The sequence below is a fragment of the Rheinheimera sp. NSM genome (genome assembly GCF_052380015.1).
Lineage (GTDB): Bacteria > Pseudomonadota > Gammaproteobacteria > Enterobacterales > Alteromonadaceae > Alishewanella.
Window position 1 is genome coordinate 1 of the sequence record NZ_JBQTCI010000002.1, and the last position, 57,671, is coordinate 57,671.

The window sequence follows — 57,671 nt, forward strand, 5'->3', positions numbered from 1 at the left end:
TTGGTGGATTGTACTGGGTTCGAACCAGTGACCCCCGCCTTGTAAGGGCGGTGCTCTCCCAGCTGAGCTAACAATCCACGCTGTTTGATGGCGCTCATTATAGGGAGCATGAAAAAGCTGTCAACATTATTTTGGTAATAGCGGTTTGTCTGCTGCAAAAGTAAACATTCTGTCGTGCTTTAACGCAAAACAGTTGCGGCTGCCATACCTTAGCGGGTGCATCCGGCGCCCCGCATTGTTACAATAGCCGCCATTATTGCACTATGATGGATAAACTATGTCTCTTGTTACCCGTTTTGCGCCAAGCCCAACCGGTTATTTACATGTTGGTGGTGCCCGTACTGCCTTGTTCAGCTGGTTATATGCCAAAAAGAAGGGCGGCAAATTTATTCTGCGTATTGAAGATACCGACTTAGAGCGTTCTACCCAAGAATCGGTTGATGCCATTTTAGAAGGTATGAGCTGGCTGGGGCTGGATCACGATGAAGGCCCGTACTATCAAACCAAGCGCTTTGATTTGTATAAAGAAGTAGTAGCACAGCTGGTGGCTGACGGTAAAGCCTATAAGTGTTTTTGTACTATAGAAGAAGTCGACGCCATGCGCGAAGCGCAAACGGCAGCCGGCGAAAAACCGCGTTACAACGGTATGTGGCGCGACCGCACTGATCACCCGGCGGATAAACCCTTTGTCATCCGTTTTAAAAACCCGCAAAGCGGCACTGTGATCATTGACGATTTAATTAAAGGCCGCATTGAAATTGCCAACAGCGAGCTGGACGATTTAATTATTGCCCGCAGCGACGGCACACCCACTTATAACCTTACCGTGGTGGTTGACGACTGGAAAATGGGCATTACCCACGTGATCCGCGGCGATGACCATGTAAACAATACGCCAAGGCAGATGAATATTCTGGCCGCGCTGGGCGCCGATATTCCCAAATATGCTCATGTGCCGATGATCCTCGGCGATGATGGTAAACGCTTATCCAAACGCCATGGGGCTGTTGGTGTTATGCAGTATCGTGACAACGGCTTTTTACCCGAAGCCTTACTTAACTATCTGGTACGCTTGGGCTGGTCACATGGCGACCAGGAGATTTTCAGCAAAGACGAGTTAATTCAGCTGTTTGATCTGGATAGCTGCAACCGTGCGCCGTCGGCATTTAATACCGATAAACTGATTTGGTTAAATCAACACTATATGAAAACCTTGCCGCCAGAGCAGGTGGCGGCGCAGCTGCAATGGCATATTGCAGAGCAAAAACTGGATATCAGCAACGGCCCTGCGCTGACAGAGCTGGTAAAAGCCCAGGCAGAGCGGGTAAAAACGCTTAAAGAAATGGTTGAGGTAAGTCGCTATTTTTATGAAGACTTCAGCCAATTTGACGCCGATGCTGCAAAAAAACATTTACGCCCGGTAGCGTTGGAACCTTTGCAGGCCGTTGCAGCCAAACTGGAAGCATTAACTGACTGGTCAGTAACGGCAATTCACAATGCCATCAATACCACGGCAGAACAGTTGGGTGTAGGTATGGGCAAAATTGGTATGCCACTGCGGGTAGCGGTAACCGGTGGCGGTAATTCACCGGCATTGGATTTAACCTTAAGTTTAATTGGCAAAGCACGCAGCCTGGCGCGGTTGCAACTGGCGATCAGTTTTGTACAACAACGCGCTAATGACAGCGAATGAGGCCGGCACTTTCGGTCAATCCACTAAATACTCAGTCCGCTGATGCCGGACTGAGTAACATAGCTTGCTACAATGTTACGGCAAAGCAGGGAATGCATAATAACAACCGGGAAGACAAAACTCATGGGTGAAACGACAACAACGGAGTAATACAGCAAGATAATGCATTTTTTCTCAACCGGTGTCAGCCTTGCGCTGATGCTTTGCTTGTATGGGGTACAGGCATCAGAGACAGATAACTTGCCGGTCAGCGAAGCGCCACTGCAGCCAATAGGTTTTTTTGGCACGGTAACCGGCGATGTTGAGCTGGGGTTCTTACTTACATCCGGTAATACCGACTCTTTTGCTATCCGCGCCAACAGTGAATTAGTACACGATTTGCAGCACTTTCGTAATCGCTATCAGTTACAGGGCCGCGTGCAAAAAAATAATGTTACTAATGCTGCCTCCGGTGAACAGCAACAGGTAACTACCGCCAGCCGCTATGGTTTTACCGGCCAAAGTAACTATAAACTGGTGTCTGGCTATGAGTCTGTTTTCGGTCGTGGCGCCTTTTTACATGACAAGTTTGGTGCTTTTCGCGAACAAGCCTCGTTAGCTGTGGGTTACGGTAACCGGTTGTACGAACAACTGACGGATTACATTGACCTGGAAACCGGACCGGGTTTTGCGCATCAGCAAACGGCTGCCGGTGAAGACAGAAGCGGTATCATCTGGTTTTTGGCGGCAAATATGAACTATGCGCTGTACGACACCAGCAGCTTCCGGCAAACGCTGGAAGGGTCGGTATCGCTGGATGGTGAAAACACCACCTTGCTTAGTCGCAGCAGTATTACTGCCACTATAGCTGACCGCTTGTCCATGCGGTTAAATTTTGTGGTGAAGTATAACTCCAGGCCCGAAGGTACGCTGCGCAGCACCGATACTGAAACCTCAGCCTCGCTGGTGTATACCTTCTGACAGTAAAAAGCCGGCAGTTAACTACCGGCTTTTATCATAAAGCAGCTCTGGCGAGTGCTTACGAATGCAATACCCTGGCCCGTAAGGTGGCCGGTATCGCCCGCAGCTCATTTAATGCCTGCTCTACATCGTCAGAATCAATATCAATTACTACATAACCGATATCAGCATTGGTTTGCAGGTATTGCCCGGCAATGTTGATATTGTGCTTAGCAAAGGCTTCGTTGATTTTAGTCAGTACGCCCGGCTGGTTTTTATGAATATGCAGCAAGCGCGAGCGGCCTTTGTGCTCCGGCAGTGATACTTCCGGGAAGTTGACCGCAGACAGCGTAGAGCCATTGTCGCTGTATTTCACCAGCTTGCCGGCTACTTCAAAGCCGATATTTTCCTGTGCTTCCTGGGTAGAACCGCCAATGTGCGGAGTTAAGATCACATTGTCGAATGCACGCAGTGGCGAGATAAATTCTTCATCATTGCCTTTGGGCTCGGTCGGGAACACGTCAATAGCGGCTCCGGCCAGCTTTTTGCTGCGCAGCGCCTCAGTTAAGGCATCAATATCTACCACAGTACCGCGCGAGGCATTAATTAAAATGCTGCCTGGCTTCATCAATTCCAGCTCGGCTTCACCAATCATGTTTTTGGTTTGCGGCGTTTCCGGCACATGCAGGGTGATCACGTCAGAGGTTTTCAGCAAGGTGCCAAAGTTAACCTGGCTGGCATTGCCCAGCACCAGCTTGTCTTCGATATCGTAAAACTGCACCCGCATACCGATATTCTCCGCCATAATGCTCAGCTGAGTACCGATATGGCCATAACCGATAATACCCAAGGTTTTACCGCGGGCTTCAAAGGAGTTATTCGCTGTTTTTTGCCACTCACCGCGATGGGCAGCCGCAGAGCGCTGCGGAATACCGCGCAGCAGCATAATAATTTCGCCCAGTACCAACTCGGCTACCGAGCGGGTGTTGGAGAACGGTGCATTAAATACCGGAATAGCACGCTTTAACGCTGCCGTTAAATCTACCTGGTTGGTACCAATACAAAAGCAGCCGATAGCAACTAACTTGCCGGCGGCATCCAGTACTTTTTCTGTCAGCTGGGTGCGCGAGCGGATACCGATAAAATGCGCATCTTTAATGCGTTCGATCAGCTCATCTTCCGGTAACGAGGTTTTTAAATATTCAATATTGCTGTAGCCCTGATTTTTAAAGCTTTGCACCGCGCTTTGGTGCAAGCCTTCGAGCAGCAATATTTTTATTTTGTCTTTGGCCAGTGAAAATTTTTCCATGTCACTTCTCTTCATTAAATTTAAAATAAAATCAGTTAGTTATTCTTGTTATAGTTTTTCGTGGCCCGGGGCTGCAATATCAGCGGATAACCTGTGTACCGGTAGCGCTGCCTACCAATACCATATCGGCAGCACGCATTGCGAAGATGCCATTGGTTACTACGCCGACAATATTATTAATCTGTTGCTCCAGCTCGATTGGCTTGCTGATGGCTAAATCGTGTACGTCGAGGATCACATTACCGTTATCGGTGGTGACACCGGCGCGCAATACCGGGCGCCCGCCCAGTTTGCTCAGCTCACGCGACACATAGCCGGCGGCCATCGGGATTACTTCTACCGGCAGCGGAAATTTACCCAATACTGCAACCTGTTTGCTCTGATCAACAATACAAATAAAGGTATCGGCTACCGCTGCAACAATTTTTTCGCGGGTAAGGGCGGCGCCACCGCCTTTAATCATATGTTTTTGCGCGTTAATTTCATCGGCGCCATCTACGTAAACGCTAAAGCTGTCGATACTGTTTAAATCCAGCACCGCTATACCCAGGGCTTTGAGTTTTTCGGTAGATTGTACCGAACTGGACACGGCCCCTTTAATGTCATGCTTAATGCTGGCCAGCGCATCGATAAAATGATTTACCGTAGAGCCGGTACCCACGCCAACCACGGTATTACGCGGAATAAACTCCAGTGCAGCCTGGGCCGCGTTTTTCTTCATTTCATCTTGTGTCATTAGCTGATCCAAATTCGTTTAGCCATACAGATGGATATTATATCGAAAGGACCTGCCGACAAAAGGGTAAAAGCGGAAAAAGGTAAAACTGTTTTACGGCATGGCTTAGGTGTAAGTGTCGCCGGCCACAATACGCCCTCTGGCTCGCCACAGCAACTCGCCCTAATGCCTGCGGCAGGGCTCAGACACTCTGTGGCGACCAGATCGCGTTTCTGGCCTGCTTTCTTGGGTTAAGCCTTAAGCGTTTAGCGAAAATCAAAATATTTACCCGGCGTAATAATCTGCTGTAACGGAATATCCCAGGCTTCACCCGGCACAGCATCTACCTGCTGGCAGTTATGTGCCAGGCCTATTACCTGACAGTGGCTGCCAGGCGGCAGTTGCGACAAAGTGCGATCATAAAAACCGCCGCCCATACCCAGGCGGTTACCGGCGGCATCAAAGGCAACCAATGGCGTAAAAATCATATCCAGCTGCTGCACTGGTATCAGCCGGTGGCAGGCGGCCAAAGGCTCGGGTATGCCGAATTTGTTCGGGTACAGCAGGGTATCTTTGTCGTAGCGCACAAACAGCAAATACCCGACGGCAAACGGATGCAAAACCGGCAAATACACACTTTTGCCCAGCTGCCACAACGCCTGAATCAGCGGATAAGTATCAGCCTCGCCATCATTAGCCAGATATAAGGCAAAGTGCTGTTGCTGTGCCAGCTGGGGTAATGCCAACGCATGCTGTTGCAAATCCAGTGCGGCCTGCTGCTGTGCTTGTGGGCTAAGCTGTTGCCGTTGGCGACGAATAAAGGTTCTGAGCTGTTGGCGCAGTGCTGTGGTATCGGCCAAGGTGGATATCTGTGTTGCTGTGGACATGGTACTGAGTATGCCTGAACGGCGGCAGAAAAAAAGGGGTTCTCCAAATTGCCGTGTCTGGTGTTAGCCCTTGAACCATAGGTTCAAGGCGGGAGTCAATTGGCCACCTCAGGCTTCCCGGTACGGGCCGGGCTTGCACACTGGCGGCGCAGAAGAATCCCTGGGTAAAAACAATTATCGGCTCAGGGACATCCACCTGATCACCAACAATCCAGAGAACTGAGCTGAGTATAACACCGCAGTTTGCAGCCGATAAGGTTATTCATCGCAGTTTTACTGCGGCTGGTGTTAGTTGCATGGTTTTACAGCAACTTTTGTTTACACGTTGCGCTGTTGTTATTTCTGCGGCCGGAAAGTTGGCGCTTTTTCGCTGTGGTGGTAGCATAAAGGCAGTTAATCACAGCACGAATAGTTATATGAGCAGCCTTTCTTTACTTAGCTACGATGAATGGACTTACAAGCTGGACCAGGGCTATGTTATGGCCTCGGCCGCAGAAGTGCATGGTTTAATTGCCGGCCTGCTCAGCGCCGGAGTCGATCCGGAGCCGCAGCAGTTAATGCCGGTGCTGCACGACTTTCTTAACGACGGCCAGGCGCTGCCGGTCGACGTAAAACAGCATGTGGTCAGCCTGATAGAAAACAGTGCCAAACAATTAGCGCAAAACGATTTTAGTTTCAGCATGTTACTACCAAGTGACGACGACAGCCTGCCGGAGCGGTTAGATGCCATGGTGGAGTGGACCCAAGCGTTTCTGGTAGGTTTTGCGGTACAGCAAACCGATTTATCGCTGGTATCAGACGATGTACGCGAAGCGCTGGATCAACTGACTGAAGTGACCCGGATTGATATTCATACCACTGACGATGGCAGCAGCGAAGAGAACGAAGAAGCCTATTATCTGGTGCTGGAGCATATCCGTATTATGGTACTGGCCTGTTATACCGAAGTGGGGCAAAAGTTCGGTGTCAAGCCGGTAAGCAATAAGACATTGCATTAAATGACCAACACATCCGCGCAGCAGTTTGATATTGTTATTGCCGGTGGCGGTATGGCCGGCAGTACCTTAGCCGTTGCGTTGCTGCAGGCCAACCCGGCGCTGAAACTGGCCATTATTGAGCAACAGGCAGAACAAATCAGCAACGCCAGCTTTGATAGCCGCAGCATAGCGCTGGCCGCCGCCAGTGTTAGCTTATTGGCACAATGGGGCCTGTGGGCTGAACTGGCCGGCAAAGCTTGTGCTATTAAGCATATTCAGGTGTCGGATCGCGGCCATTTTGGCAAAACGCAGTTAAGCGCTGCGGAATACCGGCAACACGCCTTGGGTTATGTACTGGAAGTCGAGCCGTTCGGCGCTGTGTTGTTTAACAAGCTGGCGCAATACAAACAGTTACAACGCTTTGCCCCCAATAGCATCAGCGCAATAACCACAACGCAACAGCAGCAACTGCTGACGTTAAATGACGGCACAATATTACAGACTAAATTACTGGTTATTGCTGAGGGCGGTTTATCCCCCAGTCGTGCGCTGGCCGGTTTTACTGTGCAGGAGCGCCGTTATCAGCAGTATGCGGTTATTGCCAACCTGGCGCTGGCACAGGGCCATCAGCATACAGCGTTTGAGCGTTTTACCGAACATGGCCCTATAGCGTTGCTGCCGCTGACTGCGCAGCGTTATTCGCTGGTATATACCGTAGATGAGGCGGCAGTGAACCGGGTTATGCAACTGGACGATGCTGCCTTTGTTGAACATATACAGCAAGCCTTTGGTTATCGCGCCGGCATATTTTCCGCAGCGGGGCGCAGGGCAAGTTACCCGCTTAGCCTGCGCGTCAGCGGCGATATAGTGCGCCATCGCACGGCATTGCTTGGCAACAGCCTGCATAATGTGCACCCTATTGCCGGCCAGGGCTTTAACCTGGCGCTGCGCGATATTGCTGAGTTAGTGCGTCAGCTAAGCGCTGCGCCGGAGGATATTGGCGGTTATGCCATGCTGCGCGGCTATCAGCTGGCACGTCAGCAAGATATCAGCACGGTAACCACCGCCACCGATGCGCTGGTGCGTATTTTCTCTAACCGCTCGCGCTTAATGGCGCTGGCGCGTAACAGTGGTTTGCTGGCCATGACATTATGTGATGAATTAAAACGCCCGTTGGCCGAACAGGCGATGGGGCTGCGGAGCTAGAATGCAAAATGTCGATATTACTATTGTTGGTGCCGGCAGTGCCGGGTTAACGCTGGCATTGTTGCTGGCGCCACTGGGTTTGCAGATAGTAGTGCTGGAGCAGGGCGGGGCACCGCACAGCAGCAATATTAACCATCAACGTGTCAGTGCGCTTAACCCGGCATCAATGCGTGTGCTGCGCCATACCGGTGCCTGGCCGGCTATTGCAGCGACAGCCCAAAGCTATAACCGCATGCAGGTGTGGGATGCCGACAGCTTTGCCAATATTGAGTTTGATGCCGAAGCTGAGCGTTTATCTGAACTTGGCTGGATTTGCGATAACGAGCAAATCCGCGTTGCCTTGCATCAGCAATTGCAGCAGCACAGCAATGTGCGCTTAGAGTTTAACTGCAGCATTAACAGCCTGGTGCAAAGTGAGCGCGATGTGCTGATTAATATTAACCAGCAACAACTACTGCTAAGCCGCTTGCTGGTAGGCGCCGATGGCGTAAATTCGCTGGTACGCAGTAGCATGCAGCTGCCACTGGCGCATTGGGATTACGAGCAGCAGGCCATAGTCGCCACTATTACTACACAGTTACCGCATCAGAATACCGCGCGCCAGGTGTTTTTACCGACCGGGCCGTTGGCGCTGTTGCCGCTGCCGGATCCGCAGCAATGCTCTATTGTCTGGAGCTGCAACCCTGAGCGTGCGGCAGAGCTGTTGGCCATGCCGGCAGAGCAATTTAACCAGGCTCTTAGCGCCGCCGGCAACAGCGTGCTGGGTGTACTGCAACTGCATACAGAACCCAAAGCCTTTGGCCTGAAGATGCGCTACGCCGGCAGTTGGCTGCGTGGCCGCGTGGTATTGGTGGCCGACGCGGCGCACAGCATACATCCGTTGGCCGGCCAGGGCATGAATTTAGGCCTGATGGATGTTGCAGCATTAGCAGAACTAATCAGTGAAGCGGTAGCCGGCAATAAAGATTTTACTGAAACCCGGCTGCTGCGGCGTTACGAGCGCTGGCGCAAGGCCGAGGCGCAAACCCTGATCGTGGCAATGGAAGCTTTTAAACGCGGTTTCAGTAATAAGCAGCCACTGCTTAAGCTGGTAAGAGCTGTCGGTATGAGCGGCGTAAACCAATTACCCTGGTTAAAAAGCAAGATCATCGCTGCAGCCCTTGGTAACAGTGGCGACTTGCCAAAACTGGCACAGCCGGTGGCAAAAACGGCCCGTACGGCCTGAGTTAGTTTTTTTAGTAATTACCGCTGTCGCATTACAAAAACTAATTAATCGGGGGCTGTTTGCCGGCGTTACCTTGCGCTATAATCCGGCTGCCTTTTTTATCCGCTGTGCTGCATAAGTTGTCATAAAACTGTGCAGTAGCGCTGAATTTCCGGCGCCTTGCGGGCCTTACAATAAGCAGGAAATAGCAATGGCCAATCAAACTGCGTTACATGGCAAACACCTGGAAGCCGGTGCCAAAATGGTCGACTTCTTCGGCTGGGACATGCCCATCAATTACGGCTCACAAATTGAAGAACACCACGCGGTACGCCGCGATGCCGGGATGTTCGACGTCTCTCATATGACTATCGTTGATTTAAAAGGCGCCAATACCCGCGCCTTTTTGCGTTATTTACTGGCCAATGACGTGGCTAAATTAACCGTACCCGGTAAGGCGCTGTACAGCGGTATGTTAAATACAGCCGGCGGCGTCATTGACGATTTAATTGTGTATTTCCTGCAGGAAGACTTCTTCCGCCTGGTGGTTAATTCGGCCACCCGTGAAAAAGATTTAGCCCACATCAACAACGAAGCCAAAGCCTTTGACGTAACAGTAACCGAGCGGCCTGAGTTCGCCATGATTGCCGTGCAGGGCCCGAATGCTAAAGCCAAAGTGGCAACCTTATTAAATGCAGAGCAACAAGCTGCAGTTGAAGGCATGAAGCCGTTTTTTGGCGTCCAGGCCGGCGACTTGTTTATTGCCACCACCGGTTACACCGGTGAAGACGGCTATGAGATTGCGCTGCCAAATGCGCAGGCCGCCGGGTTTTGGCAAAAGTTGTTGGACGCCGGCGTTGCGCCGGCCGGTTTAGGTGCGCGTGATACTTTGCGTTTAGAAGCCGGCATGAACTTATATGGCCAGGATATGGACGAAAGCGTATCGCCACTGGCAGCCAATATGGGCTGGACCATTGCCTGGGCCCCGCAAGAGCGTAACTTTATCGGCCGTGCAGCACTGGAGCAACATAAAGCCGAAGGCACCTTTAAGCTGGTAGGCCTGGTAATGGAGCAAAAAGGTGTACTGCGCCATGGCCAACGTGTAGTGGTTGACGGCGGCGAGGGTGAAATTACCTCCGGTACCTTCTCACCTACGCTGGGTTACAGTATTGCGATGGCACGGGTACCGGCCACGGTGGGTGAGGTAGCCGAAGTAGATATTCGCGGTAAGATGGTGCCGGTTAAAGTGGTTAAACCTGCTTTCGTGCGCATGGGTAAGAAAGTCATCTAAACTGTGACAGTAATTAAAAACTATATTAAATAAAAGACACCAGCTAAGGATTAAACAATGAGCTCAATTCCTAACACATTGAAATACGCCAGCAGCCACGAGTGGGCACGCGATGAAGGTAACGGTATCTACACTGTAGGTATTACTGAACACGCTCAGGGCCTGCTGGGTGATATGGTGTTTGTTGAACTGCCGGACGTAGGCGATAGCGTAACTCAGGGCGATGACTGCGCAGTAGCCGAGTCTGTAAAAGCCGCTTCTGATATTTATGCGCCGCTGTCGGGCGAAATTGTTGAAGTTAACGAAGCGCTGGCCGACTCACCGGAGCTGGTAAACAGCAGCCCGTACGAAGATGGCTGGATGTTTAAAATTAAGGTGTCGGACACTGCTGAATTGTCAGCATTGTTAGACGCTGCCGGCTACAAAAACTCTATTGACGAGTAAGCCAACTTAGCAAATCCGTTTAAGCCCCGTGCACGTACAAATTACCTGTATAAGCCACGGGGCTTAACTTTAGTAGCAACGAAACCTTACCAGGACATTCAAGGCATGACCAACTCCGCTGTGAAAACCCTGTCGCAACTTGCGAACCACGACGAATTTATTCAGCGCCATATTGGCCCGGACGCGGCAGAAACCGCTGCCATGCTAAGTGAGCTGGGTGTAGACAGCATTGAAGCGCTGATTGCCCAAACGGTACCGGGCGATATCCGCCTGACGACGCCACTGGCCACCGGCCCGGCCCGCACTGAAGCCGATGCGTTAGCTGTGTTAAAACAAGCTGCGGCAAAGAACAAAATGTTCAAATCTTACATTGGTATGGGTTATCACCCGACGTTAACGCCCAATGTGATCCTGCGTAATGTGCTGGAAAACCCGGGCTGGTACACGGCGTACACGCCATACCAGCCGGAAATTGCCCAGGGCCGCCTTGAATCGCTGTTAAACTTCCAGCAATTAACGCTGGATTTAACCGGTATGGAGCTGGCCAGCGCCTCGTTGCTGGACGAAGCCACCGCCGCCGCTGAAGCCATGGCTTTGGCCAAGCGCGTTACCAAGAGCAAGTCTAACCTGTACTTTATTGCCGACGATGTACACCCGCAAACTATCGACGTGGTAAAAACCCGCGCTGAAATGTTCGGTTTTGACATTGTAGTGGGCAAAGCCGCCGATGCTGCCGCGCACGACGTATTCGGTGCTTTAATTCAATACCCAACCACTAACGGTGATATCCGTAACGACAGCGCGTTAATCGCGGCGTTACAGGCGAAAAAAGCCATAGTGGCGGTGGCTACCGATCCTATGGCGCTGCTGCTGTTAAAGGCACCGGGCCAATTAGGTGCCGACGTGGTATTAGGCAGTGCCCAGCGTTTTGGTGTGCCTATGGCCTACGGTGGTCCGCACGCAGCATTTTTCGCTACCCGCGATGCGTATAAGCGCTCTATGCCGGGCCGTATTATCGGTGTGTCTAAAGACCGTCGCGGTAATCAGGCACTGCGTATGGCGATGCAAACGCGCGAGCAACATATCCGCCGTGAAAAAGCCAACTCGAATATCTGTACTGCCCAGGTATTACTGGCCAATATGGCCTCGTTCTATGCCGTGTACCATGGCCCGCAGGGGCTGAAAAATATCGCTGAGCGTATTCACCGCAATGCCGATATTTTCGCCGCCGGCGTACAAGCCAAAGGCGTGGCCTTAGTAAACAGCCACTGGTTCGATACTGTTACCTTTAAAGTAAGCGACCGCGCCGGCGTGGTTAAGCGTGCGTTAGCTGCCGGTGTTAACCTGCGTACCGACGTTGCCGACTCATTAGCGGTAAGCTTCCATGAAGCGACAAACAGCAATGATATTGCTGAGCTGTTTGATATCGTACTGGGCACAGGCCATGGCTTAAACGTAGAAGCGCTGGATGCTGCTATTGTTAAAGACGGCAGCAAGTCTATTCCTGCCGATTTAGTGCGTAACGACAGCGTGCTGGGCCACCCGGTATTTAACCAGTATCACAGTGAAACTGAGATGCTGCGTTATATCAAAAAGCTGGAAAACAAAGACTTATCATTAAACCATTCGATGATTTCGCTTGGCTCATGCACGATGAAGCTAAACGCTACTGCCGAGATGATTCCGGTAACCTGGCCTGAATTTGGCTCGCTACACCCGTTCGTGCCGCGCGACCAGGCCGAAGGCTATTACGAGATGATTAACCAACTGGGCGACTGGCTGGTAAATATCACCGGTTACGACAATATCTCGATGCAGCCAAACTCGGGTGCCCAGGGCGAATACGCCGGTATGGTAGCTATTCGTAAGTACCATGAAAGCCGCGGCGAAGGCCATCGTAATATCTGTTTAATTCCGGTATCAGCGCACGGCACTAACCCGGCCACTGCCGCCATGACCAGCTACGACGTAGTACTGGTAGAGTGCGACAAGCGCGGCAATATCGACATGAACGATTTAAAAGCCAAAGCCGCCGAAGTAGGCGACCGCTTAGCCGCTATCATGGTTACTTACCCATCTACCCACGGTGTATTTGAAGAGAGTATCCGTGAGCTGTGCGACGTTATTCACAGCTACGGCGGTCAGGTGTATATGGACGGCGCCAATATGAATGCTCAGGTAGGCTTAACCGCGCCCGGCTTTATCGGCTCCGACGTATCGCACTTAAACCTGCACAAAACCTTCTGTATTCCACACGGCGGTGGCGGCCCGGGTATGGGTCCTATTGGCGTGAAAAGCCATTTAGCGCCATTCCTGCCTAACCACGCTGTGGTAAGCATTGACGGTACCGGTAGCGACAACGGCGCCGTATCGGCCGCACCTTTCGGCAGCGCCGGCATATTGCCAATCAGCTGGATGTACATTGCCATGATGGGCGGCGAGGGCTTAAAACAGGCTACTGAATACGCCATCCTGAACGCAAACTACATGGCGAAGAAACTCGACCCGTTATTCCCGGTACTGTACCGCGGCACCAACGGCCGTGTGGCGCACGAATGTATTATCGACATTCGTCCGCTGAAAGAAGCCAGCGGCATTACCGAGATGGATATTGCCAAGCGTTTAATGGACTTTGGTTACCACTCACCAACCATGAGCTTCCCGGTAGCCGGCACACTGATGATTGAACCAACCGAATCAGAAAGCAAAGCCGAGCTGGATAAGTTTATTGAAGCGATGAGCACCATCCGCAGCGAAATTGCCAGGGTAGAAGCCGGCGAGTGGACAGTGGATAACAACCCACTGGCTTACGCACCGCATACCATGCAAGACATTTTCGACCCGGCATGGGACCGCGCCTATGAGCGCCAGTACGCCGCCTTCCCGGTAGCCTTTGTGGCAGAGAACAAGTTCTGGCCAACGGTTACCCGTATCGACGACGTATACGGCGACCGCAACCTGATCTGCTCCTGCCCAAGCCCGGAAGCGTATCGGTAAGTGTTTAGCGTTATTGTCAGCGTGTAATTAAGTTTGTGACCAGTTTAATTAAGTTTGTGACTTTAATTAAGTTTGTGACTAAACGAAAATCCTAATAAAAGGGCCGAAAGGCCCTTTTATATTAGCAGCTTACATGCAGTGTATGTGTAAGGTACTAAACCGTACAGCAGTAATAGAAAGACTAAACCCTAATCTACCCCCTCATCTTCGTAAAGTGTTTAAATGTCCTACGTATCGAGGAATTTGTAATCAGCAAATAACTGGTCGATAAGTTGGTTGATACCGGCATTCACCATTCCTTTCAAATACACATTGCAGAATGCCACTACGCAGATTTTTTATGCTCTTTACTTGAGTGTCACTTTAGCCTTTAGATTAAGTTAAGAAAGGTCAAAAAAAATTTTGCATTACTTTGCTGATTAATTCTTGACCTGTTTTAGAAAAAGAGATATCAATTATTGGTCAAACGATGTGCGACCATATGGCCGCTCTAATTTAAACCTCGATAACCCGAAATGAATGAGGTGTAAGATGAACGATGCGTCACTGCAATCGTATAACGCTATTGTTGAGCGTTATATCACTGAGGCTATAAGCCTTGCTTCGCAATCCCCTAAAAGTAACAAACTAAAAAGGCGTGGTATCGCAGGGTTTGCCCAGTTGGAAGGTCCGACCGGAGGTGGCAAAACCAGTAGCCTATTTCGTGATGGCCATGGAGACGGGACTTCCCCAGTTCTTGAAACGATAAAAAAACTGGGTTACCAAGCAATCTTCGTGACACATCGATGGAACATTTTGCACGATGTCTATCATCAAGCCTCAGTTGCAAAAGATTCAGCTGGCTCCCCAATCACTGTTAGCGTGCTTTATGCTCAGGATGACAATTTAGTTGCGGCTATTACACAGCAGCCACTTCCCCATGAAAAGAATTGCCAATCTGCTGAACTCCCGTGTCCTTTTACCTCTATCGAAGCGATGAGGAGGGATGGCTCGCTATTCGATAAAGAACTTACGGATCAATTGCTTGTTGCATGTAAAAAGGTCAAGCAACTTTCGTCCCGAATTGAGAGGATGATGGGGCGTGCAGGGTCAATCTACCCGCAAGAATATGTCGGTTTAGATGAGGAGAAATTGAGTCGTCTTTGCTCTCAAATTGAGCGTTTATTGTTGAAAAACATGTTCACGCTTGAGAAAGAGGTTAGGAACCAAAGTAGTAGATATGGGGCCGATAGCGAGGAAGCCTGTGCTGCACAGAAGAGATTAGATAACTTCCGATCGAATACTTGGATTCGGAGGGTTTTTCCGGCCATTGTCTGGAGGGATGAGCACCAACATTTGTTGGTGATGACGACTCAAAAATTGTTCTCATCTTTTTACGATGGGGCCCGTAAGGTGAGAATGTCCAGTGGCGATTTGTCGGGACACATTATTTTCATTGATGAATTTGATTATCAGGCTGACGTATTACAGCAACTTTTATCTCAAGCTCAGCTGGTACAGGAACCTCCAGAGTGTTTGGGGCAGCTGCTTGAAGCAGGCAAGAGACTGCTCAAAAGGCTACAATACGTTGACACCGATCCTATACCGACAATTTATGAAAGCTTGAGCCAATTAATTAAAGATTTGGAACAGGCTTTAGAAGATAAAAGGATCGACCTGTCTGATGCGAGAGCATTACTCGTACCCATAAACCAAAAAGATAACTTTAAGACACAGTTTCTTTTTCGCTCAGATCACCTTGTAACAAGCGACCGCCTGTCAATGCAACGCGTTGAACACGGCTATGAAATTCAGGTGGTTAAGCCTGGCGACCCATTTGGCGACGATACAATACCTGTGGGTGACTTCCTGCGATTGATGGAACAATTTGTGCGCAGGTTTAGCCTCTTGGTATCTGATATCGCCGTGGCACAGGACGAAGCACAAGACTATCTGTTTAAACTAAGTCGATTACTGTTCGATTCAGCGAACGACTATCGCCCCTCCTATTACAGTTCAGCATTGCCAAATGTTTCCATGTTTTCTTTACCAAGATCGGATTTACCAGAGTTAGGTCAAATTCGTGAAAGCAATCTGTTACCAAATACACATGCAAACGTGTTTGGTTTAGCTAACTGGCTATTAAAACAGAATGCAGCAGACGCTGATATTGATCCACTTCGGCTACAGATCAGGCGTGCTTTTTTGCCAACAACTCCCGAAGGGTTGCTTGTTTCGTTGTGCAGCAGAAACTTGGTTTTCGGATTGTCAGCGACATCTTTTCTGGAAAGGGCCATTGGGTCATTTGATTTGAGGTGGGTGAGAAATGCGTTGATGTATGTTGCTGATGCAAGAGACGCCAGTAAGGGCGCAAGTTTTTTGGGTGATCAGTTTAACGACAGGCCTGAATCTTGGTTTAAAAAACCAATACCTTTTATTCAGACTATTGACCACAAGACACTGCAAAAAAATGTCATTAGACAGATAGTACAAACCAAGAAAAGCATTAGAAAGTCGAAGCTCTCGCTTCATGTAGATCCCGACTTGCCGACAGAGTTTGCGATAGATATAGAAGAGTTAACTGACAGCCTTCCGGGGGCATTCTTCCAATCAGATGATTTTCCAATTAGTGAATATGTCCGAGAGCATCGATTTAACGTGTTGGTCAACCTGATTGGTGTTATAGAGAAAGCGTCAAAGAGGTCTCATCATAGGGGACAATTAGTTTTTGTTAACTCCATTCGATATCTAAAAAAATGGTTGTTTGACGATCAAGCCGAGTTAAGTAGAAGTAAGCAATCTTGGCTTAGTATTGCGGAACCTGCGTATTCGGAAAGAACTCTACCTGAGGTTTTTTCTGAGTTCGAAGATGTATTTGTGCCAGTGAAAGCCCATGACACAGAATTGCTGATCTGTTTGTTGACGGCGGAGAGCCAGAAACGCCGAAGCTTTTACGAGGCATATCAAGCTGCATTTGAAACTGGGAGGACAGTCTTAGTTGTTACTCAAACTGCATCAGCTACCAATGGCGTCAATCTCGATTTCACCTTGCCAGAAACGCAACAGCAAATGGATCTGACATGTCTGTATTTACTAGAAGAAAGACATTTCTATTTCTCAGTTTCCGACTCTGATGATGTTGGGAGTGAGATGGCCCATGCAGGATATCAACTGAGGAATCTTGAAAAGCTGATGCGTGCTGGTGAAATTTCGCGTGATCAGCACCGAAAATTTATCCTGCCTGTTATGGAAAATAACAGAAAAGGTATTGCGGAACTGAACGAACTTTATAAGCGCTCGGCGGACTATATAAAAAATACAGCGGCTGATATCCAGCAGCAAGTTGGGAGGATCGAGAGAGCCTGGAGTGAAGTTCCTTCTGTGGAAATCCATTTATCTGAGGAGTTGGCTAAGGTTCTGACGATATTTGCATCAACACCTGAATATATAAACCATAAAAATCAAATATCTGACTTGAATAATCAACTACTTGAAGAGCTAACTAGCAGACAAGATAGCAAGGATATTGATTTGTTGTCGATGCTGATGACACCACAGCAGAATGGTGAAAACGCTGTGGAGATAGTTGAAATGAATCTTATCCCCGCAATCCGGGCATCTAGAGAATCTGCTTCTGATACCAAGGGTATTTCAGATCTTTGGAGTCAACTTGGTAAAGCTGTCCTCCAATTTGACTATGCCTGGAAGCCTTCGCGCAATCCGTTTGGTCTGGACTGCGAATTGTACAAATGGGCTTGTTTCGAGTGTCCGGAAGACAGTATAAATGGCCCGGTTTGGTTCAATCCTGATACCTGGCAGTTCTTTTCTAAGAAGTCGTCGCCCGAGCATGTAAAGTTCGACCCTGACAAGCTGTATGTCCATATCCGAAAATCACCAACAATTATCGATTGGTTCAATAAGAGAAGTTATCGGACATCAATTTTTCCTGCGGCAAATAGCCTTCAAGAGCAATATCTATTTCACCCTAAGATAGTGCAAAGGTTGCTACAAGGGCGGCTGGGTGAAGAGGCAATCAGGGCGTTATTAAGTGAAAAATCTATTACAACTTCTGCAAGGGTCGTCGATTCAAGGGTTATGGAGCTATTTGATTTTCATGTGATTGGACAGCCTTATTATATCGATGCGAAGTACTGGGGAAGCGAGACCTTAAACGATGCCGATGAGGAGTATCAAAACTGGCTCAACTGCGGAGCAAAGGATTCTGATGCTCCTTTGGGATTGATAGAAAAGCTTAGAACTATTCGGGCTGTGCTTGGTTCTGATGCAATTTTGGTTATCGCCAATTTTATAGGTAGAGACAAAAACAATCCTCTACATTGCTTCGATGATAAATTGAACCGGGTACGAGATACAGAAGCGTCAATAGTAATTTTGGAAGGTTGTTTAACGTCTGAGCCTTATGAAGAATTTACGCTTGGTTTTGAACAGTTAACAAGATTGATTACAAACACTACCCAGAAAAAGCAAGGTGAACAATGAGTACACAAGGAAATAAAGTAGCGTCTGGGTTTTTGCCTTTATCGCACATGGTATATGTAGATGGTGAAGTTAATGTGGAAAAGGCAAAGCAACTAGTTGTGTATCATTACACATTGTCGAAGGGATATAAGTGGAAAGAATGGGAGACGCAACTTGATGAGCAGCTCTCTGATAAGTTCTATCCTTATTTAATGAAAAGCCATTTAGGTCAGTTTGGTCTGTTCGTTGCAGTAAATAGTGAATCAGATACCCCACCTAAAATTGTTAATTCTGATGGCGTTCATGTCGAGCCTCTACGCGTTGATTACACCCAGGAGTTTAATCCTATTTGGATCCGTCTTCTGATGCGAAAAGTAAGGGCATTTGGTGTTCATTGTGAGGGAAGCCATACATTGGGCCGTCCTCTACTAAAAGTAGATTCATGGAAGGGACAATCCGGGGCAGGGATTTCTGCTATCGGCTTGGATTGTCGAACGCAGATGCTAAAAGACAAAACGGCAACTGAAGTTGTGCTTTTTCACGAAAATATTCCACTTAGGGAAGTAGCGGATATAAACAATTTGCCTGCCAGGCAGTCATCTTTGTGGGTTTATAGGGACAATAAGGTATTGATGCGCTGGTTCCCTCAGCATAAGAAAAAACCAAAAGGGCCAATTTACCGAGAGATTTCAAAGAGCAAAAACAATAGGACTCAAAGGGCATTTCTCGACGTGAGCTCTAAAAGAGGTTTAGAGCAAAGCTGGCCTTGGATTCTGAAACCTATCCAAGATGAGTTCATTAAGGAAGCCAGGTTATATGGTTTTGAACTCAAACCAAAGGTATTGCATTTAAAACCTTTACCGTTGAAAACAAAGTACAAAACCAGTGCTGAAAAGACATCTTTCACGAGTTTGGATTTGAGCAAAGAAGTATTAGTGGTAGACCTTCGTGTTTCATCAACTGCTGATAGCTCGGATTTAGTGAACTATTTACAAAGCCTCGTTGACAAGAAATCACTTGGTGCCAAGTTAATATTGCAGCCTTCGATAAATGAGCAAAACATCCAACAGCAAAATTTTTCAAGTGATCAGCGGCTGCTGGTTTTACTAGACCAGAAACCCAATATTGTCGGAGACAGGTATCCTTTAACAATTGCTTTGAGAACTAAAGTTGCGTGTCAGCATATTAATGTAAATCCGAATGACTTATTTCTAGACTCTGTAGAAAGCAATTTTCTGGCGCCAGCTGAAGATCCTGAGAGTGGCAAAGAGTATCTAATGCTTCAGCCGGGCTCCCTATATTTTGATTATGCGTTATCCGCAATATCTGACAATCGTGACAATGAAAAGGCCCTGCTCAGGAACCTTGAGATCGCGTTAAAAGAATTAGAGCTGAAGAGTCTACTCCTAAACGAAAAATCGAAAATTAGCGCTTCGTTGCCTGAGCAATCGTCATTCTTGAATGAAGACCTGATCGTGATTACCGATGGATATCTATTTACAGTCAAGGATGACCGGCCAGTCCTTGTTCTATTCGATCCATCAGATAAAGATCGCGTGAAACTTTGTGATATGGCGCTAAGCCGGTTTGATTGCTCTGTTGCGTCATTGCTTGCGTCACTTCAGTCCAAATGGCCATACAACTACAGGCCGGATGTTGTCATGCAAGGCTTTGGAAGCCCTGCGGAAAAACTAACGCGATTTGCAGCAAGACTTACATTTGTTTTGTTTAAAGGTGAAACGACAACTGTGATGTTTCAAGACCCCAAATATGAGACACCACACATGATTCCACATGGGCTTGAGCTGGTGAGAGACATTTTAACGAAACAAGAAATCAGTTATAAGCTCAAAGAGTGGTTGTTACCGGCAAAAGAAACATTGGAGCAAGTAGTTAGCGAGCTCGTTGAGGAAGAGGTTCTTAACCCATCTTTAGCGAAAAAATTGCTCGTGGAATTGGATAACCTACTTGGCTATTGGAAAGAGACGCTTAAAGAGTTAATCCAAGCCGGGCATCAGGATTGTCTATATAAAGAGATTAAAAAACTGATGTTTAAGAAGTGGCTGGAGAACAAAAATTTATCGGTAGATGAAGGTAAGAAGAAAAAAACCGCTGATACTAAGTTGATTAGCGCTTGGGATGATCTTTTAAGCCGGGTATTGGAGCTCCCGCTCAAAGACATCAAAGGCTGGTTACGCAATGTTCCTGGCGTCCAGCGTCTTTGGTATGATGAAGAGCAGCATTACTTCGTAGTTGGAAGTCTCGCTTCGCCAAAATCGAAGATCAATCGTCAGCCAAGTATTCGCCAATGGCACTGTTTAGCAGGTCAGTTCAACCCTGAACTGATAACGGCTCTTGTGGATGTTGATTGGGTTAGAGTAAATCAACTTGCTGGTAACCCGTGCGTTGCTGCTTTAATTCGTCGTTGGAAAGAATGTCAAAAGATGCCAGAGCAGTCATTAGGGCATAATTTACTAAGCGAATAAGCAGACACAAATTCCATTGTAGATTCCCAGCAAGCATATTTACCAGTTGGAACCAGTAATATGAAACTTGTTAGATTAAACGCTGTGATGGAATGCACAGGATTGGCTCGTTCAACGGTTTAAAAGTTTATCGCCGAAGGACATTTTCCTAAGCCGGTTAAGCTGAGTGCCAGAATGGTGGCTTGGGTTGAGGTAGAAGTGCAGGAGTGGATACTGGCACGTATCGGTGAGCGGGATAATGCTGAATATCAAAATGTTAACTGAATGGCTTTATTTGTGATTTAAATGTTTTTATCTGTGTGCTATCTTCTGGGAGCAGAATCTAAAGGGAGTTCATAAATGAGCTGGATGCACACAGGTAAAGTTCAGGCTTTTAATCATAGTGGTTTAGATAAGAATCTGGCACAAGAACACGGTATCCGTTTACCGTCCCAATATCTGAACAATAACTGGCAATTGACTCATCAGGCGCTGTTAATGCTGGCCAGCCTTAATGATTACGATCAGCAACAGGTAATGAAAGAAATTGACTATGTTACCCGCTATCCGAGTTCTACCTATTCGACAAAGCACAGCCTGAATCCGTTTCGCCGAATTTATCGCACGCGTTACCCATTTCGCAGTTATCACTATTTGCTTGAGTATAAAACTAATGGCGCTGGCCAGGTTGTCATTGATGACATCTACTTCGACAGAAACGTATTGGGTACTAAGAGCAATATCGCCAACGAACGCACCACGCTATATAACGTAAGCCGTGAAAGCAGCGCCAACTATACTGGCCCGACACCCAGCGACGGTATTAAAACGCTGGCCGGTGCCTGGATCGCCAGAGAAGCCGTGCCGCATATACAAACTGAGCATGCTGCCGTTAATGGCATGCAAAATGAACTTAATAAAGCAGCCTGGTTAATGGGGGTGCATGCACAAGCCGCGTACAGCGCAGATGGCATTACCGGCTACACACTGTTTCATAACCCAAGTGATGGCTGGAAGCTGGACCTTGCGGAATGTGTGTTTGATAAACTAAGCCGAACCAAATCGCACAATGCCCAGCATCTGGCGGCGATACTGTCTCATGCGCAAAAAAGTGGTAAAGCGATAAAGTGGGTAGCGCACAGTCAGGGCGCTATTATATTTAATGCAGCGTTACTGCATTATCGGGCAAACTACGGCGGTAGATTAACGTCTCAGCAGTTGGCTTTGCATGGTAGTGGCGCAAATGTCGAGAAGCTATCGCAACTGGCCGCGGGACTGGGAATGAAAATAGTGGCGGTCAGAAATAACCCGTTTGATCTGGTGCCTAATTTGGCTGGCGGTAACGACTTATCGGCCAGCAGTTTATGCCGTAGTATTAAGTTTTGCGGCCTGGTGTTTGGCAGAGATTCTGAACCCGGCGTCAGCCCACATACGTTACCTTACCTGGGTATTGAAACTTACAAAGAACAATTACGGATGTTTGGTAACCATAAAAAGGCGGCACAGGTGCAGCGTTATATCAACAAACATGTTGGCAACAGCTGATGCAGTTACTCAGAAACTGGTGGCAAGGCTTTGCCGGCGGCCCGGATTTTAGCAAACTGCATAAACTCACGTTCGCTCTGGAAGAATACCGGCTGGAGTTGATGCTGCCTTACTCAAACATTGCCTCGCAAGAGTCTCCCAGGCAGATTAATTTTCCGTTCCGGGCGCAAGGCTGGTTTGACGCGAATGCTAAGCAAGACTGGCATCATTACGGCGTTCATATTCATACCGAAGGTTGGTGCTATCTGGCACCTGTTGTACGGTCCGACGGCGGCGAGTATGGCGTGCTTTGGCTGCAGCTGAAAATCAAAAAAGTACCGGATACTGTTAATGCGTTAAATAGAAACGAGTTGGCGCAGCATGTAACAGATGAATACGATGCGCACTACAACTCAGAAGTTATTGGCCCGGAAGGCAACGGCCAGGGCTTGGGTTGGAACACGCAACAAAGGAAGAAACTGGAGGCGGAAGCAGAAGAAGCAGCAACACGCGGGGCTACAGGCCGCAAAGACAGGCTGGAAGAGCACGTCCGTCTGCAAATTCAGAATTTCGGTTTTCCTCCATTAAAGCCGGCACAAATTATCTCAATGCACGGTTTTGACTGGGTGTTTTATCAGGAACAGAGGGGAGAGAGTGTTACCCGCACAGATCAATACTGCCTGCCGCTAGATAAACGTTACTACCTGGCACTGAGTTTTAAACATCAGGTAGATGTCTCAAGCGAAAAATCCTGGCAACAACATGCCGACAAAGCTCAGCTTAATATCGTGAAAAGTCTGCGGCTGCATGTCGGGCCTGAGTTGGATAACGTGCTGATCCAAAACAAACAAAGCAGTGAGCTCAATCTAAGCTAGTACAAGTCACATTTTAAGAAGACATTCCAAATAGCGATTGAGGTATAGATGCTGTAAACAAATTTGCATCTAAAGAAAATTTATTACATTCCTGCTGGTGCAAGAAACGGCTTGCTGGTAGCCTGTTTTAAAATGTTTCTGGCTTATTAACTCTATGAAGATCCTTATTTCCTGGCTGGGTAAAACTGATATCGACCATATGCAGGTTGATAAGCTCGCAGCCATCGCCACCCTCGCTACTAAGCATACCGCCCCCTTTGACACAGTATTAATTCTGGCCAATGCCTGGGAAGAGCACTGGCATGACTACGAAAAGTGGCTGAATAAACGTTTAGCGGTTATTTCCCGGCCAGCCGAAGTTGAGGTAAGGCAGCAATCGTTATCTTCACCGATTGATTACGTGGCTATAGCTGCTGTGATGCTGCGGAACTTGCAGGCACTCTGTCAGGGTGACAATCAGGTGTATATCAACCTGACATCCGGTACGCCGGCAATGACCGCCATGTCGGTGCTAATAGGTCAGGGGATGTATCAATGCCATTTTCTTCAGGCGGCACCTGATAACAGCGTAGTGGAAGTCAGGATCCCGCTGGATTTTGCCGCCACCTATAAAAAAGCGGTAAGTACATCCGTCCGTAATAAAGTCATTGCCGGCCCCAGTTTGTCGTCAGAATTTAGCCGGATAGCGGCAGAGTCAGACGCAATGAAAGCTGCGCTTAACAAAGCGGCTAAGTTGGCCGCTACTGATTTGCCGGCGTTAATATTAGGCGAAACAGGCACCGGTAAAGAGCTGTTAGCTACGGCTATTCATGCGGCCGGCAATCGCAGTGCTAAACCGCTTAAAACTATTAACTGTGGCGCTTTACCGGAAAACCTGGTCGACTCCATTTTGTTTGGCCATGTTAAAGGCGCTTTTACCGGTGCAAATAACGACCATGCCGGTTTATTTGAGCAAGCAGATGGTGGCACCTTGTTTCTGGATGAAGTGGGCGAGTTAACACCTGCCGTGCAGGTAAAGCTATTACGTGCTTTGCAGCAGGGCGAAATAACGCGGGTAGGGGATAGCAAAACCCGTCAGGTTGATGTGCGGGTAATTGCCGCAACACACCGCCAGCTCGCTACGATGGTGGCTGAGGGTACGTTTCGGGAAGACTTGTTCTACCGCATCGCGGTAGGGGTAATTGAATTACCACCGCTTCGCCATCGAACTGCCGATATACCCGATCTGGTAAAACAGATTATGGCCGAAATCAATGCGGTCTTTAGTAAGCAACCTGATTATAAAAGTAAAAAAATTAGCAGCTCTGCAATTAAATTTATAGCAACGCAGCCCTGGCCCGGCAATATAAGGGCACTTTGGAACGCGCTAAATCGTGCTGTGTTATGGGCGGATAATACTGAACTTACCGTTACTGATATTCAGAATGCGACGGTAGACGCCGTTAAAACGGATGAAAGTAGCCCTGTTGTACCTGAATTTGTTGCCGGATTTGATATTCAGCAATATATTGATGGCATTAAAGAAAATATCGTTAAAGCGGCGCTGGATAAAACCGGCGGCAATAAATCAAAAGCAGCAAAATTGCTGGGGCTGGCCAATCATCAAACGCTGGCGAACTGGATGAAAAATCTGGGTATCGCAGAGCAATAATGACAATGAAACTTAGTGTGGCACAGAGCTTGCCATATCAGAACAAGGATTATTAGTCGGGTGAAGTTATCATTGAATTTTGAGCATTTAAGGGCCTGCTGGCCAAAGTTGGCCGAATTAGGCGCTTTTGCCGAGCTTTATGCGGTAACAGACCCACACAGTACTCTGGTTAAACTGCGCTGCTTTGTGGAGTTAGTGGTCGGTTATGTCTACCTGGACTTAAAGCTGCCTATTGCCCCTAATGCTACTATTAACGACAAGCTCATCAGCAGTGCTTTTACTGCAGAAGTGGACCAAATTATTCTCGATAAGCTGCATGCGGTGCGCCGTGGCGGTAATAAAGCCGCGCACGAGGGGTACACCAACCAGCACGATGCCCTGTGGCTACTAAAAGAAACCTATTATATCGGCTGCTGGTTTTACCTGGCGTTTGCCGGCGGTAAAGCTGCTGATCTCCCCACTTTCACCGCCCCTGAAAATCAGCCATTAGCCGATGAAAGCAAAAGCGAGTTTAAACGAAAAAACAAACAGCTGCAGGAAAAGCTGGCTGAGCAAAATGCCCGTTTGGAACAAGCGCTGGCTGAACTTGAAGCCACCAAACAAGCTGAGCAGCTGGCATTACAGCAAGCTAATGCGCTGAAAAATCAGATAGACAGTGCTAAAGCTAACCAGTTAAGAATGCGCACGCTTGAGGCTAAATCCAGTTTCGACTTTAATGAAGCAGAAACGCGGCAGCAGCTTATTGATGCTGAGCTGCGCAGCCGTGGCTGGGATGTTAGTTTTGATGACAGCAGTACCAATGCAGTTGGCAAAGAAGTTCAGCTAACCGGCCAGCCAACCGATAGCGGTATTGGTTATTGTGACTATGTGTTGTGGGACGATAACGGCAAACCGCTGGCAGTAATAGAAGCCAAGCGAACACGGCGCAATGTTAAAGAGGGCCGTGAACAGGCTAAACTCTATGCCGATGCACTGGAGAAGCAGTTTGGTCAAAGGCCGGTTATCTTTTACACCAATGGTTACGACATTTACCTGTGGGATGATGCTCAGGGCTATGCGCCACGCCAGCTATACGGTTACTACAGTAAAGACAGCCTGCAATACCTTATTTTGCAGCGCAGTATTAAGGGCGATTTAAACAAAACGCCTATCGACATTGCGGTTGCCGGCCGGGACTACCAGATAGAAACTATCAGCCGGGTGTGTGAACGCTTTACCGACAAGCACCGCAAAGCGTTGGTAGTGCAGGCTACCGGCACCGGTAAAACCCGCGTATCTATTGCGCTGGTAAAACGGCTGCTGGATGCCGGTTGGGCCAAGCGGGTGCTGTTTTTATGTGACCGCAAAGAGCTGCGTAAACAAGCCGGTAATGCCTTTAACGAATTTACCAAAGAGCCACTGCATATCGTCGGTAAAAGCCAAAAAAGTAATGCGGACAACGCCCGTATTTTTATTGCCACTTATCCGGGTATGCTGTCGATATATCAACAGTATGACGTCGGCTATTTTGACCTGATCATTGCCGATGAATCGCACCGCTCTATTTACAATGTGTACGGCGATTTATTTAAGTACTTCGATGCGTTAGAGGTTGGCCTTACTGCCACCCCGGTGGAAATGGTGTCGAAATCGACCTGCCGGCTGTTTGGTTGTGACTTTAAACAACCGACAGCCAACTACCCGTTAGAACAAGCTATTGACGACGATAACCTGGTGCCGTTTAAAGTAGTGTCGCATACCACCAAGTTTTTACGCGACGGCATTAAAGGCCATGCCCTAACCGATGCGCAAATTGCTGAGTTAGAAGAGCAGGGAATAGATCCGAATGAGCTCGACTTTGATGCGCCGGCGGTGGATAAGGCCATTTTTAACAAGGACACCAACCGCGCTGTTTTGCAGAATTTGATGGAAAAAGGCCTGCGCGATGCCGATGGCCAGTTGCCGGGTAAAACCATTATATTTGCCCGCAGCATTGTCCATGCCGAGCTGTTGGCAGAGCTGTTTAGCGAAATGTATCCGCAGCTGGGCGCTAATTTTTGCCGGGTTATTCACTCTAAGTACGAACGTGCTGAAGAGATGATTGAAAACTTTAAAGGCAGTGCTAAAAAGCAGGATGAAATTACCATAGCGGTATCGGTAGATATGCTCGATACCGGTATCGATGTGCCAGAAGTGGTAAATCTGGTATTTGCCAAACCCATTAAATCGAAGGTGAAATTTTGGCAAATGATAGGTCGCGGCACCCGGCTATGTGAAAACCTGTATGGCCAGGGCAGCAACAAAACGCACTTTTTAATCTTCGACCACTGGGAAAACTTTGCTTACTTTGAACTGGAAAAACCGGAAGATGATCCGGTGCAGGCAAAGTCCTTGTGTCAAAAACTGTTTGAAACCCGGCTTAATCTGGCAGAGCTTGCGCTGCAACAAGCCGAAATGCCAACTTTCGATGCTGTTATTGCGCTGATTAAAGCCGATATTGATGCTTTAGATAACCGCACTATAGCCGTGCGTGACAAATGGCAGCTAAAAGATCAGCTTAGTGACAGCAAAGTACTGGCGCAGTTTGCCCCGGTTACCCGCAGCCAATTGCGCGACGTAATGGCACCGCTGATGCAATGGCGCAATATTAATGGTGAATCTGAAGCGCTGCGCTTTGATTTGCAAATGGCCAATTTGCAGTACCTGGCATTAAAACAGCCTGGCTTGCTGGATATCGACAAGCTGCCGGTGCTGGACAAAATAAGCCGCTTATCTATGCATTTAAACGTGGTACGCGCCAAAGCCAAAACTATTAACGCCATCCAAAAAGACAGCTACTGGCAGGCGGTAACACCGCTGCAGCTGGAGCACAGCCGTCAGGAGTTGCGTGGCATTATTCACCTGCGCGAAAAGCTGGTAGTGCCTCCCACTGAACCGGCAAAAGTGATAGACGTTGCCGACAGCGAACACCTGGTAGAAGAGCGGCTAACCAAGCTGGTAACGGTAGATTATAAAATTTACCGCCAGGCGGTAGAGGCCAGTTTACAGCCGTTATTTGAAACCAACCCGGTACTGCTTAAAATTCGCAGTGGCGAAGCGGTAACCGAGCTGGAGCTGCAACAATTAAATGCGCTGGTGCATACGCAAAACCCCAGCATAGATTTAACCACGCTAACCGAGTTTTACCCAGAATCAAGCGTAGGGCTGGATATAATATTGCGTACCATAGTAGGTATGGACGCCAAAGCGATAGAGCGTACCTTTACCCAGTTTGTGCAGCAGGTGCATACCGGCTTAAATGCCCGTCAGCAGCGCTTTATCGCGCTGTTAAAGCAGCATTTAATTAAGTACGGCAGCATTGAGATAGACCAGCTGTACCAGGCCCCCTTTAATACGCTGGATGCCAACGGCCTGGATGGCTTATTTAACCGCCAGGAAGCCGATGTTATTGCCCAGTTTGTTAAGCGGTTTAATGCGCAGCTGGGCGTAAATAAAGCCAGTATCGCCAAAAGTACTGAATGATAACGGGCACGGCCAATTGCTGTGCCCACCTTTGATGTTTTTAAGTTGTGAGACACTATGATTACCGGACCGCTAAAATCCAAAATTGACAAACTCTGGCTGGAATTTCACACCGGCGGTATTACCAATCCGCTGACGGTAATTGAGCAAATTACCTTTTTAATGTACGCCCGCCTGTTGGATATGAATGAGTCTAACGACGAAGTACGCGCCAGCCGCGGAGGTAAAGAGTTTAAACGCCGTTTTAATGATGAGCAGCAACAGCTGCGCTGGAGCAAATTCCGCCATTTACCCGCCGAGCAAATGTACAAAGTAGTACGTGATAAGGTGTTCCCGCATTTTGCCGATTTAGCCGGTGAAGGCACCTTGTTTGCAGAGTTTATGAAAGACGCTCAGTTGATGATCCAAAAGCAATCACTGTTAGTTAAAGCGGTTGAAATGGTAGAAGACTTACCACTGCAAAACGCTGATACCAAGGGTGATTTATACGAATACCTGTTATCCAAGCTCACCACCGCCGGTATTAACGGCCAGTTCCGCACGCCGCGGCATTTAATTCGTACCATGGTCGAGCTACTGGATATTGAAGCCACCGATCGCATTTGCGATCCGGCTTGTGGCACCGCCGGCTTTTTATCGGTGGCCTACGAGTATCTGATGCAAAAATACAGCTCAGAAGCCGGTACTCACAGCGAGCCAATGTTCGACGCCGATGGCAAACCGGTGCTGAATAAAAAAGGCCAGCAGCTGCAAAACGTAATTTACAGCGGTGATTTATTAACGCCGGAGCAGCGCAAGCATGTTGATACCGATATGTTCCACGGCTTTGACTTCGACGCTACCATGCTGCGGGTAGCGGCGATGAATTTAGTGATGCACGGCATAGCCGAGCCGGATGTACACTACCAGGACACGTTAAGCCAACGCTTCACCGAGCGTTTCCCTAAAGCATCGCGTGATGGTTTCGACGTTATCCTGGCCAACCCGCCGTTTAAAGGCACACTGGATGAAGAAGACTGCGACCCAGCCTTACTGCGGGTAGTTAAAACCAAGAAAACTGAGCTGTTGTTTGTCGGTCTTATCCAACGGATGCTGAAAATAGGCGGCCGCAGCGCCACAGTAGTACCCGACGGCGTGCTGTTTGGCTCCAGTAATGCCCACCAGCAGTTGCGTAAGTTTTTAATTGAAGACAACCAGTTAGAAGCGGTTATCTCCTTACCCAGCGGTGTGTTTAAACCCTACGCCGGCGTATCTACTGCCATTATTATCTTTACCAAAGGCGGCAACACCGACCGCGTCTGGTTTTACGATGTTAAAAACGATGGTTTTACACTGGATGATAAACGCAACGAGATTGAACAAAACGACTTACCGGATCTTATTGCCCAATATAAAGCCTATCAGCAAGCAGTCATAAACAACCAGCCACTGGATGCCTGGCAAGATAAAACCCAGCCCGCCTTTGTGGTAGACGCGGCCGATATTATTGCCAATAAGTACGACTTATCCATTAACCGCTACAAGGAAGTGGTGTACGCAGAACAGCAGTATGACGCCCCAAAAGTGATCCTGAATAAGCTGGTGGCGTTGGAAAACGATATTTTGGCTGATTTAAAAGCACTGGAGGCCATACTGTGAGTTGGCCGATGGTGAAATTGGGAGATATTTTTGACATAGCTAGGGGCGGTTCTCCCAGACCTATTGATGACTTTATTACTGATTCTGACGATGGTCTGAATTGGATTTCAATTAAGGATGCTTCAAATAGCAATAAGTACATAAATTCTACCAAGTTGAAAATAAAGCCTGAAGGTTTATCTAAAACCCGCATGGTTCATCCTGGTGATTTTCTACTAACAAACTCAATGAGCTTTGGGCGCCCTTACATCATGAATACATCAGGTTGTATTCACGATGGATGGTTAGTTCTGTCTGGTAACCCTGATGCGGTAGATTCAGATTATTTCTACTACTTGCTCGGCAGTGAAACTTTAAAACAACGTTTTACTGAATTAGCTGCGGGGGCAGTCGTAAAGAATCTAAATACGGAATTGGTGAAAAGTGTCGAAGTTCCACTCCCACCACTAGCCGAGCAAAAACGCATTGCCGCGATACTGGACAAAGCCGACGCTATCCGCCGCAAACGCCGGCAAGCCATCCAACTCGCTGACGATTTCCTCCGGGCCGTGTTTCTGGAGATGTTTGGTGAGTTGGTTACTACTAAAGGCTATGAGAAGTCGGATAAATTTAAAATTAGGGATTTGGTTGATTACATAGACTACCGGGGGAAAACACCTGAAAAGTCTGATAAAGGAATACCTTTAATTACCGCCAAAAATGTTAAGAAAGGCTTTGTTGAACATGAGCCACGTGAGTTTATTCCTGAAGAAAATTACAAGTCTTGGATGACGCGAGGGCTGCCACTTGAAAATGATGTACTTTTTACCACTGAAGCGCCGTTGGGTAATGTGGCGTTACTGGGAAAGTACGACAAAGTTGTTGTTGGGCAGAGGCTTATTGCTCTTCGTTCAAAAGGCAAAGTGACACATGAGTTTCTGATGTTCCTGCTTCTCCACCCGTTTATTCAAGGTTTGATCTTAAATAAGTCGAGTGGTAGCACGGTAAAAGGGATACGCACCAAAGAACTATATGAAATTGAACTTCCTGTTCCACAAAAATGGCTGCAAGAAAAATTCTCCGAAATTTACTGGAACGCAAATTCATTGATTCAAAAAGAGCATAAATCTGAGGTTTCGAATGATGTACTTTTTAACTCACTCAGCCAAAAAGCTTTTTCAGGTACTCTATAAATAAGAACAAGGATATAGTTAGTGGCAGCCAAAGTAAGCTTAAACAACAGTGCATTTTTCTCCCTATTATTAGAGGGATTAGAAGCTTATGCAATTAAGCATCATGGAAAAAAAAGTGTTGCCATAGAAACGCACGCTCAACTTTGGGGGAAAGTGAATAAAAGGCTCCCATTTTCATGTGAGGTGAAGCACATTTCCGTTGATAGCTCCGCTAAGAAGAGCCGGGGTTCAGTTACCCCTGATCTTTTGTCTTTAGAGCTAAAGAGAGACGTTGCCAATATGTTTGGCGATGAATACCGGCATTTAGGCACCTTTCATACCCATCCGTGGATAATCAGCGAAGAGCTATATGAGGATGAAAGAGTTGAAAGTCCAAACTCCATTAGGCGGCACAAGCTTTATGAGTTTTCAAATAGCGATCATTTTTGTGAGTGCGGTCGCCCTACAATCGAGGTTGGCAAAAACAAATTTTCTGTAGCATTGGTAATGACCATACTTGCCGCATCTAAAGCCGACGACAGGAAGGACGGTGCAATAAATGATGATTTATTTGAATTTTCTCTTGGCAACGTAAAAGTGTGGTTGAAGGCGCAAATATATCAGCACAAAGAGCTAGATAAGTTATCCGGCTTGGAGTGGATAGCTCTCAATAAATATCAGCTGCTTGCTCACAAAAAATTCAAAAATAATGATTTCAAAATTGTCCCGGTGCCAATCGAGACAAAACTAGAAACTCCATTTTTAGAAAATATGGATTATTTTTTGGAAAAATTTGGTCGCTTGAGAATTGACAGTTCTGATAACGTTGATAGCTATTATATAGCTGCTGATAATGGTGAAAAACGTTGGTTGTTTATGTGATTTTATAGGGATATTTATGGCTTTCGATTTAAGTAGCACTTTGGTGGTTGGAATATCTGCAACAGCTTTGTTTGACATGAGCGAGTCTGACAAGATGTTTCGTGAGGCGAAGGCGGAAGATCCTGACAAAGCAATAGAGCTGTTTCGCGATTATATGCGCAAGCATGAGGATATTCCGTTGCAACCTGGAACGGGATATCCACTGGTTAAAGCTTTGCTTGGATTAAACCAGTTCATGCATAAAGATGACAAATCACCACTGGTTGAGGTGGTAGTAATGTCGCGTAATAGCCCGGATACAGGGTTGCGGGTACTAAACAGCATTCGTCACGATAAGTTAAACATTACACGCTCGGCATTTACTGCGGGTGAATCGGCTGCAGATTATGCGGACGCATTTGATGTCGATTTGTTTTTAACCACAGACGTAAAAGATGCCCAGCAAGTGATAGATTCCGGCAATTGTGCGGCGGCGATATTAAAAGACCCACCAAAAGACAATGCAGCTATACCTGAAGGTCAGGTCCGCATTGCCTTTGATGGTGATGCGGTACTGTTTTCTGATAAAAGCGAGCTGGTATATAAAACACAGGGCATGGCCGCTTTTCATGCACAAGAAGATGCAATGCAAGACACGCCGATGGAAGAGGGGCCTTACGCCACGTTGCTTAAGAAGTTGGCAAAACTGCAAGACAGGTTACCAATGCGTGTCGAGTACTCACCGGTTCGAATCGCTATAGTTACCGCTCGTAATAGCCCGTCTGAAATGCGGGTAATTAAAACACTGCGTGCTTGGGGTGTTTATGTTGATGAAGCTTTTTTCTTAGGAGGTCTGGAGAAAGGCAAAGTGCTAAAAGCGTTTAAACCACATATTTTCTTCGATGATCAAGATGTGCATTTAGACGCTGCAGCCAATTTAGTCCCATCAGGTAAAGTGCCTTATCTAAGCAGTTCACAATTGTCTGCAATGCCCGTAAAAGCTTAAGCAGACAGTGTAGCAGAACAATAATTACTCAAACAGGGAAAGTGCATGCAAATTAAATCTATCACCATCCAGAATTTCAAAGGCATCCGGCGTAAAGCGGTTATCCCGCTGGCGCCGGTTACCATGCTGTTTGGTGCCAATAGCTCAGGCAAAAGCAGTATTTTGCATGCGTTGATTTATTTGTTCGAGGTGATTGTAAACCGCAATGCTGACCCCGAGTATTCAACGATTACCGGCGAACACTTGTACCTTGGCGGCTTTAAAGAGTTGGTGTTTGGTAAAGACATTAATAATACCATTACATTGGGGATGGACTTAGATACCTCTGATGATTTGGATGTGTTTGACGAATTTATCAGTGAAGCGGAGCGTAATTTAGTTGAAGATAACACGGGCTGGTATCCAGATAGCCAGACAGATAATCCGTCTTTTGAGCTGGATATCAAATGGAACAACCTCGATAACAAAGCCTATGTCAGCGAGTACCGTTCGTTTGTAAATGGTAAGCCATTTATAACTTTACAAGTTGAGAAGGGCCAAAAGTCCGTTTTTGCTTCTTACATAGATGTGTATCACTGGCCTGTAGCAGACATATTCGAAAATTTGGCAGATTCAATTAAGGAAGGGCTTTGGGGTCCAATTCCTTTTCATGCCGGAGACACCGCATTACCCGATGCTACCGATCGTTTAAAACTGGATTTTGTTCCCTGGGATTGGTCAGCTTTTTTTGATGAGCATCCATTAGCAGCCAAGGTTTTCGCTGAAGCATCTCTGTCTCAGGGGTTACTTGGTCCGCTGCGCCTGCTGCAGAAAAAATTTGCCGGCTTGGTACATATTGGCCCGCTTCGTGTAGTGCCTAAACGCAGCTTCGTAGCAAAAAGATCACCGGAGAAATCGCGTTGGTACGACGGGGAGGCCGGCTGGGATGGGTTTTATCACGGTAGCAAAACCTTGCAACAGCAGGTGAATGAATGGTATCAGCTGCACTTCAACTGTAAATATCAGTTTATTAATGCACCGAAAGGATATGGTGTTGCGCTGACAGATACACAAAACTCTTATGCTTTATTGCCATCTCAAGTTGGCGCTGGCGTCTCTCAGGTATTCCCGTTTGTTGTTGCCGCAATGAAGTCTGATATTGGTATTGTCAGTATTGAGCAGCCAGAGTTGCATTTGCACCCGGCCTGGCAGGTAGAGCTGACTGACTTGATGCTAACCCAAACTAATGAATTCAGTGCAGGCAAACAGTTTTTTGTTGAAACCCATAGTGAGCATATGGTTTTAAGACTGTTAAAGCGAATCCGAGGAGGCCATGAACAGCCATTGCCGTTTGAAGCTGCTCAGGTTCAGATCATTTTCTGCGAGATTCATGAAGGTGAAACACGCATACGCTCAATTGGCGTCACCCCGGATGGTGATTTTAATACGGCTTGGCCAAATGGCTTTTTTGAAGAGCGGGACAAGGAGTTGTTCTGATGCTGTTTGCAGAATTCGCGGTAAATCCAGTTCAAGTAGATTCAATAGATAAATTGGCGATGCTCAAAGGGAGTTTTGATTTCAGCCGTGGCGCGCTGATTTGCACATTTCCAAACAGTTGGGTCAGACAAGTGAATGATCAGCTTACGGATGGCTTAAATGACATGCAACGGAAGAGAGTTACTAGCCTGCTAACAACATTGCGAGACAGAGCGCTGATAAAATCGGGGCGTGAGTATGTCGGTGATAACTGGCATCAGGCAGCACGACTTGTAAGCGAGGAGAAGCCGTTTTTTAGCATTGTGGGCAGTGATAATCATGCGCCGCCGCAGCATCTAAGTTCAATTGAGCTGCTTGAACATGTAGACTTTGAAGCGCTTGGGTCTATCGATGTGCCACGTCAGGCAGCAGATCTAATTCGCCCGTTGGCACCGTTACTTATTGGTGCAGCAAAAATCAGATTGGTTGATCCTTACGCATGTCCAACAAAAGCCAATGTCACTGCTGTATTGAAGGCTTTATTTGATGTGCTTAACGGTAGACGCTGTGCAATTGAAATTTACAGTGAAGAGGCGGCAGACTTCGACCTTGTTAAGGCTCATTTCCGACAATTGCTTCAACATTTGCCAGAAAACATTAACTTAAGCTGGTTTTGGTTAAATGATGGTGACACTGGACAGTTACATCAACGTCTACTGTTCACAGAACGAGGCGGGGTAATATTCGATAGAGGCTTTATTGAACCTAATGCACGTGAACAGCGTCAGGTTTCAACAAATCTAAGAACGATGACCAAGACACAAGTTGATAATGCAACCCGGGATTATAATGACACCCAAACTTTGGTGCCGCGTGTGTTAAGGCTCAGCTCCGTTGATACTGAATTTAGAAGCTAAAAGGGACATGAGATTATTGATGAAATTTGTAGATAGCTTGAGCAATCAGCACTTACCACACTATTCTAATTATTAGTACTAACTATTGGAACTAAGTAAAGAGCATGGACTTAATTTATATAACTGAAGATCTACCCGAACTGCCTTATCCAAACTTTACTATGCCGGGCAAAGACCCCCTTAAAACTGTTGATATTTCAGGGGATTTATTAAAAGGAACAGCGAAGACATACGCTTTGAGGTATGTAATGAGCTCAACGCCTCTGGCACTGTTAGCGGGCGCCGTAACTGTTGCCCCAATATTAATTAAAGCATTTTCATCAAAAGATGGCGCTGAAGAAGAAGTACCGAAGGGAAGTATTGAATTTTTGAACGAATTCATTCACAAACATTCTATTTGTTTGAAAGATGCAGTGGAAAGAGGCTACGAGTTTCCTCCGGGGCATCCAAGGGTTGGTGAGGCATATAGATTGCATCCACTAGCAAAATACTCACACTCAGATAAAAAAGATATCTACATACCAGAGCAGAATTTCGACGATATTCTTTTTGAGGAAAGAGAGTCTGAGTTGCTTTCAATTCTTGTGAACTTGGGCGCAATTGAAGTGGAAATTGTTAAGCACGTCGACAGCTTAACTGAACAGGCTCGCGCAGCTAGCATTGGTGCTGGAGTAGGCTTAGCTGGAGAGTTAAACGTAGATGGCAAGGATGGTTTAAGTCAGCAAAGAAACGGAAAGAACTTAAGAGTTTTTACACTCAGGGGCAAACCATGGGAAGACGGAAATAAACTTGAAAGAGGCGGTTATGCTTGGCTTAATTTTGAGCCGTCATGGAATGCTTTAATAACCGCGAGAGAAGTAGGTTATTGTACTAGTGCAACATTAGAGATTAAAGAAGTATCAAGGCACGACACCAACAGAGAAATGGCAATGAAACTTAAGGCTAAAATCTACTCAGCGAATGGAAGCCTGCAGTTTAGCGCTAAAGATTTTACAGAGACATCATATATCGTAAAGGTTAAGTTCTCATAGCAAAGTTACCATGCGCTTCTCATTACGGTCTTGGTCATCAACGCATTAAAGGCTTGACACTTGAAGCAAAACTGAAACACAGCTGATCCAGGAACCGGGAATTTATGCCAATACAAACCTCAGCTTTTAAGCTTATTTGCCCGTCTTGCGGCTGGAACAAGCTATTTCCGCCGATGGGCGATGTGCGTTTACCCGGCCAGGTGCCGGATAAATGCCCCTCATGCGGCAGTGAGCAACTAAACTGCGTTAAGCCAAACATCACTGAAAAAATGCTGGTTAGCATTAAATCTAAGCTCTGACTTAGTGGGAAAGTGTAATGGCGCTATTTAATACCGACTGGACCAAAGAGCTTGAGCAGGTAAACCAGGTGGCGAAGAAAATTATCGATGATGATATCTCGCCACTGATTGACCAGAAAATAGGTTTAATTAACACCCATGCAGACGAACTGATGCGCAAGTCTGCTTATCAGGCAGAAACGCTGGCCGATAAGCTGCTAAAAGAAATTGCCTTACAGCGAAAACAGCTGGTGGCTGATGTGACCAAAATCGGCCTAATTTTTCTGCTGGCGTTTACGCTATCCGGCACTTTGCTGATTTGGCTGTTTTTCTTGTTTAATAATGCGGTTTAAGAGCTAAAAGCAAACAGATGAATTACTTATTCTGCACAACCAATGCGCTTACCAAGTGGCTTAAAGCAGACTTACCCCGGCTGCCAGCTGAGCCTGGCCAGCAGGTGGGTGTTAATACTATTACCAGCGACAGCAAGCAAATGTGCTGGCAGCTACATATTATTGAAAACAGCTATCGTAGCCGGCATAAAACCATTATTGCTACCGAAGCCAATAGCCGCTTTACCCTGTTTATCCCGATAGATTTGCTAATGAGCGTTGAAGAGTTAACCCAGCGCCTGCAAATGGAATGGCAGTGGGTGTTGGCCGAAACGCTACGTATCGAACAGATAATGCCGCGCAGTGATATTGCGCTACTGCTAAGCAACCTAAGCGAGATTAAATTTGCACCACAGTGGGTTAAAAACACCGACCTTCGTGTAAACGGCCATGTCAGTGACGCCAGGCTCTGGGTAACTCAAACCCTAGCTGACCGACGCCAGACAGAGTTATCGCCCGAGCTGGCGCTGGAGTTAGCGGTTTACCTTAACAGCCAACCCAAACGGATCAATAAAGGTAAAGATAAAATTATTCCGGTGCAGGTTTTACTGGATTATTGCAAGACACTTATTGGTGGGGCTGCACCGTTTGCAGCAGAACCGGACACCAACGCGCCAAACACTGGCAATTCGTCAAATGTCATTTATCTAAAACCTCGCAAGCGCTAATAATCCCATCATAGTAATAATATTTACCATTGTGTAGATATTATTACTTTAAGTGGATCTTAAAAAGAATGTCCATGACTGTATTCCATTGAAATTTATGAATAAAACTATATGGCATAACTCCTGAATTACCTCTTGTGTCAAATATTGCACAGGAGATTCAAAATGGGTTACGAAGTTGATTTTTTAGGTGTGGGTACAGAGTCTAAAAGCGGTGATGCAATTGCCATCCGGTTTGGCAATTTACATGGCAGCCGCCATGAGCAAACTGTCGTGGTGATTGATGGCGGTTATAGCGATACCGGCAGTGAGCTGGTCGAGCATATCCGCAATCATTTTGGCACGGACATCGTCGATCTGGTTATAAGCAGCCACCCGGATCAGGACCATATAAACGGCCTTGAAGTCATTTTAAACGAACTGCAGGTTAACGAGCTGTGGCTGCACCAGCCCTGGTTACATAACCATAAGCTGGCGGATGAGTTTGCCGATGGCCGGTTAACGGATAGCGGTCTGGGTGAGCGTTTAAAGCAAAATTTAGAACGTGCATGGTCCCTGTCCAAATTGGCAAACAGCAAGGGCATTCTCCTGAAAGAGCCGTTCACTGGTCTGACGGATAAATCCGGTGCTGTTAAAGTATTGGGCCCCAGCCAGTCTTATTATGAGTCGCTTATTCCTGATTTTGAAGGTATGCCGGCTCGTGCTGAAAGCCGCTCTGTTAGCAACGAAGGCTGGTTTGATAAAGCGATGCGTGCGGTAAAAACGTTTTTTGCGAATTGGGGTGATGATCATATCTCCGATGATGGCCAGACTTCTGCTAAAAATAACTCCAGCGTTATTACTCAGCTTATAGTCGATGGGCGCCGTCTGGTATTTACCGCAGATGCGGGTATTCAGGCATTAGAACATGCAGCTGACCAAATTGATTGCTGTTTCTCCGGCGCTGAGCTAAAGCTTATTCAAATTCCGCACCATGGTAGCCGGCGTAATGTTGGCCCAACAGTGCTAAACCGTCTTATTGGCAGCCCGGTGGCTGAAGGTGTACAACGCGGTGTGACCGCGATCGCTTCAACCGCCAAAGCCAGTGAGCCAAAGCACCCTCGTAAAGCAGTATTGAATGCGTTTTCTCATCGTGGTGCACGAGTATTAGTAACACGTGGGTCTGGGATTCTCCATCAGCACAATTCTCCTGGTCGTGCCGGTTGGTCCTCTTTGACTGCAGAGCCATACCACTTTTCTTATGAAGAGGAGGTTTAACTATGGCTTGGATATCGTTAAAAACTCAAAACTTGCCGCTATTGGCAACCGTTATTGCGGCACAGCTACTTATTGCACATTACCTATCGCAGTCCGGTTTTGACTGGGCTTTGTTTGAGCGGTTTTCTGCCGATAGTGCTGTTATGGCTGTGGTTATATTGATGGCGGCACTGTTAAGTAATGTGCTACCGGCATCTTTAAAGCATCAACTGGTGTATCTGCGGCGGAAAAATGCGCTGCCGGGCCACCGATTTATGCAGCTTGCTGCACACGATCAGCGAATCGATCTGTTGGCGTTTCAACAAAAGATAATGCCGTTTATGGTGTTAAATGCCACGGAGGATCAGCAAAACCGGGTTTGGTACCAGCATATCTACCAACCACTGCAAAATGCCCCCTTGGTAAAAGATGCCCATAAAGCCTTTTTACTCTGGCGCGACAGTATGGTGGTGTCATTGTTCACTGGGTTGTTGCTGGTAATCAGCATGTTATGCATGCCGTTGGTTGAACAATTCTTCAAGCCCTATAGCGTCACAGTGTCATTTTGCTTCGCTCTGGCTTGCGGAATTGCTGCCAACAATTGCGGAAAAAGAATGGTGACTAATGCTGTTGTCACCTGGCTGATGCAGCCACGTTCTAATCAGAAATAGCGAACTGAAGGAGAGCGAGTTATGGCATTTTTAGTGAATCAAAAATTTGAAGCTAAAGCGGTTCTGATCTCGAATTTGCTGGATGGGACACGGTTGGTATTTTCACAAGGCAGGTTTGATAGTTGGTGCATTTATCATTTGCGTAATGGTTTTGCCCATGCCATCCGCGATGAGGAGGTATTTTCCTTGATGCAAAAATATACCACGACATTACAACGATTTTGGTTATATCGAGATTTTCTAACTGTGTTCAAATTAGTGACAAATGATATTAATTGTGGTTTAGTCAATAACATAACTCGCATGGCGATGCATTATGAAGCTCCCCGAGAGGTGCAATTTATTCTGATGTTTCTTTATGCCGGCATGGTGGCAGAAGAAAATAAAGAAAAAGCCATTTTGAAAAAGTATATCAAGCGGCTTGGTGTGCATCAGGTGTTGATAGAATGCATGCCGTCCAAGATGGCTGCTAATTATTCGCGGCAGAAAAAATGGCGGGAATTGCAACTTGAGTGTGAGGCAAGGGGCTTTTACAGCCAAGAGATTGCATTGAAGTTAAGCGCATAAAAGGATTTAGGTGATTATGATGCAGAATACACAAACTGTTTTAAATGCAGCGGTTACGCCCTCTGATTTCATTAGCACGCTGCTTAAAAAAAGGGGATTGAACAGCCCCTCTGGGCAACCTCTTTTTTCGTATCAAATCTCACACGAAGAATATTTGTCGCTGCGCGAAGTGACAAAACGCTTTTATCCCAAAACATCACTAACTACCTCCCGCCATAGCCATTGGGCTGCTTGCTTCGTCTTGTTTTGCTCTGAATGGTACAGAAGAGAGTATCAGACAGCGGATGGATGGCAATGGTCTCCAATATGGCAAGAACTGGGGTTACAGCTTGATCAAAGTGACCTCCGTCAGATTGTGCCCATGGGCCTGGAACTATTTTGGAAGAGAACCGTTCGCCGTTTTGAGGTATCAGGAACCAGGACTTTTTTAGGCTCGGTATTTATTGAGGGGGGCTTGCCTTTCCAGTTGATACGTCAGTCTGACAATAAGTTCGGTTCGCTAGTATGGCGGGTACTGAAAAACTATTTTCGTGTTGAATTATTAGGGATCGAATTAACGGAGTTAATTAAGCAGAACGTTACGTATTTGCCTTCTGTTTTCTCAGAATCTGAGAGTATTGAACTTATTGCCAGCGTGATTAGAAATCTGATGCGACTAGCAAATGAAGTCGATGTTAATAACTTGGAGCAAAAGCCTTCAGAGCAATTAGATAAATTAATACCAAATTGGCGCGAACATTTTCCGATACCATTAGATGACGAGACGGGCCGTGAGTTGCTTAACAATTGGCTTGAACAGGCGAGTAGTGCCAGCCAGTCAATAAAAAATGTTCAAACGAAGCTAACGTGCGATCACGTCATTGATATCGACACGCTCAAGATCAAAACAAAGATCACATTTCCTAAAAGCCTCAGTTTTGATATCGAACGATCACAAGTTAGCTCAACCCGACTCGAGCTTGGACTGGATGAAGGCACTAAAAAGTCTGCTCAATTGGGTAGCGTCTATGCCCTGTTTGAGGGGCGGGTATGTAAAGTCAGGCCAAGAGTAAAAAGCATAGTGGTTAGTCGGGGAAATCCGCACACACCACTATTTGTTGAACTCACAGAGTCAGGAATATGCCGGGATAGACAGGAAATATCAGCATCAGCTTTCCCAATCGGTGAGACTCCTATTGGTTTTGAAGAAATTAACAATAGCTTCAGCTACTGCGGACAATCTAGCTTTAGTGTGAAAGCCAAATCGATCTATGTACTTGTCTCGGCAACAGCTAGGTTGGAGTCGTTGAGCGGTGTAGTGGCTCTAGAAAAAACGTTATCGTATCAGGGCACATTACTTCATTGGTACAAGGTGTTTGGTGAAGTTCGGGTACAAGACAATGGTAACCGTTACCGTATTTGTACTAACTCAACTTATAACAGCAGTGGTGCGTTCGAATTATCTGGCCAAGAGCTTCAATGGGAAACCAGGCCCACCCGAGTTTACAAAGGCTTGCCCAAAGTAATATTGCCAGACGCTGACAGTCAAACAGCGACCAACATGTTTGAATTTATCAACGACAAGCCTAAACATACATTAAAGAATCACGAGAAATATGGCATTCATACTTTTAGCCTGAAAAATGCAGAAGGTGATGTACTTTTAAGAAGAAAATTAGGTGTATTGCCGGATGATTTGATGCTCAACTTTCACTCCACTGCACAGGGAGTTGAATTACACATTTTTACCAAGACAACGATCTTCGTTGAGGTTGTGGTAGAGGGGGCGCAGTGTGAACATAGTAAACAAGAGCACACACACATTTATTTTCTGCGTGTTGGACTGAAGCCACCGTCAACTATAAGACTGTCCATTTCTGCCAATCTTGGTAGTGACCCAATTGAAATAACGTTGCCATTTCCAGCTGCTGGCGTGTTTGGTTTTGATAGCAAAGGGGATGAACTTGGTACATCGCTTACCGTGCCTCAACTCTTGGGTTCTAAAGTTTTGCTCTACTCTGCTAAAGACTATATCGAGATCTTTACTTTGTCCGTAGCGCTGAAACCAATTTGTCGTAATTCGCCGAGGTTTGAATCGAAAATTAAAGTTGGGAATCGACCAGTATTTATTAGCTTATATAGCTTTAAAGAGCGAATCATGGAGCTTTTTGCTTTAAGCGCGCTGGATGATGGTATTGATGCAGAGGTTGAAATTGAAATACGAAATGGCGTTAACGCGAAAAAATATACCGTTAGAAAATATATTACTGAGCTCGAAATAGATACAAAGCACAATATTGTTTCGTTTATCAGCAGTAACGGTATCGATACGTTTAGTGAGCAGCCGCAAGCGATTAGAATAGCTGAACCTGAGCGGCATAGTGAGTATCTTCCTGCTAAAAAGCTGGGTGACATTGTAGTGGATCGATATGAACTGCTGCCGGCAATGTTTAAAGGCGATGTGTGGCTTATTATTCCTGGAGTGGGCAATGATCTCGCTTTCAGACCACGGTTAGTAAATTTAAACGGTGAGCAGGAAAAGTATACAGCGCAACGAATTGATACGCTTCAGTCAGCAGTAAGGGCTTATCACCCAACGTCCAACCCAGATGTCATTGGCATGGTGATCTCAGATATGGCCGACAATATCACACACCGTAGTTGGGGATATTTGCGGGCGCTTTGGCAAGAGACTAAACACTTACCCTTGTCAACATTTCAGGTATGGCATGAGATTGCTAAAAATCAGCGCGCCTTAACCGTGGCATTGTTTGTTTTTGAAATGAACGAAGAGTTTATTCAAAAACTGGATGTCGAGCTGCCGATTTTCTGGGAAATGATGCATATTAATAATTGGGATCAAGCTATAAGTCAGTATCGGTCATTTATTGGCCGCTTTTTGCCAGACCCTAAAGTAATTACCTCTCAGTTAGAAGAGTTATTTTTAAACCTGACAAGTTGTGTGGCATCTTTTCCCGCGCCATTAACTCGTTACCTCGTGCATGGTGAGTTTGAAACCTACTTAGATGAGACTCAGGCTAAGCTTTTAGTAAATCAATGCTGGCTTCAGGATTTACTTAGAACTCATGCCGAGTCCTCTTGGCCGGATATGTTAAATACACCGCTGTTAAATGCAGCAAAGCAATGTCATGCAACCAGTTTTATGAAATGCGAACCATATCAAACTTCTGTCGTTTTTTACCCTGCTGTAGCTGCCGCTGTTGCCGCTGGCATTATGCGGATTGAAGACTATGTCCGGCTTGACCCTAATGCCATTTATGAGATGAAAAAAATTCGGGAATTCGATCGCGATTGGTTTGGCGCTGCTTACAGCTATTTTGTCAGCATTTACGAAAAAATGAATAAAGAGAACGAAGCATGAAATATTTCACGAGCCTTGTTGAGCAATCAATCAATCGTGCCAGAGAATCTACTTTGGGTGTATTAGGTATTACCAATCCAAATCTTAGAAAGTATCTGCAACAGCAGATGTCGAAAGAATGTGGCGCACCAGATTCTTTCCTGGCGGATCCAGTCTTGGAACACACATTCGGATGGGAGCAGGCAAAAGAATATACGCTGAATTCATTATCTGACACAGGCTTACTCAGTTCACCGCTTGTGAATTCATTAGATCAGCAAAAAGTGAAAAGTGTCGAAGGGAAAACGATTAATAACAGATATCGCTTCGCCAGTCATTTTTCGCCGTACACGCACCAATTAGTAAGTTGGCAGACTTTACTGGCAGAAAAGCCTAAGTCAGTGATTGTTACCAGTGGCACCGGCTCAGGAAAAACAGAATGTTTTATGGTGCCAGTTTTGGAAGATTTGTACCGTGAATTTAACCAATCTAATGCAAAGCTGATTGGTGTTAGAGCGATTTTTCTTTATCCATTAAACGCACTGATTAATTCTCAACGTGAACGGTTAAATGCCTGGACACAAGCATTTGGCTCAAACATTCGATACTGCTTATACAATGGCAATACGCCTGAAAAAATGCGGAAAGTTCGAGATAAACAGAAAGAGCGACCAAACGAAATTTTGTCGCGGGAGTTAATGAGAGAGGAGCCTGCACCTATACTTGTCACAAATGGCACCATGCTCGAATACATGCTGGTTAGAAATATAGACTCCCCTATTATCGAAGCATCCAGAAAGCAAAAGTCATTGAGATGGATTGTACTAGACGAAGCTCATTCTTATGTAGGCTCTCAAGCGGCTGAATTGTCGATGCAATTACGCCGCGTTATTCAGGCGTTCGGCGTCGAGGCTAAAAATGTTCGATTTGTTGCTACATCTGCAACCATTGCAGATGAAAATGCCAATCAACAGTTAAAAACGTACCTGGCAAATTTGGCAAACGTTTCCGAAGAGCAAATTGTGGTGATTGATGGCACAAGAGCTGTACCCTCACTGCCTTCCTTGGCTAGTAGAAAGCGTTCTTTAAAGCAGCTAGTGGCTGTTGATAGTGGGGGGGAGGTATCAAAAGAGCGGTTCCAAATGCTGTGTGAGTCGCCGATAGCACGCGAGATCAGACATAAATTTGTTGACAATAAACAACGAGCCATAAAGTTGTCTGCATTACGACAACACTTGAAAGAATGTTTTCCAAGCGAATCCTTCTCGACATCAGAAATGCTTGAATGGATTGACTTGTTAACAGGGACCAAGGCTGAGGAAAATCAGGAAGCGTTTTTAAAAGTTCGGGCACATTTTTTCCAGGCGATGCTGAACGGCTTATGGAGTTGCATTGATCCAAAATGTAACGAAAAAACGGGGACGTCACTTGAGGGAAATTGGCCTTTCGGTGTGGTGTACACACGTCAGCGAAGTCGCTGCAACTGCGGCGCTCCTGTGTGCGAAGTGGGCTTGTGTGACGATTGCAATTCACCTCATCTCCTTGCTTTAGAAAAAAGTGGTGAGACTTTAGTACAGCGCAACATTTTTGTTTCCGATGAGTTTTCCTTGCTGCTTGATACAGACGAAGCTGAAAACGAGGATGATGGCGCAAGGCTGAAGGGAGCCAAAACCACTTTCCCTGTTACTCTTCGAGCGTTCCCTGACAAAGCCGGTCAATACATTCCTGTTGAAATTGATAAGGAAACAGCCGCAATCGGCACGGCATCTGAGCCTATTCATTTATATCTAATTAAAGATTACGAGAATGAATGTGGTTGTTGTGGTTACAAAGGAGCGCACGGCAGTAAACCTATTCGCAGAGCCATTTTAGGTTCTCCTTTCTATGTTGCCAATGCGGTGCCTACGATTTTAGAGTATTGCCCTGACCATCAGCCTGATGAAGATAATAAATTGTCTCCGGCAGAACTTCCTGGCCGGGGTCGTAAATTGATTACTTTTACTGATAGTCGTCAGGGCACCGCTAGGATGGCCGTCCGTATGCAGCAAGAGGCAGAGCGCAGCCGCTTGCGAGGGCTAGTTTTTGAGATACTACAAAACAGACAGCTGACGAATAAAGCTGAAACAGCTAATGTATCAGATAACGATATAGCACAACAAAAACAAGCAATTGCAGCATTAAAAGCGGCCGGCCAACATGAATTTGCAGCAAAACTTGAGAAACAGATTTTGGAACTCGAAGCGAGTAATGTTGACTTTAAACCGATAGTGGTTAGCTGGACTGAAATGATTGATTTGTTGTCTGAAAAGACTGATATCAAGCACTCGATACTTTCTTATAACAAATATGCCAACCCAGAGCTGTTTGACGATAGTATGGGCGGAAAGAGTCTGGCAAAAATGCTGCTGATTCGGGAGTTTGCAAGACGGCCAAAGCGGCAGAATAGCTTAGAGACCCAAGGTATTATTAAACTTGGTTACCTTGGGCTGGAGAACATAACAGCCTTACCAGAACGTTGGGTCACCTATGGTTTTTCGGTGCAGGATTGGCAAGATTTCTTGAAAGTTAGCCTGGATTTCTATATCAGAGAAAACTCCTATGTGGTACTCGACCCCAAATTGCTGAAATGGGTTGGCCGTAGGTTTTATCCAAAGCGTTTTCTAAAGCCTGACTCTAACGAAGTTACCAGCGAACGGGTTAAAAAGTGGCCCCAGGTTACCTCTCAAAATCAAAGCAGGTTAGGCAAACTATTATTTATAGCCGCCAATTTTGATGTTTCTGACAGCGCTGCAGTTGATATCGTCAATGAATGGCTAAAAGCAGCATGGAATGCCCTAACAACTAAGCGAATTTTAGACAACGAGGGGAATCTGTTCTACTTGAACCCTGACAAGATAACATTTTCTTTCGCTGATACCAGTTTTGTCTGTCCCCAGACAAATAAACTTATAGATACTGTATTCAGAGGATTAACACCGTATCTGCCACATGACCTGTCTGCAATAAATGTACTTTGTGAAAAAGTGAGTATGCCTGCGTTTTGGACTTTTGATATTTCTCAGGAAGATTATGCTCAGGGATTAATTAAAATGCGTGAGCTGGTGCACCGGGAAGGAGGTATCGAAGCGCTTAGAGATAGAAGTCTTTGGACGGACATTAACGACAGAACCGTTGAAAAAGGTTTCTATTACCGCACTGCTGAACATTCTGCTCAGCAGTCGGCTGATCGCCTGCAAAAATACGAGAATGATTTCAAACTTGGAAAAATTAATGTATTGAACTGCTCAACAACTATGGAAATGGGCGTGGATATTGGCGGAGTATCAGCAGTGGTCATGAATAACGTCCCGCCTCATCCAGCAAATTATTTGCAAAGGGCCGGGCGCGCAGGGCGAAGTAAAGAGTCCAGAGCAATAACTTACACGCTATGTAAAAGTAACCCGCATGACAGACAAGCGTTTAGTGAGCCACTGTGGCCTTTTATCACCGCTATTCCAGCTCCTCACATATCTCTTAATTCGGAGCGATTAGTCTATCGGCATGTAAATTCATTACTATTGTCTGAGTTCTTACAACGAATTGTGGGGCCAACAGAAAAAGAAAAAACGGCTCTGAATCTACAATGGTTTTTTGAACCTGAACAGGATCGGTCGTCAGTTTGTGAGCGATTTAAAGCGTGGCTGGACGTGTGTTTAAAAGACGTTGAGTTTAAAGTTAAGGATTTAGTTAAAGGCACTGCGCTTGAATCGTTTGAGCCATATCGATTGATCAACAATAGCAGAAAGCAGATCGAAGTACTTGAATCAAAATGGATAGGACAATTTAATGATTTGTTAGAAAAACTGAAGAAAGCTGCAAAAGACTCACCATTTGAGTATCGAATTAATTTGGAGCTAGGTCGTCACCGCACTGAATACCTGCTTAAAGAGCTGGCGGCAAAAACCTTTTTACCCGGTTATGGTTTCCCAACTGATGTGGTGACTTTAAATAACACTAATATTATTGATTACAGAAGAGCTAAACAAAATAAAGATAAAAAGAAAGAAATCCGCGAAGATAATATTTCACTGTTGAGAGACATGCCAAGCCGTAATCTGGCAGTTGCCATACGAGAATATGCGCCAGGCTCTCAGCTTGTTATTGACGGCCGGGTGTTTAAATCTGCGGGAGTATCTTTGAACTGGCAGAAGTTCGGTGAGCGGGGCGGCGAAAAATTTGACCTTGCCTGGAAATGTGGCAAGTGTGGCCAAACCGGATTAACTGAAACTATCGTCGATGAAACAGAATTGGAATGTGATTCTTGTGGCCACTTAATCGCTCTTTCCCCTCAATCGGAAATTAAGAAAACGCTTCAACCAACAGGGTTTGTTACAGACTTTTTTGAAGAGCCGACGAATGATATCAGCTCTCAGAAATATATCCCTGTGCAACCGGCGTGGCTGTCTGTTTCTGGACAATATCAAGCGCTTCCGAATCCATCTGTTGGACGCATGCGAGTTGGGGACAATGCCAAACTTTTCCAACACTCTTCTGGCGAACATGGCACCGGCTATGCTGTCTGTTTAAGTTGCGGTAAAACTGAATCAATGATGGCTGATAGTGAATATCCAAAAACTCTTCAGCCAAACGAAAAGCATCGACCAATACTTTCTACACCAAAATCGAAAGATGACAAACAGTTTAAGGAGTTGTGTGAGGGAAATCTTCAAAAAGAAATTCACCTTGGTTGCTCTAGCTACACAGACGCCTTTGAACTGACACTGCGCCATCCGGTTTCTGGTGAATTCATAACTAATACGGAAGAAGGTAAAACTATAGCCCTTACGTTGGCTGTAGCATTGCGTAATGCACTTGCAGAAATGCGAGGTATATCAACCGCTGAGATTGGCTACCTTGTAAAGGCTGCTGTAGATGAAATATCCAATCTGCCGGGCATGGTTATTCAACTATATGACACACTCTCTGGCGGCGCAGGCTTTGCATCAAGTGCAGCAAAGGATATTAATATACTGCTGCATAAAATGTATGAAGGCCTGGCCTGCCACGATAATTGCGATGATGCCTGCTCTTCATGTCTATTGGACTCTAATACTCGTCATGATGCGAATAATCTCAATAGAAATGTCTCGCTCAGATGGCTGGGAGAAGATTTTACTCTCTTCCTCCATCTTCCGGCAGAATATCAATTTTTGCCTAAAGCAGAATATTGCTACCACTCAATAAAGGAAGAAATTGCTTACAGGATAAGTAAAGGAGCTACTAAAATTTGCATTTGGCTATCACAGAACCCAAACGAGTGGGATCTCAATGCTAGACATGTGCATCGTTATGTTGAGCAGATTATTGAGTACTACAATGTTTCGTTGTCCTTTGTACTACCTGCAACGAAACTTTCCAAATCAATGCAGCAAACATTGAAACGTTATCAGGAACTTGGCGTCGAACTCGTGTCAACTACAGCCGTTGCAAAAAATGGTGGGTTTTTGGCTGTTGCTGTAGGTAACGACAAGCAAATGTATGGTATTGCAATACAAAATGAAACGCCCCTTGTACCCGGAAATAACTGGTTGGAGAGCCAGCCTGATTGTATGGTTGTAGCAGCGATTCTAGTTGATGCGCCTATTTGGAGCGGTGTTGATACTTCGGATTGGCATCAGTTTAAAGACGGAGGCCGAATAGAAATTTCAACCGAACTTAATGGTCCTGTAAAACAATTTGGCAAAAAGCTATGGGACATTATCGGAACCAAGTACCCTAATATCACCCAGAAAATAGGTGAGGTAGGTATTGAGTCTTTAGATTATACCGACAGGTATATCCAATCTCCCTGGAGTATTATTCTGCTAGGTGAAGTTATGCGTGGTTTGGGTAGTTTACCGGCCCCGTCTTTTACTATTAACTCGTTGTTTAATCATAAAGATCGAACCGGATGGCGATTGCATGACGATTGGGATTGTGAAGAAGAATTCCAAAAAGTAGTTGATATCTGGTTTGAAAAAGGTATTTCCTTGCCTGTGAATTTATCGATTCATAAGGACAGAGGGGCGGTTCCGCATCGCCGAGAACTGATCTTGACGCTGAAAGATGGAGAGCAGTATTCAATTGCATTCGATCAGGGCGTGGGGTATTGGTCTCACGATGTCAGCAGAGAACTCTATCGATTTGAATTCACAGATGTTAAAGAGCAACTTGAACAAATGATCAAAGTCTGGACCACTGGCCATGTTAAGAACAGTGCTGATTGGCCCTCTGTTCTGTATCTGAACAAACTATGATTAGACGTTAAGGCTGTTAAGTTGGCTAGCCGCTCACTCGGCTAGCCATAGTTTTAACTCATGAGATATCTGGACAACTAAGCCGAGAATCCAGAGTTAGCAATATAGCGGGCTAGCGTCCATAAAAGCCTTTTTAAACCCTCTCAAACAGATCCTCGACTTTGCAGTTAAACAACTCGCAGAGTTTTTCTATTGTCTCAAAATCTACCCTCACTGCGGTCTCTTTATACAGCAACGTGATCGTATTGCGGTTTAAGCCGGTCTCACGCGCGACGTCTACGATTTTTAATTTATGTTCGCCCATCAGTCTGGCCAGGTGACATCTAATCAATTTTGCTACCCCTGATAAAAAAAAATCATTTTAAATGACAAAAAGCGCTTGCAAATGTTATTTTGCGATGCTAAATTTCACTTAGAATGACATTTTAACTTTTTAAATGTGATTCTGTTACTTAGGATAATGCACTAAAGGAGTTATTTCCATGAAAAAGTTATTGCAATCGACAAAGGCGAAAAACGGCACGGTATATCTGCCTGCTGCTTCTGCTTCTGGCAGGCATGTATCGACATGTGTTAGGGCCAATGACGAATTAGCACAGAATCACATGAATGAGGAAAACCATGCATGGTTACGGGGCCTTAATCTAACAAATGGTCATGGTGATTATGTTGAGCTTCCGCCGGCAATTCGTAATGAGCTCTTAAAACAACGTTTTCGCCGGCAAACACGCAACCTGACTACCAGTTTGATGACGGCACTAAAAATTGACCCGTATGGCAAGTTGCTGGTGCCCGTTTGTGGATCGGGGAGATCGGCAGATAACGCAGAAGCAGTGCTTTACTGGGTAAGACATTTTGCTTGCTGCCCAAGCTGCATACTCACTCTCAGTTTCAATCAGATGCAACGCAAGTTCGTGCGGTTTCTTTTAGATCAAACGGGACAGGAGTACTACGAATGAGCAATGTAAAACGGCATCAGGGCTTTCTGGCGCAATATTTTATTGAGAAAGACCGCTCTCGGGGGCTGAGCTACGCCTACGGTCTGCGCCAGCAGCCAGGCTTACCACTTCACCTGATCAAAACTGCTCCCATTGTACGATTCGAGTACAAAACGGCTCGTTTTTTTACGCACTATGGTGTGTATGCGATGGGCGAGCTAATTACCGATCTGGATGAGCAGCGTCTGTACCGGCTGACGTTAGCTGAAAACGACGTGCATTTTATGGACGATTTTACCCTGAGTGTGCCGTTGTCATTGGCGCTGCATTAGCACAAAGAGGCCAGCAGGGATGCTGGCTATAATCAATAACTTCGTTTTTTACTACGCCGTTTTTGCGCCAGGTTTTACCTTTTTGTTGTTGTTTTTTCAATCTTGACTTTATCATTTTTGTTGTTACTGAATCTAAGTTGCTTATCATTTTTGTTGTTATTGAATCTAAGTTGCTTATCATTTTTGTTGTTATTGAATCTAAGTTGTTTATCATTTTTGTTGTTATTGAATTTATGTTGGGAATATTTATAAATTTAATATTGACAATAATTTTTTTCAGATCTAATAATAAAAATGTCAGGAGGGTAGTATGGAATTGCTAAGTTTAAATCAAAAGGATGTTGTTAAATACAATAGTTGGGTGCGCACTATAAATAAAGAAATTTATAGACCCTACTTGACTGTGCGAAAAGTAAATAAATTCGGCCGCAGGCATTGGCTTTGGTGTGACATACAAAAAAGGGAAGTTCATCTTTTGTCAGATGGAGAGCGCAGAGCTTATGAGATTATGATCTCACAGCCCCGCACTGTCAGCATCCTAGAGCAATATGCATTGGATATAGCCGAAACGATCTCTATCGCTAAAGACTTGGGTTTTGTTCATCCACGTAATTACAAAACTAAACAGCTGAGCGTCATGACAACTGATTTCCTGATTGTCACTCAAACAGTCAACCAATCTGACGCTGTTGGCAGTAAAAAAACTGCTTACACATTCAAATACAGCTCTGAACTTTATACAGACTTGACCTGTAGTACATTTTCAAATTCAGCTACACGTACTATTCAGAAGCTGAAAATTGAGCAGGAATATTGGAATCGTCGAGGTATTGAGTATCGCATCATCACTGAGCTGCATGCGACTAAAGAACGGGCTTGGAATATTCAGTTTTGCAAGATAGGACTTAAAGATTCGGTTGACAAAGACCTGGCTGTGAAGTTTTCAGCTGTGCTCTACGAAATTTGGGAGCAAAGCCGCTACGTACATTTGTCTGATTTACTTAATACGAGCGCAGTAACACTGGGCATTGATCAGTCTGCTGCGGAGCAATTGTTCTATTTTTGCATCTTACATGAGCTGGTTAATCTAGTTCATTCCTTCAAATTGCAAAAATATCGTCCAATTGAGCTGGAGTGACATTGTATGCCTTATGTTGGAAGTGGTTATTTTGGTGACATCAAATCATACAGACTTTGTGCAATCAGCCAATCTGGAGAATATTTCGCGTTGTCCAACATGGTTCGTATGGCTAAGGGCGATTTCGAAAAGCCACTTGTTTTCACGCTTGCTGAGCTGGCTGATTTTTGTCTTGTGAATGGGTTGACTGAGCGAGAGTATGAATTGCCGCCGGAGCTGAGCTTTTCTGACAGGGCTCTGGAATCCAAAGGCCGTGCTAGTTGGTTACAGAAGAGAGATGCAAATTGGCTTCTGCTGCGTTCACTTGCGACTCCTGATTTGATTGAACAATACCTATTTGGGAATGGAATAAGTCAGCAGATTATAGCTCAAGTTAATACGGGAGGGTGGGCTAATAAATCAGCGTACTATCGCGCGCTAAACAGATACATAGCGTTGGGAATGACGAAGAATGCGCTATTACCCGTTGGGCTTAAGAATTCCGGTACTAACAGCCCAACCTACAAAACTGTCGCAGAGATTAAAACGAAGCGTGGACGCAAATCAACATTACCTTTGGAACAAACACGAGGCGTATGTGAGGCAGACAAGAGAAATATTCTCGCTGTTTCTAACAAGTTTAAAGCCGCCAATAAGAAATTTTCCGTCCAGGTTGCACACAAATTATTTGATGCGACTTATCAACGTACAGAAATGCTGCGTGACCTTGACGATGGAAGTATGCAAAAAATAATAGTGCCTTTTGCTAAGAGCGACTGTTTGAGTTACCACCAGTTTTATTATCACTTCCGAAAACTGGTCGATGCTGAAACCTTAGCCAAGATACAGCACGGTCATCTAAAATATGCCAAAGATATTGCTCCAAGAACGGGATCTGCACTCGATGGTGTAGTTGGGGCAACACATCGATATGAAGTTGATGCCACCGTGCTGGATTTATATGTAGCCTATCCATATCAAGCAGGACTAAGTGTTGGACGTCCTGTGCTTTACCTGGTTATTGATGTGTACTCTTCAATGATCGTTGGTATGTATTTAGGCTTCTCAGGTCCGGACTGGGCTGGTGTCACTCAGGCGCTTGCAAACGCTTGTCTTGATAAAGTTGAATTTGCACGCCGATATGGATTGGACATCTCGGAAGATGATTGGCCGGCGTATCATATTCCCAGGGAAATTACTATTGACAATGGTCGTGAATATAAGGACTGCGTAATTTCTAGTGCGCTAAAGAGTCTGTTGGGTATTTCCGCAGTCAATCTTGCGGCCGCTTATCGGGGCGATTGCAAAGGAACTGTTGAAAGGTCATTCGGGGTATTAAATGACAGCTTAATTCATCATTTATCCGGTTCGATTTTCAAGCAGCAAGATCGGACAGAAAGCCACCCATCGAATGCTGCTACGTATACCTACCAGCAAGTAGTTGGCATTCTGATCAGAGAAATCTGTTATCAAAACAAGTCTGCCAATCGTCTGAAAAAACTTGGTTTTAAGGCGGCGATAGACGGCTGTAATATATGTCCTGAGGCAATTTACTTGCACAGCTTACAACATAATATGTCTGGGGGGCGACCAACGACAGTTGATGACCAAGCGAGAGTCTATTGGGCTTTTTTACCCGAAGAAGATGCCACCGCAACTGACCACGGCATTGTTTTTGGAGGCTTGGAGTACATCTCCGATCACCCACGCATTGTCAGCATGTTTAACACTGCAATTAAAAAGCGCTTCAAAATCCCAGTTAAACGATTAAAAGATTTCGTGAATTGCCTTTGGTATCGAGCTGAAAGCGGAGAGTTTATCAGACTGGACTTAAAGCGTATTAACAACGATAGCCGTTATTTAGACCTGCCGTGGGAGATCGTCGAACATCGCCTGGTTGAAGAAAAAGTTATTGCTCAGGGGGCGAAAGAAAACGAACGCTATCTTCGTGCAGAGCGTGATACTAAAATCTTCGAAATCTATAACAATTCTGACGGTAAAGCCGCTTTTCCAACTGGTAAATCATCAACCCGAAAATCAATTCAGAACGGAATGAAACAGCGAAAAGAAGAGCAGCATATGCAGAATCGCATTGCTGAAGCTGCACAGCTGACTCGTTCTCTAACGTACACGTCGGAGCAATCAACAAAGGATATGCTATCCGACGAACTGCCTGATCTCGATAACGAGTTGTATTATACGTAGGAGATTGACATGGATGCAAATTACGAAGCTTTACCCCTGCCGAACTCTGCAGGTAATCCATTGGTAGAAGCTCTACATTTCTTGTTTAAGCCTGAGTTTCAGGCGCAAGTAATGTCTGGCAATTTGCAATGGTGTCCAGCCGGATTCTGGCAGATGCCCAAGCTTTTTCGGTTTACAGTTCTTGGTGAGCTAAATCGTATTCATGTTCCTGCGCCGCAGCTCGAGGTATTATATGAAAAAATTGTCAGTCATTTAATTAATTCTTATGGTCTGCGAAACCCTTTAACAGCGGCTTCAAACCGGCTCAAACATACACTGGCTGTCGCGCTTAAAGATAAAAAAACGGTACCACCTGTTCTGATGACAACAGCGCCAACCTCGTTAGTACACGGGCTGTCAGGTACAGGAAAAACCTCAGGAATACGGCGTGTTTTAAATGGCATACCACAAGTTATCTTTCATCGGGAATATTCAGGTAAGCCATATCAACAATCGCAGTTGCTATGGATTTCGATAGACTTACCTGCAACCCCAAGTATTAAAGCTTTAGCCTTGAATTTTTTTCATGCTGTAGATAAGGCGTTGGATACAGAGTACCACCGGGAGTGGTCCAAGCGTAATCGGGATAGCGTGGATCAGCACATTCTCGGAATGCAGTTAGCCGCGCAGTCACACGAGCTGGGGCTGGTGCATATTGATGAAATGCAGTTCATGCTGAAGTACGCCAAAAGCAAAGACACACCGTCGATGACCGTGCTTGAAGCAATTTTTAACAAGCTTGGCATTCCTATGTTACTGAGTACTACTACTGCTGGCCTTCAATTATTCCGCGCTGACTATACCGAAAACGGTGGGGCCGACATCACAATAGCCAGGCGCATGCTGAATGATCGGGAAATACAGTTTAAGCCTGTTGCTAAAAACTTACCTCAATTTGTGAGCTTTTTTGAGTCATTATTCCCACCAGAATCGCTATTTAACTGCTCCGAACTTTCATCAGATTTTATCGACCAATTTCATCTGTTAAGTTGTGGTTTACCAGCGATTATGTTGCGTCTTGCCAAGCAGTACCATGAAATTTTTATGCAGCGAGCGGATAAAAAGGGGGTAACTTTAACGTCTACAGATGATGTAAAACTGCTGCTATCGGTTTACAAAAATCAATTTGGATTGATTGATTATGCTTTGGCTTGTTTGCGACGCGGCATGCTTGATGAGTACGAAAAGAATGTTTCTAACCAGGCATCAGGCGTGCACGAAAAGCCAAAAGCGACACGTAAAAAGGTAGCTAAACCTGACTTAACAACTGTCCCCAATCCAATGATACCGCTGGCGTCTTGTGTAAGTGATGGATTAACAAATACGACTGAATTTAAAGTAGGGATGGCTTAACAATGGAACTGTCATTCACACCGCCGTTATTCCCTGGGGAACACATGCTTAGTGGCGTTGCCAGAAGCTTGCTACTTACGGGCATGAAAAATCTTGAGGATGCCCAACGCCGTTTTCTCGGAAAGTCTGTGCCATTGTCGACTTGGGTACTAGTGCACTCTGCTATGACGTTATATATGCCTGATACCTTGCCGATAAAAGACCGGCAACACTTGCTTGTTAACCATTCTCTTTTGGGTTTTTTTAGCCACAGTTTAAATTATCATAATGTAGTTGCAGCTTTGAAGAATAACATGAACGACCGGACTTTTCCCCGGATCCCACGTATGCAAGAGCTTAGCTTTGCTAAGTTGTGGCGTTACTGTCCGATTTGTGTACATGAAGATGAGCAGCAATATGGCACTGCATTTTGGCGGGTATCTCATCAGCTACATACATCAATTACTTGCGACAAGCACCCAGATTTGAAGTTAATTTACAGTTGCTCGACGTGTGGCGCTGTGACAACGGATTTAAAAGATCATCCTATTCCCACTTTGCATTGCTCTAACTGTAAGGCAATTATTGAGCCTGAAATATTTGAGCATAATGACGTGACAAGATGGGTGCAAAAGAGTGGGCAGCAATTACTACACGATGCAGGCGATCTTAAGACACCTAAGCACCATTACGCTATGCGTTATGGTATTCCTCGTCAAGCTTCGTTAATGGGCGTATGTGCTCCCGAAGTACTTGAAAATGCCCAGAATGACTTCTATCAGTGGTGTTCAGACTATCGTGTTAATACGTACTTTCTTCCCGATCATTCCGAGAACAATTGCAATTTGCTCAATCTCTCTGAAATGATAATTCGTCAGCGTACGTTCCCACCTATCTCATTGCTGTTGGGCTTTAGATTTTTCGGAGTAGAATCGATTGCTGAAATTAAGTAATACAACGCTGACATTTCATCTACCGCTAATGCCTGATGAAACGCTATACAGTTGGTTGGGCCGCTGTGCATATGGCAAGGGATACCCTAGCTTACGTGCTGCGATGCAGGTATTGCTTGGGTCTGAACATAAACAGTTATCTTCGCTGTTTTGCAATGTGGTTCCAGAATTGTCTAAATTGACTCTTATAAATCGCTGCGTGTTGATTGAAGATCATACTATTTTACCGATTTTCAGATCCTTTATAACCGATGGCCTTTATCAGGCAGCTCAAACGGCCATGTTAAGTGGTGAAACTGACGGCCTTAGCAAATTGCTGTCAACTACCGCCAACCGTATGAAGCTAAATCCACCTTTGCGCTATTGTCCGCATTGCAGTGCATTGGATGAAATAAAGTTTGGATTCCCGTATTGGCGGGTAGAGCACCAGTTACCCGGGGTTTACCTGTGCCTCAAACATCAGCAGACATTGCAGGAAGTGGATGTTGCCAGACGCGATTTGGTAATGCCTGGGTGTATCACCAGTGACGCAGAAACGATCCCTGTTGAGTTGCAAAAGCTAGCCCAATTCAGCTTAGGTGCCAGGCATCAGCCGTTATCTCACTTTGACCACCATCGATATCAAAACTGTATTCGGGAAAGACTCAGGCAAAAAGAATATGTCACGGCATCGGGACGGGTAAGGCAAAGCAAGTGGCAGCAAAGTTTTCTTACGTTTTGGCAGCCATTATTGCATATAACCGAGATTTCAGATCTACTGCAGAATGAGGCTGGTTTGTATATACAGTCATTTTGTTACGATGAAAGTAAAACGCTCTCACCACTTAAACACTTTTTATTGCTGGCGCATCTATTTGAGAGCTGGAACAGCTTTACTGCATTTTATGCGCAGTTTGATAGTGTCCCTGTAAAAACGGAATCAGCGTCAGTCAAAGCTTGCAGTATACAAGTGTCGGAATACAAGCCTGAACAGCACGGCAGCCTGAGAAGCTTTGCCAGACGTCTTAACTGCTCAGTTATAACAGCCAAGAAACTAGCGTTGCAACAAGGTGTGCAAATAGATCGACGGCCACAAACATTATTTGGTGCAGAGCGTGATCTTATTACGCAGTTGCTATCAGACGGACTGAGCA

The 57,671-nt window shown here is 45.9% G+C and carries 41 protein-coding genes, 1 tRNA gene and 1 other RNA gene (1 of these 43 running past the window's edge); 37 read left to right on the forward strand and 6 right to left on the reverse strand.

Features of this window, described 5'->3' with window-relative positions; translation table 11 throughout:
* Position 1 precedes the first annotated feature (1 nt).
* Positions 2–77 (reverse strand) — tRNA-Val (locus ACTZWV_RS05890).
* 200 nt (positions 78–277) lie between these two features.
* Here ACTZWV_RS05890 and gltX point away from each other — a divergent pair.
* Positions 278–1,693, forward strand: a complete 1,416-nt coding sequence (gltX, locus tag ACTZWV_RS05895) for a glutamate--tRNA ligase (RefSeq protein ID WP_444785647.1) — start codon at positions 278–280, stop codon at positions 1,691–1,693.
* 162 nt (positions 1,694–1,855) lie between these two features.
* Positions 1,856–2,653 carry a DUF481 domain-containing protein gene (locus ACTZWV_RS05900; RefSeq protein ID WP_444785648.1) on the forward strand — a complete coding sequence of 266 codons (798 nt, stop codon included), beginning with the start codon at positions 1,856–1,858 and terminating at the stop codon, positions 2,651–2,653.
* A gap of 58 nt (positions 2,654–2,711) precedes the next feature.
* Here ACTZWV_RS05900 and serA read toward each other — a convergent pair whose 3' ends face one another.
* The 4 genes from serA to ssrS all read right to left on the reverse strand — a co-directional run bounded on the left by serA (position 2,712) and on the right by ssrS (position 5,764).
* On the reverse strand, positions 2,712–3,941 hold the full coding sequence (serA, locus tag ACTZWV_RS05905) for a phosphoglycerate dehydrogenase (RefSeq protein WP_305551446.1): 1,230 nt from the start codon (positions 3,939–3,941) through the stop codon (positions 2,712–2,714).
* A gap of 79 nt (positions 3,942–4,020) precedes the next feature.
* On the reverse strand, positions 4,021–4,677 hold the full coding sequence (rpiA, locus tag ACTZWV_RS05910; RefSeq protein WP_444785649.1) for a ribose-5-phosphate isomerase RpiA: 657 nt from the start codon (positions 4,675–4,677) through the stop codon (positions 4,021–4,023).
* Between the two features lie 245 nt (positions 4,678–4,922).
* Positions 4,923–5,543: a 5-formyltetrahydrofolate cyclo-ligase gene (locus ACTZWV_RS05915; protein ID WP_444785650.1), complete on the reverse strand. Its 621-nt coding sequence runs from the start codon at positions 5,541–5,543 to the stop codon at positions 4,923–4,925.
* Between the two features lie 36 nt (positions 5,544–5,579).
* A non-coding RNA gene (gene ssrS / locus ACTZWV_RS05920) (6S RNA) lies at positions 5,580–5,764 on the reverse strand.
* 195 nt (positions 5,765–5,959) lie between these two features.
* Between ssrS and ACTZWV_RS05925 the strand changes: the two genes are divergently transcribed.
* The 28 genes from ACTZWV_RS05925 to ACTZWV_RS06060 all read left to right on the forward strand — a co-directional run bounded on the left by ACTZWV_RS05925 (position 5,960) and on the right by ACTZWV_RS06060 (position 49,622).
* Positions 5,960–6,541, forward strand: a complete 582-nt coding sequence (locus tag ACTZWV_RS05925; protein WP_444785651.1) for a UPF0149 family protein — start codon at positions 5,960–5,962, stop codon at positions 6,539–6,541.
* A complete protein-coding gene (gene ubiH / locus ACTZWV_RS05930) occupies positions 6,542–7,726 on the forward strand; it encodes a 2-octaprenyl-6-methoxyphenyl hydroxylase (RefSeq protein WP_444785652.1) in 1,185 nt (394 codons plus the stop codon).
* A gap of 1 nt (position 7,727) precedes the next feature.
* A complete protein-coding gene (locus ACTZWV_RS05935) occupies positions 7,728–8,951 on the forward strand; it encodes an FAD-dependent monooxygenase (protein ID WP_444785653.1) in 1,224 nt (407 codons plus the stop codon).
* A 190-nt stretch (positions 8,952–9,141) separates the two neighbouring features.
* A complete protein-coding gene (gene gcvT, locus ACTZWV_RS05940; RefSeq protein ID WP_444785654.1) occupies positions 9,142–10,221 on the forward strand; it encodes a glycine cleavage system aminomethyltransferase GcvT in 1,080 nt (359 codons plus the stop codon).
* Between the two features lie 57 nt (positions 10,222–10,278).
* Complete coding sequence (gene gcvH, locus ACTZWV_RS05945; protein ID WP_444785655.1) at positions 10,279–10,665, forward strand: glycine cleavage system protein GcvH; 387 nt, start codon at positions 10,279–10,281, stop codon at positions 10,663–10,665.
* 105 nt (positions 10,666–10,770) lie between these two features.
* Positions 10,771–13,662: an aminomethyl-transferring glycine dehydrogenase gene (gene gcvP / locus ACTZWV_RS05950; RefSeq protein WP_444785656.1), complete on the forward strand. Its 2,892-nt coding sequence runs from the start codon at positions 10,771–10,773 to the stop codon at positions 13,660–13,662.
* A gap of 531 nt (positions 13,663–14,193) precedes the next feature.
* Entirely contained in the window at positions 14,194–18,141 is a 3,948-nt protein-coding gene (locus ACTZWV_RS05955) for a hypothetical protein (protein ID WP_444785657.1), read from the forward strand.
* On the forward strand, positions 18,138–20,606 hold the full coding sequence (locus tag ACTZWV_RS05960; RefSeq protein ID WP_444785658.1) for a hypothetical protein: 2,469 nt from the start codon (positions 18,138–18,140) through the stop codon (positions 20,604–20,606). Before ACTZWV_RS05955 ends, ACTZWV_RS05960 begins: the two co-directional genes overlap by 4 nt.
* Before the next feature lie 129 nt (positions 20,607–20,735).
* Complete coding sequence (locus ACTZWV_RS05965; protein WP_444786273.1) at positions 20,736–20,870, forward strand: helix-turn-helix transcriptional regulator; 135 nt, start codon at positions 20,736–20,738, stop codon at positions 20,868–20,870.
* Positions 20,871–20,945: 75 nt separating this feature from the next.
* Positions 20,946–22,130: a hypothetical protein gene (locus ACTZWV_RS05970; RefSeq protein ID WP_444785659.1), complete on the forward strand. Its 1,185-nt coding sequence runs from the start codon at positions 20,946–20,948 to the stop codon at positions 22,128–22,130.
* Complete coding sequence (locus ACTZWV_RS05975) at positions 22,130–22,984, forward strand: hypothetical protein (RefSeq protein ID WP_444785660.1); 855 nt, start codon at positions 22,130–22,132, stop codon at positions 22,982–22,984. The genes ACTZWV_RS05970 and ACTZWV_RS05975 overlap by 1 nt, the downstream gene beginning before the upstream one ends.
* Before the next feature lie 154 nt (positions 22,985–23,138).
* Positions 23,139–24,635, forward strand: coding sequence for a sigma-54 interaction domain-containing protein (locus ACTZWV_RS05980; RefSeq protein ID WP_444785661.1), 1,497 nt, complete (start codon positions 23,139–23,141; stop codon positions 24,633–24,635).
* Between the two features lie 60 nt (positions 24,636–24,695).
* Positions 24,696–28,136 carry a DEAD/DEAH box helicase family protein gene (locus ACTZWV_RS05985; RefSeq protein ID WP_444785662.1) on the forward strand — a complete coding sequence of 1,147 codons (3,441 nt, stop codon included), beginning with the start codon at positions 24,696–24,698 and terminating at the stop codon, positions 28,134–28,136.
* A 57-nt stretch (positions 28,137–28,193) separates the two neighbouring features.
* On the forward strand, positions 28,194–29,774 hold the full coding sequence (locus tag ACTZWV_RS05990) for a type I restriction-modification system subunit M (RefSeq protein WP_444785663.1): 1,581 nt from the start codon (positions 28,194–28,196) through the stop codon (positions 29,772–29,774).
* Positions 29,771–30,946 carry a restriction endonuclease subunit S gene (locus ACTZWV_RS05995; RefSeq protein WP_444785664.1) on the forward strand — a complete coding sequence of 392 codons (1,176 nt, stop codon included), beginning with the start codon at positions 29,771–29,773 and terminating at the stop codon, positions 30,944–30,946. The genes ACTZWV_RS05990 and ACTZWV_RS05995 overlap by 4 nt, the downstream gene beginning before the upstream one ends.
* A gap of 21 nt (positions 30,947–30,967) precedes the next feature.
* A complete protein-coding gene (locus ACTZWV_RS06000; protein ID WP_444785665.1) occupies positions 30,968–31,807 on the forward strand; it encodes a hypothetical protein in 840 nt (279 codons plus the stop codon).
* Between the two features lie 16 nt (positions 31,808–31,823).
* Complete coding sequence (locus tag ACTZWV_RS06005; protein WP_444785666.1) at positions 31,824–32,792, forward strand: 5'-nucleotidase; 969 nt, start codon at positions 31,824–31,826, stop codon at positions 32,790–32,792.
* A gap of 45 nt (positions 32,793–32,837) precedes the next feature.
* Positions 32,838–34,268: an AAA family ATPase gene (locus ACTZWV_RS06010; RefSeq protein WP_444785667.1), complete on the forward strand. Its 1,431-nt coding sequence runs from the start codon at positions 32,838–32,840 to the stop codon at positions 34,266–34,268.
* On the forward strand, positions 34,268–35,164 hold the full coding sequence (locus ACTZWV_RS06015) for a hypothetical protein (RefSeq protein WP_444785668.1): 897 nt from the start codon (positions 34,268–34,270) through the stop codon (positions 35,162–35,164). The genes ACTZWV_RS06010 and ACTZWV_RS06015 overlap by 1 nt, the downstream gene beginning before the upstream one ends.
* A 104-nt stretch (positions 35,165–35,268) precedes the next feature.
* Positions 35,269–36,195 carry a hypothetical protein gene (locus ACTZWV_RS06020; protein WP_444785669.1) on the forward strand — a complete coding sequence of 309 codons (927 nt, stop codon included), beginning with the start codon at positions 35,269–35,271 and terminating at the stop codon, positions 36,193–36,195.
* A gap of 104 nt (positions 36,196–36,299) precedes the next feature.
* A complete protein-coding gene (locus tag ACTZWV_RS06025) occupies positions 36,300–36,494 on the forward strand; it encodes a hypothetical protein (RefSeq protein WP_444785670.1) in 195 nt (64 codons plus the stop codon).
* Between the two features lie 17 nt (positions 36,495–36,511).
* The gene (locus ACTZWV_RS06030) at positions 36,512–36,826 is read left to right on the forward strand and encodes a hypothetical protein (RefSeq protein ID WP_444785671.1); all 315 of its coding nucleotides are present in this window, start codon (positions 36,512–36,514) and stop codon (positions 36,824–36,826) included.
* A 17-nt stretch (positions 36,827–36,843) separates the two neighbouring features.
* On the forward strand, positions 36,844–37,533 hold the full coding sequence (locus tag ACTZWV_RS06035; protein WP_444785672.1) for a hypothetical protein: 690 nt from the start codon (positions 36,844–36,846) through the stop codon (positions 37,531–37,533).
* A 135-nt stretch (positions 37,534–37,668) separates the two neighbouring features.
* Positions 37,669–38,790 (forward strand): ComEC/Rec2 family competence protein, encoded by a 1,122-nt coding sequence (locus ACTZWV_RS06040; protein WP_444785673.1) that lies wholly within the window; start codon positions 37,669–37,671, stop codon positions 38,788–38,790.
* A 2-nt stretch (positions 38,791–38,792) separates the two neighbouring features.
* Complete coding sequence (locus ACTZWV_RS06045) at positions 38,793–39,440, forward strand: hypothetical protein (RefSeq protein WP_444785674.1); 648 nt, start codon at positions 38,793–38,795, stop codon at positions 39,438–39,440.
* A gap of 21 nt (positions 39,441–39,461) precedes the next feature.
* Complete coding sequence (locus ACTZWV_RS06050; RefSeq protein WP_444785675.1) at positions 39,462–40,007, forward strand: DUF7004 family protein; 546 nt, start codon at positions 39,462–39,464, stop codon at positions 40,005–40,007.
* A 16-nt stretch (positions 40,008–40,023) separates the two neighbouring features.
* Positions 40,024–43,368 carry an STY4851/ECs_5259 family protein gene (locus ACTZWV_RS06055; RefSeq protein ID WP_444785676.1) on the forward strand — a complete coding sequence of 1,115 codons (3,345 nt, stop codon included), beginning with the start codon at positions 40,024–40,026 and terminating at the stop codon, positions 43,366–43,368.
* Entirely contained in the window at positions 43,365–49,622 is a 6,258-nt protein-coding gene (locus ACTZWV_RS06060) for a DEAD/DEAH box helicase (protein ID WP_444785677.1), read from the forward strand. Before ACTZWV_RS06055 ends, ACTZWV_RS06060 begins: the two co-directional genes overlap by 4 nt.
* A gap of 133 nt (positions 49,623–49,755) precedes the next feature.
* On the opposite strand, the gene ACTZWV_RS06065 is transcribed toward ACTZWV_RS06060, so the two are convergent.
* On the reverse strand, positions 49,756–49,953 hold the full coding sequence (locus tag ACTZWV_RS06065; protein WP_444785678.1) for a helix-turn-helix domain-containing protein: 198 nt from the start codon (positions 49,951–49,953) through the stop codon (positions 49,756–49,758).
* Positions 49,954–50,104: 151 nt separating this feature from the next.
* Between ACTZWV_RS06065 and ACTZWV_RS06070 the strand changes: the two genes are divergently transcribed.
* The 7 genes from ACTZWV_RS06070 to ACTZWV_RS06100 form a co-directional block, all read left to right on the forward strand.
* Positions 50,105–50,581, forward strand: coding sequence for a hypothetical protein (locus ACTZWV_RS06070; protein WP_444785679.1), 477 nt, complete (start codon positions 50,105–50,107; stop codon positions 50,579–50,581).
* A complete protein-coding gene (locus tag ACTZWV_RS06075; RefSeq protein WP_444785680.1) occupies positions 50,578–50,892 on the forward strand; it encodes a hypothetical protein in 315 nt (104 codons plus the stop codon). Before ACTZWV_RS06070 ends, ACTZWV_RS06075 begins: the two co-directional genes overlap by 4 nt.
* A 310-nt stretch (positions 50,893–51,202) precedes the next feature.
* The gene (locus ACTZWV_RS06080) at positions 51,203–52,030 is read left to right on the forward strand and encodes a TnsA endonuclease N-terminal domain-containing protein (protein ID WP_444785681.1); all 828 of its coding nucleotides are present in this window, start codon (positions 51,203–51,205) and stop codon (positions 52,028–52,030) included.
* A gap of 6 nt (positions 52,031–52,036) precedes the next feature.
* A complete protein-coding gene (locus ACTZWV_RS06085; RefSeq protein ID WP_444785682.1) occupies positions 52,037–54,214 on the forward strand; it encodes a hypothetical protein in 2,178 nt (725 codons plus the stop codon).
* Positions 54,215–54,223: 9 nt separating this feature from the next.
* Positions 54,224–55,606, forward strand: coding sequence for an AAA family ATPase (locus ACTZWV_RS06090; protein WP_444785683.1), 1,383 nt, complete (start codon positions 54,224–54,226; stop codon positions 55,604–55,606).
* Positions 55,607–55,608: 2 nt separating this feature from the next.
* On the forward strand, positions 55,609–56,538 hold the full coding sequence (locus tag ACTZWV_RS06095) for a TniQ family protein (RefSeq protein WP_444785684.1): 930 nt from the start codon (positions 55,609–55,611) through the stop codon (positions 56,536–56,538).
* On the forward strand, positions 56,522–57,671 hold the 5' portion of the coding sequence (locus ACTZWV_RS06100; RefSeq protein WP_444785685.1) for a TnsD family Tn7-like transposition protein. 287 nt of this gene lie beyond the right edge of the window; 1,150 of the gene's 1,437 nt are visible here — the first part of the coding sequence; the start codon lies at positions 56,522–56,524; its stop codon lies off the right edge, out of view. The genes ACTZWV_RS06095 and ACTZWV_RS06100 overlap by 17 nt, the downstream gene beginning before the upstream one ends.

Bases quoted from the DNA above. Each gene is read 5' to 3' on its own strand.
- gltX (WP_444785647.1), top strand. From the start codon at position 278: ATGTCTCTTGTTACCCGTTTTGCGCCAAGCCCAACCGGTTATTTACAT.
- ACTZWV_RS05900 (WP_444785648.1), top strand. From the start codon at position 1,856: ATGCATTTTTTCTCAACCGGTGTCAGCCTTGCGCTGATGCTTTGCTTG.
- serA (WP_305551446.1), bottom strand. From the start codon at position 3,941: ATGGAAAAATTTTCACTGGCCAAAGACAAAATAAAAATATTGCTGCTC.
- rpiA (WP_444785649.1), bottom strand. From the start codon at position 4,677: ATGACACAAGATGAAATGAAGAAAAACGCGGCCCAGGCTGCACTGGAG.
- ACTZWV_RS05915 (WP_444785650.1), bottom strand. From the start codon at position 5,543: ATGTCCACAGCAACACAGATATCCACCTTGGCCGATACCACAGCACTG.
- ACTZWV_RS05925 (WP_444785651.1), top strand. From the start codon at position 5,960: ATGAGCAGCCTTTCTTTACTTAGCTACGATGAATGGACTTACAAGCTG.
- ubiH (WP_444785652.1), top strand. From the start codon at position 6,542: ATGACCAACACATCCGCGCAGCAGTTTGATATTGTTATTGCCGGTGGC.
- ACTZWV_RS05935 (WP_444785653.1), top strand. From the start codon at position 7,728: ATGCAAAATGTCGATATTACTATTGTTGGTGCCGGCAGTGCCGGGTTA.
- gcvT (WP_444785654.1), top strand. From the start codon at position 9,142: ATGGCCAATCAAACTGCGTTACATGGCAAACACCTGGAAGCCGGTGCC.
- gcvH (WP_444785655.1), top strand. From the start codon at position 10,279: ATGAGCTCAATTCCTAACACATTGAAATACGCCAGCAGCCACGAGTGG.
- gcvP (WP_444785656.1), top strand. From the start codon at position 10,771: ATGACCAACTCCGCTGTGAAAACCCTGTCGCAACTTGCGAACCACGAC.
- ACTZWV_RS05955 (WP_444785657.1), top strand. From the start codon at position 14,194: ATGAACGATGCGTCACTGCAATCGTATAACGCTATTGTTGAGCGTTAT.
- ACTZWV_RS05960 (WP_444785658.1), top strand. From the start codon at position 18,138: ATGAGTACACAAGGAAATAAAGTAGCGTCTGGGTTTTTGCCTTTATCG.
- ACTZWV_RS05970 (WP_444785659.1), top strand. From the start codon at position 20,946: ATGAGCTGGATGCACACAGGTAAAGTTCAGGCTTTTAATCATAGTGGT.
- ACTZWV_RS05975 (WP_444785660.1), top strand. From the start codon at position 22,130: ATGCAGTTACTCAGAAACTGGTGGCAAGGCTTTGCCGGCGGCCCGGAT.
- ACTZWV_RS05980 (WP_444785661.1), top strand. From the start codon at position 23,139: ATGAAGATCCTTATTTCCTGGCTGGGTAAAACTGATATCGACCATATG.
- ACTZWV_RS05990 (WP_444785663.1), top strand. From the start codon at position 28,194: ATGATTACCGGACCGCTAAAATCCAAAATTGACAAACTCTGGCTGGAA.
- ACTZWV_RS06005 (WP_444785666.1), top strand. From the start codon at position 31,824: ATGGCTTTCGATTTAAGTAGCACTTTGGTGGTTGGAATATCTGCAACA.
- ACTZWV_RS06010 (WP_444785667.1), top strand. From the start codon at position 32,838: ATGCAAATTAAATCTATCACCATCCAGAATTTCAAAGGCATCCGGCGT.
- ACTZWV_RS06015 (WP_444785668.1), top strand. From the start codon at position 34,268: ATGCTGTTTGCAGAATTCGCGGTAAATCCAGTTCAAGTAGATTCAATA.
- ACTZWV_RS06020 (WP_444785669.1), top strand. From the start codon at position 35,269: ATGGACTTAATTTATATAACTGAAGATCTACCCGAACTGCCTTATCCA.
- ACTZWV_RS06025 (WP_444785670.1), top strand. From the start codon at position 36,300: ATGCCAATACAAACCTCAGCTTTTAAGCTTATTTGCCCGTCTTGCGGC.
- ACTZWV_RS06030 (WP_444785671.1), top strand. From the start codon at position 36,512: ATGGCGCTATTTAATACCGACTGGACCAAAGAGCTTGAGCAGGTAAAC.
- ACTZWV_RS06035 (WP_444785672.1), top strand. From the start codon at position 36,844: ATGAATTACTTATTCTGCACAACCAATGCGCTTACCAAGTGGCTTAAA.
- ACTZWV_RS06045 (WP_444785674.1), top strand. From the start codon at position 38,793: ATGGCTTGGATATCGTTAAAAACTCAAAACTTGCCGCTATTGGCAACC.
- ACTZWV_RS06050 (WP_444785675.1), top strand. From the start codon at position 39,462: ATGGCATTTTTAGTGAATCAAAAATTTGAAGCTAAAGCGGTTCTGATC.
- ACTZWV_RS06055 (WP_444785676.1), top strand. From the start codon at position 40,024: ATGATGCAGAATACACAAACTGTTTTAAATGCAGCGGTTACGCCCTCT.
- ACTZWV_RS06060 (WP_444785677.1), top strand. From the start codon at position 43,365: ATGAAATATTTCACGAGCCTTGTTGAGCAATCAATCAATCGTGCCAGA.
- ACTZWV_RS06070 (WP_444785679.1), top strand. From the start codon at position 50,105: ATGAAAAAGTTATTGCAATCGACAAAGGCGAAAAACGGCACGGTATAT.
- ACTZWV_RS06075 (WP_444785680.1), top strand. From the start codon at position 50,578: ATGAGCAATGTAAAACGGCATCAGGGCTTTCTGGCGCAATATTTTATT.
- ACTZWV_RS06080 (WP_444785681.1), top strand. From the start codon at position 51,203: ATGGAATTGCTAAGTTTAAATCAAAAGGATGTTGTTAAATACAATAGT.
- ACTZWV_RS06085 (WP_444785682.1), top strand. From the start codon at position 52,037: ATGCCTTATGTTGGAAGTGGTTATTTTGGTGACATCAAATCATACAGA.
- ACTZWV_RS06090 (WP_444785683.1), top strand. From the start codon at position 54,224: ATGGATGCAAATTACGAAGCTTTACCCCTGCCGAACTCTGCAGGTAAT.
- ACTZWV_RS06095 (WP_444785684.1), top strand. From the start codon at position 55,609: ATGGAACTGTCATTCACACCGCCGTTATTCCCTGGGGAACACATGCTT.